We start from the raw sequence: 57,010 nt of genomic DNA, 5'->3' as shown, positions 1-57,010 counted from the left end.
TCCGTGATAACCAGTGACAGCTGTTCCATCTCGGAGACCAGTTCGGACAGACTGACCGACTGGACCGTCTCCGTCGACTCGATGCCGCCGCGGGCCGGCTCTTCCTCAAAGTTGAACTCCGCCTCATCCAGCTTGCCCATCTTCACCAGGCGCTCCCCCAGGGCATTGATTCGCATAATATGCGACTGCATCTGGCCAAGCCGCAGGGCCAGGGCATCCAGATGTTCCTGGGTGCGCCCCCGGGTCTCCTCCAGCTCATCACGCTGGGTCAGCAACAGATTGTGCACCGCCTCGGTCGTAGACCCGGCCGCGGTCTGCGGTGACTGGCTACTCATCCCCCACCGGTAACCGGCCCAGAGGGAGCCCCCCATCAGCAGGGCCAGCAGCGGCACCAGGGTAAACAGCAACCGGAACGGTGAGATCGGGCGGCTGCCTTTTTTATGGCAGAACCTGGAGAGGAGTATAATCTTCATGGATTGCGTATTCAGAGTGTCTGGTTAAAAGATAAATCACCAACACAGCGGCTTCCGTGACACAATTCATCCATGAACAAACGACCGCGTCTCATCAAAGACTTTCTGCAGCACACCCACACGCTGCATGGATTACTTGAACAATCCAAGGCGCAGTTATTGCTGTTGCAACGGGTTCGCAGCCTGATTCCCTCGCCCCTGGATAGCCACTGCACGGCAGCGGTACAGAAGGGCACGCAACTGGTGCTCTACGTCGACTCGTCCACCTGGGCCAGCCGATTGCGCTTTACCACCCGTGACCTTGCCCGCCGGTTGAACGACACCGGGATCGCCACCGAGCGCATCACGGTGCGGGTACTGGTGACCAGCGCGCCCGCCAAACGGAAACCCGTCAGAATCCGCCAACTCAGCCCGGAAAATGCTTCCCTGATCAACCAGACGGCGGCCGGCATAGAGGACCCGGAGCTACGCCAGGCCCTGATCCGTCTTGGCCGGCACGCCGACAAAACGAAGCCCTAACCCTTTCCGCCGCTCCACTCGGTCTTTAGCGCCCGTAGGTTGGGGTGAGGAACGAACCCCAACATCACGACGCACGCGTATGAAAACCCGTTGGGGTTCGCAGGCTCACCCCAACCTGAGAGTTGATCCAGGCATTGGTGGATGCGCCTACCGGCTTATCCACCCTACAAAACTGCACAGGCAGCCCACCGCGCAGATACCGTCAGGTGGCCTGGACGGGTTTCATGTAAGAGATGGGCACGCTGTCTCCCTCTTCAAAGGTCACCTCTTCCCAGGCGGTCTCATCCGCCATCAGCGCCTTCAGCAGCTTGTTGTTCAGGGCGTGCCCTGACTTGTAACCACTGAACGCACCGATCAGGCTGTGTCCGAGCAGGTAAAGATCACCAATGGCGTCGAGGATCTTGTGCTTGACGAACTCGTCTTCGTAGCGCAGCCCATCCTCGTTCAGCACCCGGTAATCATCCACCACGATGGCGTTGCTCATGCTGCCGCCGAGCGCCAGTTCCCGCTCCCGCAGCATCTCGATATCGCGCAGGAATCCGAAGGTCCGCGCGCGGCTCACCTCCTTTACGAAGGAGGTGGAGGAGAAATCGATGGTGGCGGATTTGGTGCGCTCGGCGAATGCTGGATGGTTGAAATCGATACCAAACGACACCTTGAAACCGTCAAATGGTTCGAAGGCGGCGTATTTGTCATCTTCCCTCACCATCACCTTGCGCTTGATACGAATAAAGCGCTTCGCCGCATTCTGCTCTTCCACGCCGGCGGACTGGATCAGAAAAACAAAAGGCCCCGCGCTGCCGTCCATGATGGGAACTTCGGGAGCACTCACATCCACATAGGCATTGTCAATGCCGAGACCGGCAAAGGCAGAGAGCAGATGCTCCACCGTGGAGATCTTGTGGCCGTCCTGCTCCAGGGTGGTGGAGAGTCGGGTGTCACCGACATTGTCAGGCCGCGCCGCGATCTCGACCGGCACTTCCAGGTCAACCCGACGAAACACCACGCCGGTATCGATTGCCGCCGGGCGCAGGGTCAGGTAGACCTTCTCCCCGGTGTGCAGCCCCACTCCTGTAGCACGAATAACGTTCTTAAGCGTACGTTGCCGTATCATGTTGCCTGTATTCCCCATTTCCCGGCCACTATAAATAAACGGCCGGATGGTATCACATAATCCGCCCAATAAACCAAACCCGGTAAACCACACGAGGGCTCGTTGAGCAGATTACGCCTCTGTTAATAGCGCCAGGCCCAAGACATCTGCAAGACAAAACCCTTGCGCCCCCCAGCACCCATTAGGGTAATCCCTTATTAAGTACCAGCTTCACCCTTTTATTGCAAGTTTATTTCGCCACCCGGATCCGCTGAAACTTCGCAGCGGGCCGCTCCTATCACCAACCACCCGGTGGCGCTGCTTTAGCCGGGATAAACCCGAACCATAGCTCAATCCGCCTGACGCCTCAGGAATGCCGGGATGTCCAGGTAATCCATATTGTGTTCCTGGGCGGCGGTTACATAGGATTTAGCCGCCTTGCGCACCACGGTCGGACTGTCCATTTCGCGATAATCGGCCGGCCCTGGAGCCACCACGTCGGAATTGACCAGACGTACCGGGGGCGCCTCCTCAACCACCGACGGTTTGAGCTCCGCCTTACGGAGGGCACCCAGGCCGGTGGCCACGACGGTCACCCGCAACTCATCGCCCATTTCGGGGTCGATCACGGTACCCACCACCACGGTGGCGTCGTCGCAGGCAAACTCCTTGACCGTGCAGCCCACCTCGTCGAACTCACCAATCGACAGGTCCAGCCCGGCAGTGATATTGACCAGGATGCCCTTGGCCCCCGCCAGATTGACATCCTCCAGCAGCGGGCTGTTGATCGCCTGCTCGGCGGCATCGCGGGCGCGGTTTTCACCCCTGGCAGAACCGGAACCCATCATGGCGGTGCCCATCTCGGACATTACGGTGCGCACATCGGCAAAGTCCACGTTGATCAGGCCCGGCCGGGTGATCAGCTCGGCGATCCCCTGGACGGCCCCCTGCAGCACATCGTTGGCCGACTTGAAGGCATTCAGCAGGCTCATGTCGCGGCCCAGTACCGCCAGCAGCTTCTCGTTGGGGATGGTGATCAGCGAATCCACGTACTGGCTCAGCGCCTCGATCCCCTGATCGGCGGTCTTCATGCGCTTCACGCCCTCGAACGGGAACGGCTTGGTCACCACCGCCACGGTCAGGATGCCCATCTCCCGGGCCACCTCGGCCACCACCGGCGCGGCCCCGGTACCGGTACCGCCACCCATACCGGCGGTAATGAACACCATGTCGCTCCCCAGCAGCGCCTCATGGATGCGCTCCCGGTCCTCCATCGCCGCATCGCGCCCCACATCCGGATTGGCTCCGGCGCCCAGCCCCTTGGTGATATTGGAGCCCAGCTGCAGCAGCGTACGCACCTGGCTGTTCTTCAGCGCCTGGGCATCGGTGTTGGCACAGATGAAGTCCACCCCTTCGATGTTCGCATTCAGCATGTGGTTGACCGCGTTGCCACCGCCGCCACCGACCCCGATCACCTTGATCACCGCGTTTTGACTATATGCATCCATTAATTCGAACATGTCACTCTCTCCTCATGATCCAGGCCCTGCTACACGGCCACCTGAAAAAGTTTAAAATTGCCAAAAAGTCAGAAATTGCCCTGAAACCAGCTCTTCATGCGATTCCATATCGCCTTGAAATTGTTGCCCCCCGGGAGCTCCTGCAATCGTCCCTTCCGATTCTGCTGCCCGAACAGCAACAGACCGACCCCTGTTGCATAAATCGGGTTACGCACCACATCCACCAACCCCGTTACATACTGCGGAACGCCCAGCCGCACCGGCATGTGAAACACCTCCTCCGCCAGTTCGATCAGGCCTTCCATCTTGGAACTGCCGCCGGTCAGCACCACCCCACCGGCGATCAGATCCTCGAATCCACTGCGCCGCAGCTCGGCCTGTACCAGGCCCAGCAGCTCCTCGTATCTCGGTTCCACCACCTCCGCCAGGGTCTGGCGGGACAGCCGCCGGGGTGGCCGGTCGCCGATGCTCGGCACCTCGATGGTCTCGTCGCTGGTCGCCAGCTGGGTCAGGGCGCAGGCGTAGCGAATCTTGATCTCTTCCGCGTGCTGGGTTGGGGTGCGCAGGGCCACCGCGATGTCGTTGGTCACCTGATCCCCGGCGATGGGAATCACCGCGGTATGGCGAATCGAGCCTTCGGTAAACACCGCGATATCGGTGGTACCACCGCCGATGTCCACCAGACAGACACCCAGCTCCTTCTCATCGTCACTGAGTACGGAAAAGCTGGAACACAGCTGTTCCAGGATCAGGTCATCCACCTCGAGACCGCAGCGCCGGACGCATTTGACGATGTTCTGCGCCGCGCTGACCGCGCCGGTCACCATGTGCACCCGCGCCTCCAGGCGCACCCCGGACATACCGACCGGCTCGCGGATCCCCTCCTGTTCATCGATGATGAACTCCTGGGGCAGGATGTGCAGGATCTTCTGATCCGCCGGAATCGCCACTGCCCGCGCCGCGTCGATCACCCGTTCCACATCGCCATGGGTCACCTCCCGGTCCTTGATCGCCACGATGCCGTGCGAGTTGAGGCTGCGGATGTGATTGCCGGCGATCCCGGCGTGCACCGAGTGGATCTCGCAGCCGGCCATCAGCTCGGCCTCTTCCAGGGCACGCTGGATCGACTGCACGGTGGATTCGATATTCACCACCACGCCCTTTTTCAGGCCGCGCGACGGGTGCGAGCCGATGCCGATAATCTCTATCTCATTGTCGGCCTTGATCTCACCGACAATGGCGACCACCTTCGAGGTGCCGATATCCAGTCCGACGATCAGATTTTTTTCTGTCTTTTTGGTCATTAAAACCGTACCTCTCCAGATCGTTTGCCAGATCGGTTGCCAGATCGGTTGCCAGATCCGTTGTTAGCCACGCCGCGCCTGGCCCATCCATTTGCCTGCCCCATGACCGGCCGGACTTCTCTGTTCATCACGTTCAACCTGCCTCTCCCCAGAGCACCGCCACCCCATTGGCATAGCGCATGTCAACCCGCTTCACCCGGCGCTTCTCCGCCTGTTCCAGCCGCGGATAGAGGCGCACGAACCGTTCCACCCGCGCCTCGGTATCCAGCTGCCCGAGCTTGAGTTCCAGCCCCTGTTTAAACCCCACGGTCCAGGCGCCCCGCCCATCCAAGACCAGGCGGTCGATCACCAGCTCCAGAACGGCAAAGCGCCGGCCCATGCGCTGATAGCGCGCGACCATCTCCGCGATCTGCCCGTCGGGTCCGGTCAGACTGGGCAGCTCCGCCTTCAGCGCCTCGGGCTCCGGGGTGAACACACCGCCGCGACCATTCACCAGTTGCGACGCCCCCCAGCGCGCCAGCGGCCGCTGCTCCTCCACCCACATCTTCAGGGTATCCGGCCAGATACGCCGGACGGTCACCTGATCGACCCAGGCCAGCTTCAGCGCCGCCGCCCTCACCCGATCCAGGTCGACGGTAAAAAAATTGCCCTCCATCGCCCCGCCGACCGCCTGCTCCAGCGAGCGCCGATCGAGATGGTGCAACTCCCCATCGATACGTACGAGCTTCAGTGGCAATACGGACGGATCGCGCAGGGCGATCACCCCCCAAGTGCCGCCACCGGCAAACAGCAGCAGCACGGCGAAGGTACCCAGCCAGCGCCACAGCCGGCCGTCACCGGCCTTCGCTGACGGGTTGCCCGGAGCCACCGCCATCAGCCAGTCACCCGGCTGGCCGAGAGGATGCGCCAGACCAGCTCGTCGAAGTCGATCCCTTCGGCCCGGGCCGCCATCGGCACCAGGCTGTGACTGGTCATGCCGGGCACGGTATTGACCTCCAGCAGACGGGGATTCCCCGCCGCATCCAGCATCAGGTCGACCCGTCCCCAGCCCTTGGCGCCGACGGCGCGGAACGCCTGGTCCGCCAGTTGCCGCAGCTCCGCCTCCTGTTCGGCCGGCAGGCCGCAGGGACAGTGGTAGGCGGTGCTGTCGGCCTGGTATTTGGCCTCGTAGTCATAAAAGGTATGGGGTGTCTCGATGCGGATCAGCGGCAACACCTGGTCATCCAGGATCGACGCCGTATACTCGGCCCCGCTGATCCAGGACTCCGCCATCACCTCGACGTCGTAACCGACCGCCTGGCGCCACGCCTGCTCCAGCTGTTGCCGGTTCTCCACCTTGGCCATGCCGATGCTGGAACCTTCGTGGGAGGGCTTGATCATCAGCGGGAAACCGAGCACCTCGGCCCGCGCCAGGTCGGCCGCCTGCTCCAGCATCACAAAATTGGCCGTCGGCAGACCCAGTCCCTTCCACAGCAGTTTGCAGCGATACTTGTCCATGCCCAGCGCGGAGCCGGCGACCCCGCTGCCGGTATAAGGCATGCCGATACTCTCCAGGGCCCCCTGGATCACCCCATCCTCACCGCCGCGACCATGCAGCATGATGAATACCCGGTCGTAATGTTCCTGCTGCAGCAGGCTGAGCACGTCCCGTCCGGCATCCACGCCGTGGGCATTCACACCCCGGCGCACCAGCGCCTCCAGCACCGCCTGACCGCCCTGCAGCGACACCTCGCGCTCGGCCGAAAGCCCGCCCATCAACACCGCCACCTTGCCGAAATCCGCCGCCAACAGGGTCATGCTCTCTCCTCCGTCTCGCCGACGATATGTACCTCGGTGACCAGTTCCACGCCGCTGGCCGCCTTTACCCGTTCCCGGACCCGCCGGATCAGCGCCTCGATATCGGCCGCCGTGGCGTTACCCCGGTTGATAATGAAATTGGCGTGCTTCTCCGAAACCTGGGCCCCGCCGATCAGCACCCCCTTCAGGCCGGCCGCCTCGATCAGGCGCGCCGCATGACCCCCCGGCGGATTGCGGAATACCGAACCGCAGCTTGGCTGGCCGATCGGTTGGCTGCTGTTGCGCCGCTCCAGCAGTTCGCGTATCCGCCCCTGGCTCTCCGTCACGTCACCCGGCTCAAGGGCCAGGGTGGCGGCCAGGAACCACTCCTCCGCCGGCCGCTCCACCTGCCGGTAGCCCACCTTGAACTCGGTCGGCAGGCGCTTGTGCAACTGCCCCGCCCGGTCCACCGTCTCCACCGTCGTCACCTGGCTCCAGGTCTCGCCGCCGAAGGCGCCGGCATTCATCGCCAGGGCGCCGCCGAAGGTGCCCGGTATACCGGTCAGGAACTCTACGCCGCAGAGCCCCTGGCGGGCGGCAAAGCGCGCCACCTGGGCGCAGCTCACTCCGGCCTCCACCCGCAGTGCGGTGGCCGATATCAGCGCCATCCCGTCCAGCCGCCCCTGGGTGGCAATCACCGTGCCGTTGAAACCGCCGTCGCGGATCAGCAGATTGCTCCCCAAGCCCAGCCACAGCAGCGGCTCGCCCTCCGGCAGGCTGGCAAGAAACTGCAACAGATCCTCGCCGTCGGCCGGGCGGTAGAGTTGACGCGCCGGGCCACCCACCCGCCAGGTGGTGTAACGGGCCAGTGGCTCGTTGAGAAGTCGCTCGCCGCGCAGGGAAGCTGTCTGCCGTGTCGTCATCAGGCGCTCTTTCGCCCACGTGGTTGTGCCGGTGCCGGCCGCTTCAGTCCGGGCGCGGCCGGGTGACGGGTCGCCGTCGACGACTTGTCACGCAGCGGATAGATCCCCGAGAGTGGCTCGCCACAGCCCATATGCAAACGCCGATTCACTCCGTCAGTCACGACTCACCTCCCTGCTGTTGAAACCAGCCCGGTAACATGGCGGCCACCTGCCCGATATCCCCGGCCCCCAGGGTCAGGACAATGTCACCATCCAGAATCATCCCGTCCAGCAACGCCGGCAGCTCGCCGATCGGATCGACAAACACCGGATCGACCTGACCCCGCGCGCGGATGGCCCGGCTCAGGGAGCGGCCATCCGCCCCCGCGATCGGCGCCTCGCCGGCGGCATAGACCTCCGCCAGCACCAGCACATCGGGCCGCGACAGCACCTGGGTAAAGTCGTCGAACTGCTCCTGGGTACGGCTGTAGCGGTGCGGCTGGAACACCAGCACCAGGCGCCGCTCCGGCCAGCCGGCGCGCACCGCATCCAGGGTCGCGCCCACTTCGCGCGGGTGGTGTCCGTAATCATCCACCAGCATGATCCGGCGGCCATCGGCCAGGGTGCATTCGCTGGCGTTGAAACGCCGGCCGATGCCCTCGAACCGTTCCAGGCCGCGCTGGATGGCGGCCACGTCCACGCCCACCTCATGGGCCACCACAATCGCCGCCAGGGCGTTGAGCACGTTGTGCCGCCCCGGCATGTTCAGGGTCACGTCAAAGGACGCTTCGCCCGCGACGTGAAGGGATTCACTAATGCCGCGGGGGCAGGGATGCCCAGGAGCGGCCATGCTCACCTTGAAGTGGGTGCGCAACCCCTCCTGGCGGATCGCGCTCACCCGGCAATCCGCGTCCGCGGACTCGCCATAGGTGATCATCCGCCGCGTCACCTGGGGCAGCAGGCCCCGCACTTCGTCATCATCGATACAGAGAATGGCCAGGCCGTAGAACGGCAGGTGGTGCAGAAACTCGATAAAGGTCTGGCGCAGACGGTTGAAATCACCGCCGTAGGTGGTCATGTGATCCGCGTCCACGTTGGTGACGATGGCCATCATCGGCTGCAGATAGAGGAACGAGGCGTCGCTCTCGTCCGCCTCGGCCACCAGGTATTCGCCGCCACCCAGGCGGGCATGGGTACCGGCGGAATTGAGCCGGCCGCCGATGACGAAGGTAGGATCCAGACCGCCCTCGGCCAGCAGGCTGGCCACCAGGCTGGTGGTAGTGGTCTTGCCGTGGGTACCGGCCACCGCGATACCGAAATGGAAACGCATCAGCTCCGCCAGCATCTCCGCCCGCGGCACCACCGGGATCCGCTGCTCCCGGGCCTTGCGCACTTCCGGGTTGTCCTCTTTGACCGCCGTCGAGATCACCACCGCATCGGCACCGGCGATATTGGCCGCGTCGTGGCCGATATGGATAGTCGCGCCCTGCTTGGTGAGGCGACCGATCGCCGGGTTGCTCTTCAGGTCGGAGCCGGATATTTGGTAGCCGAGATTGAGCATCACCTGGGCGATGCCGTTCATGCCGGCGCCACCGATCCCGACGAAGTGCAGGTGACGGATGCGCCCCATGGTGGTGGCCGCCAGACGGCGCTGCGTTGTTTCACCCTTGTTCATCGGCTTGCGATCTCCTGACAAAAATCGGCCACCACGTTGGTGGCACCCGGCATCGCCAGGGCGCGGGCCTTCACCGCCATCGCCAGCAGTGGTTCGCGATCCACCAGCAGTGCCTTCAACTCATCCGAAAAGCCGTCCTGTTCCAGTTCCGCCTGGGGCAGCAGCCGGGCCGCGCCGGCATCCACCAGGTAGCCGGCATTGCGGGTCTGGTGGTCATCCACCGCGTGGGGATAGGGGACCAGGATCGCGGCGACCCCGGCGGTCGCCAGCTCACTCACGGTCAGCGCACCGGCCCGGCACACCACCAGATCGGCCCAGGCGTAGGCCGCGGCCATATCCTGAATAAAGTCGCTCACCTCCGCCTCGATACCCAGCGCCTGGTAGGCTGCGCGGGTGGCCTCGCTCTTGTCCCGTCCCGCCTGGTGGCGCACCAGCGGCCTGGTCTCGGTAGCCAGGGTCGCCAGCACCTCCGGCATTGTCAGGTTCAGGGCCTGCGCCCCCAGCGACCCGCCGACCACCAGCAGCCGCACCGGCCCGCGCCGGCCCTGCAGCCGTACTGCCGGCCCCGGCAGGGCGGCGATCTCGCGGCGCACCGGGTTGCCGCAGGCCACCGCGCCGACCCGCCCGCCGAAACTGCCGGGAAAGGCCTCGAACACCCGGCTCGCCAGCCGCGACAGCCAGCCGTTGGTCATCCCCGGCACTGCGTTCTGCTCGTGGATCACCAGGGGTATGCCAAGCAGGCGCGCCATCAGGCCGCCGGGGCCGGTGACAAAGCCGCCCATCCCCAGCACCACCCGGGGCCGGCATTGACGCAATATCCGGGCGGACTGGAACAGGGCGCGAACAATCCTGAACGGCGCCGACAGCCAGCGCTTCAGGCCCGTGCCACGCAACCCGCGGATATTCACCAAGCGGATATCGATGCCGTGTTCCGGCACCACCCGCGACTCGAAACTGTCCGCGCTGCCGAGCCAGCAGACCGCGACGCCGCGTTCCCGCAGCTCCTCGGCCACCGCCAGGGCCGGGAAGACATGACCGCCGGTGCCGCCGGCCATCAGCATCACGCCTCCTGCCATGCCGCCCCCCCCTGCTCGACCGGTTCCGGGCGCAGCAGTTCGTAGTCGATGCGCAGCAGCATCGCCACCACCAGGATGGCGACGATGATGCTGTTGCCGCCGTAGCTCATGAACGGCAGGGTCAATCCCTTGGTCGGCAGCAGACCGACATTGACGCCGATGTTGATAAACGCCTGCATGCCGATCCAGAGCCCGAAACCATAGGCCACATAGGCGGAAAAACGCCGGCTGTGCGCCTCCGCCCGGGCGCCGATACGGAAGGCGCGCCAGACGATCACCGCGAACAGACTGATCACCACCAGGGTCCCCAACAGACCGAACTCTTCACCGATTACCGCCATGAGGAAATCGGTATGCGCCTCCGGCAGATAGAACTGTTTCTGGATACCATTCCCCAGTCCGACCCCGAACCACTCGCCGCGCCCGAAGGCGATCAGCGCCTGGGCCAACTGGTAGCCGCTGTTCTCCACATCGGCCCAGGGGTCGAGGAAGGCAGTCACCCGCTGCAGCCGGTAGGGTGAGACCAGTACCAGTCCCACCAGCGCGGAACTGGCCAGGCCGATGAGGATGGCGAACTGCCACACCGGGACGCCGCCGAGAAACAACATGCCCATGGCGGTGGCCAGCAACACGGTGGTGGTACCGAAATCGGGTTGCACCATGATCAGCGCACAGGCGACCACCAGCAGCAGCATCGGCTTGATGAAGCCCCAGATGCTGTGCGCCACTTCCAGCTGGCGGCGCACCAGATAACCGGCGATATAGACCACCATGAACAGCTTCATGAACTCCGAACTCTGCAGATTGAACGGCCCCAGCGGGATCCAGCGGGTGGCCCCGTTGGCCTCACGCCCGATGCCGGGCACCAACACCAGTACCAGCAGCAACAGCCCGGTAAAATAGAGCAGGGTGCCGGAACGCTCCCACTGTGCCACCGGCACCTGGGAGATCAGCAGTGCCCCCAGCAGTCCCAGGCCGATGGCCAGCAGATGGCGGTTCATGTAGTAGAAAGGCGCCTCGCCGATGCGATGCAGGGAGGCGGAGGCGACCATCACCAACCCCAGGCCGAGCAGGGCCAGCGCGGCCATCAGCAGCAGATAGTCCAGGCTCGGCAGCAGCTTGCGCCCTTCGCCAAAGGTGGCCTGCCGATGGGTCGTGAGGTTCATGGGATCAACCTCGCCACCGCGTCCACGAACATTTCGCCCCGCTGTTGATAGTCCTTGAACATATCGAAGCTGGCACAGGCCGGGGAGAGCAGCACCCGGTCACCCGGCTCGGCACAGCCGGCCGCCAGCAACACCGCGTCATCCATGTCAGTGGCCTGGATCAGCGGCACCTTGTCGCCCAGGGCGTCGTCCAGGGCCTTGGCGATCAATGGCGCATCCCGACCCAGCAGGATCACGGCCCGCGCATACCTGGCCACCGCCGGAGCCAGGGGGGCGAAATCGGCCCCCTTGCCGACCCCGCCGGCAATCAATACGGTGCGCGTTGCGTCCCCGCCGGCGAGCCCCTCCAGCGCTGCGGCGCAGGCCCCCACATTGGTGCCCTTGGAGTCGTTGTACCAGCGCACGCCGGCCGACTCCTTGATGAACTGGGTGCGGTGCGGCAGGCCGGCAAAACCCGTCAGGGTGCGCAGCATGGCCTCGCGCGGCAACCGCAGCAAGGTGCCGATCGCCAGCGCGGCGAGGGCATTGGCGAGGTTGTGGGTACCGGGTATTTTCAACGCCGAGGCGCGGATCAGCCGCTCCGTGCCGTGGCAGAGCCAGCGCTCGCCCCGGTGTGTGCGAACCCCGAACTCCCCGGCGGCCGGCGCCTCCAGGGTGAACAGGATCTCTCCCGCACCGCCCCCGCGCATGGCCATCACCAGGGGATCGTCCCGATTGAACACCGTACCCTCGGCACCACGGTAGATGGTCGCCTTGGTGTCCACGTACGCCTGCAGGTCCTGATAGCGGTCCAGGTGATCAGGGGAAATATTCAGCACCACCGCCACCTTCGGCTGCAGGCTGAAGGTGGTCTCCAACTGAAAACTGGAGAGTTCGAGTACATAGAGTTCCACCGCGTCATGCAGCAGCGACAGCGCCGGGTCCCCCAGGTTGCCGCCGACGGCGGCCTTGACCCCGGCATCCCGCAGCATGGCGCCCAGCAGGGTGGTGACGGTGCTCTTGCCATTGGAACCGGTGATCGCCACCACCGGCGCCTTGGCGGCGCGCGCGAACAGCTCGATATCGCCGATCACCGGCACCCCCCGGGCCACCGCCTGCTGGATCAGCGGCTCGCTCATCGGCACCCCCGGGCTGACCACCAGCTGCTCGGCCACGGCGAAGGCGGCGGGGTCGAAGCCGCCCAGGAACAGGGCGATATCGGGCAGCTCCTGACGCAGCTCATTCAGGCCCGGCGGGTCATTGCGGCTGTCGGTGATGGCCACCGGCACACCGCAGGCCGAGAGATAGCGGGCGCAGGAGAGCCCGGTCTTGCCCAGACCGACTATCAGACTCTTTTTGTCACTCGCCCTCGGTGGTGTCATCTCTTCCCTACGCCTCGGCGTAAAATCCCATTAACGTATCTTCAGGCTGGAGAGCCCGATCAGCACCAGAATCACTGTGATGATCCAGAAACGGACGATCACCCGGGGTTCCGGCCAGCCCTTCAATTCAAAATGGTGATGCAGCGGCGCCATGCGGAAGATGCGCCGCCCGGTCAGCTTGAACGAGGCCACCTGCAGCATCACCGACACCGTCTCCATCACGAACACCCCGCCCATGATCACCAGCACCAGCTCCTGGCGCACGATTACCGCCACCACGCCGAGCGCCGCCCCCAGGGCCAGCGCCCCCACGTCGCCCATGAACACCTGAGCGGGGTAGGCGTTGAACCAGAGAAAGCCGAGACCGGCCCCCACCAGGGCGCCGCAGAAGATCACCATCTCCCCGACACCGGGGAGATGGGGAATCAGCAGATAGCCGGCGATCTGGGCATTACCGGAGGCGTAGGCAAAAATGCCCAGGGCGCCGGCCACCAGTACGGTCGGCATGATCGCCAGGCCATCCAGGCCGTCGGTCAGGTTGACGGCGTTGCTGGTGCCGACGATCACGAAATAGCTGAGCAGGACAAACCAGGGTCCCATGTCGATCACCACGCTCTTGACAAACGGAATGATCAGCTGGGTCTCCGCCGGTAACGAGGCACTGGCAAACAGGGCATAGGCGGCCCCGGCACCCACCAGGGACTGCCACAGATACTTGTAGCGGGCGGAGAGCCCCCGGGAATCCTGCAACACCAGTTTTTTATAGTCGTCATAGAATCCGATCAGTCCGAACAACAGGGTCACCAGGACCACGATCCACACATAGCGGTTATCCAGGTCGGCCCACAGCAGGGTACTGACCGCCACCGCCACCAGCAGCAGGGTGCCGCCCATGGTCGGCGTACCCGCCTTGGCGAGGTGGCTCTGGGGCCCGTCGCTGCGAACCGTCTGGCCGATCTGGTGATGGGTCAGGCGACGGATCATCACCGGCCCGACAATGAATGAAATCATCAGCGCCGTGAGCACACCCAGGATGGTACGCAGGGTGATATACTGGAATACGCTGAAGCCACTGTTGAACTGGGTCAGGTATTCGGTCAGGTAAACGAGCATCTCAGTCTGTCTCCCGCTCGACGAGTGCATTGACAACCATTTCCATTGCCGCGCGACGCGAGCCTTTTACCAGCACCCGGTCGCCTGACCGCAGCTCATGCTGCAGTTGTTCCAGCAAAGAATCACGACTGGCGAAGGCCGCACCGCCCGCGGCGAATTGCCTGGCCGCTTCTCCCGCCTCGCCGACGGCATACAGATGTTCAATCCCGGCCGCCCGCGCCTGGCGCCCCAACTCGCCATAAAAGCCCAGGGTGCCCGCGCCCAATTCACCCAGCTCACCCAGCAGCAGGAAGCGGCGGCCCGGCGCCTGGGCCAAGACATCGATGGCGGCGCCGACGGAATCGGGGTTGGCGTTATAGCTGTCATCGATCAGCCAGATCCCCCGCTGCCCCCGCAGCGGTTGCAGCCGCCCCTTGACCGGACGGATGGCTGCCAGCCCGGCGACGATGCTCTGCTCGCTGGCCCCGACCTGAAGCGCGGCGGCGATCGCCGCCAGCGCGTTCATACGGTTGTGCTCCCCGGCCAGCGCCAGCTCGATGTTCAGGCTGCCGCCGGGGATATCCACCGCAAAGCGGCTGCTGAAGCCCTGTTCGTGCCCCTCCTCATACCAGTGCAACACCAGTTGCCCGGGACTGCTGATATCGGCCGGCTGGTCGATGCCGAAGCTGCAGACCCGCCGCCCGGTGGCGACGCCGCGCCAGAACGGGGCGAAACGGTCGTCGGCATTGAAGACGAAGCAGCCCGGCTCGACCAGTCCGGATACGATCTCGCTCTTCGCCTTCGCCACCCCCTCCAGGGTACCAAAGCCCTCCAGGTGGGAGCGGCAGGCGTTGTTCAGCAGCGCCACATCGGGTCGCGCGATCTTGCTCAGATAGCCGATCTCGCCCGGGTGGTTGGCGCCCATCTCGATCACGGCAAAATCCTCATCCTGCAACTGCAGCAGGGTCAACGGCATGCCGATGTCGTTGTTCAGGTTGCCCCGGGTGGCCAGGACCGTGCCGTTACCGCTCAGGATGGCGGCGATCATCTCCTTGACCGTGGTCTTGCCGTTACTGCCGGTCACCGCGATCACCTGCGCCTTGCTCTTCAGCCGCCACTCCGCCGCCATCCGCCCCAGGGCGACGCGGGTATCCTCCACCACCAACTGGGGACAATCCACCGCCAGCTCGTGATCCACCACCACCGCAACGGCACCCTGCGCCAACGCCTGCGGCAGATAGTCATGGCCATCGAAGTTGGAGCCTTTCAGGGCCACGAACAGATCCCCCGCCTGCAGCCGGCGGGTATCCGTGCTGACCGCGCTGAAACGAGCGTCGCCTCCCAGTTGCCGGGCACGAATGGCCCCGGCCATTTCCGCGAGCGTGAAGGCGATCATCACCTCACCTCCCGCAAGGCGTTTTCCACCTGATCGCGGTCACTGAAATGGAGTACCTGGTCGCCCACCAGCTGGTAGGTCTCGTGCCCCTTGCCGGCAATCAGGATCAGATCGCCCGGCGCGGCCTCACGAATGCTCAGGGCAATCGCCCGGGCGCGGTCCCTGACCACCTGGGCCTGGTCCGGCCGGCCCATGCCGGCGAGGATTTCGGCAACGATGAAGTCGCCCGATTCGCTGCGCGGATTGTCATCGGTGACAATCACCCGGTCCGCCAGCCGCTCGGCAATGCCGCCCATCAGCGGCCGCTTTCCCCGGTCCCGGTCACCGCCGCAACCGAACACACAGACCAGGCGGCCGCCGACATGTTCGCGCAACGCGGTCAGGGCGTGTTCCAGGGCATCCGGGGTATGGGCGTAATCGACCACCACCAGCGGTTGCCCGCCGCCACCGAAGCGCTGCATGCGTCCGGCCACCGTCTCCACCTGGGCCAGCTTCTCCAGCGCTGCGGCGAACGGCACACCCCGGTGCAGCAGTACCGCCAGCACCGCCAGCAGATTGTTCACGTTGAAACGCCCCAGCAGCCGGCTGACGAGGTGTCCCCGCCCCCAACTGCTTTCGATGACCAGGGTCATGCCCTCGGCGTCCGGCACGATAGCGGCCGCCTTCACCCACTGTGGCGTCTCCGGGGTGCGCTCCGCATCGCTGCTGTAGCCGATCCGGCGCACCCGCGCAGGCAGCCCGGCGAGTACCCGGGCGGCGAACGGATCATCCAGGTTCAGCACCGCGCAATCGATCTCGCAATCGGTGAACAGGCGCAGCTTGGCTTCGGCATAGGCCGCCATGCTGGTGTGATAATCGAGATGATCCTGGGTCAGGTTGGTCAGCAGCGCGACATCGAAGCGCACCGCCGCGGCCCGCCCCTGATCCAGGGCATGGGAGGAGACCTCCATGGCGACCAGCTCGGCGCCACGATCGAGCAGATCGCGCAGCTGTGCCTGCAGCGTGACCGCATCGGGGGTGGTGTGGCCGGTGCTCTCCAGGGCACCCTCCAGCGCCCCCGGCAGACCGTAACCGAGGGTGCCGATCACCCCGCAGGGGTGTTCCGGACTGAACGCCTGGGCCAGGAAATGGCTGCAGCTGGTCTTGCCGTTGGTGCCGGTGATGCCGAAGACCGCCAGGCTGTGGCTGGGATCGGCATAGAAACGTCCGGCAATGGCGCTGATCTGGGTGCTCAATCCCGCCAGCGCATAGAGCGGGATCTCGCTCGCCTCGGCCAGCGTCTGGATATCCTCCGCGGTCCACTCCTCGTTGGGTTCGCAGAGCACCGCCGCGGCACCGCGATCCACCGCCTGCTGGAGAAACTCCAGGCCGTGGTGGGAGATCCCGGCACGGGCGATAAACAGCGAGCCCGGACGGATCCGGCGGCTGTCCAGGGTCAGATCGGTGATCTCCCGATCCGCCACCGCCGCGGCATCGATCCAGCCAGAGAGCAGCTCCGGCAGCCGGCAAACCGAGCTGTATGCACGCGTCGCCATCACCCGCCCCCTCCGGTACCGGCCAGTTTGAGCATGGAATCGTCGATGGCATCGGGGGCGATATTGAGCAGCCGCAGGGCGCCGGTCATCACCCGGGAGAACACCGGCGCGGCCACGGAACCGCCATAATATTTCCCCGCCGTCGGTTCATCGATCATCACCACCATTACCAGGCGCGGATCGCTGGCCGGGGCGATACCGGCGAACACCGAGATGTAGCGATCATCCGCATAACCGCCGCTGATGCTCTTCTTCGCCGTCCCGGTCTTGCCGGCCACGCGGTAGCCGGTAACGGCCGCCGCCGGCGCCGTGCCTTCGTCCGTCACCACCGCCTCCATCATCTTTCGAACCGTGCGTGCCGTGGCGGCCCGCATCACCCGCTCCCCCTTCACCGGCGCATCCTGGCGCAGCAGGGAGACCGGATAACGAATGCCATCGCTGGCGAGCACGCCGTAGGCACGGGCCAGCTGCAGAGTGGTGACCGAGAGCCCGTAGCCGAAGGCCAGGGTCGCCTGGTCGATCTCCGCCCAGCGCCGGTAGGGCGCCAGCTGACCGGCCACCTCACCGGGGAAACCGGTACTGGTGGGGTCACCGAATCCGACCCGCGAGAAGAAGCCCCAGAACTGCTCCTTGGGCAAATCCAGGGCGATCTTGCTGACCCCCACATTGCTCGATTTCAGGATCACCCGGGCCAGGTCGATGCGCCCGTAATCGCGATGATCCTTCACCTGGTGGCGGCCGACCCGGAAGGTGCCGGGCGTGGTATCGATCATCGTCCCCGGGGTATAGCGGCCCGACTCCAGCGCGGCGGCAATGGTGAACGGTTTCACCGTGGAACCGGGTTCGAATACGTCGGTCACGGCGCGGTTGCGGAAACGCCCGGCCTTCCCCGACTTGCTGCCGTTCGGGTTGTAGGCCGGCTGGTTGACCATGGCCAGGACCTCGCCATTGCGGGCATCGAGAATAACCGCGGAGCCAGACTTCGCCTTGTGGCGCTGCACCGCCCCCTTGAGTTCGCGATAGGCAAGGAACTGCAGCCGCCGGTCGATCGAGGTGATCAACTCCTTGCCGGCCTGGGGTTCCAGGATGTGCTCCACATCCTTGACCACCCGCGCCCGCCCGTCCTGGATCACCCGCTTGCGTCCGGGCGTCCCCTGCAACCATTGGTCGTAGGCCAGCTCCAGCCCCTCCTGTCCCTGGTCGTCGATATTGGTGAACCCGACCACATGGGCAAACACCTCGCCATCCGGGTAGTAGCGGCGATATTCCCGCTGCAGGCCGATACCGGCGATGTCGTTCTCCGCGACAATCTCCATCAGCCGTTTGGCCCGGTCGGGATTGACCCGCCGCTGGAGATAGACAAAGGAGCGGTCGCTGCGGCGCGCCAGCAGCTGGCGCAGGTCATCCAGATCCATCTCCAGAACCTTTGCCAGCGGCGCCAGCACCCGGCGGTCCGGCGACAGGGCGCGGGGATTGGCCCAGATGGAGTCCACCGGGGTACTGATGGCCACGGGCGCGCCGGAGCGGTCCTTGATCATGCCGCGGTGGGCGGGCATCTCGACCACCCGCAGATAGCGCCGTTGTCCCTCGTTCTGCAGGAAATCGGTTTCAAAAATCTGTTGATCCACCGCGCGCCAGACCAGCAGCGCGGCGGAGAGCGACAGCAGTCCGAGCAGGGTCCAGCGCCGGGCGCGATAGCTCGGCAGCGCCTGCTCGATCCGGCGGGCCTGCTTCTGACGCCTGTTTCTGCTATTCCCACTCATATCAAGGTTTCACCACCACAACTTCATCAGCTGCGGGTATGTGCATATTCAACCGTTTGCGGGCAATCTTCTCGACCCGGGCGTGCGTGGCCCAGGTACTCTGTTCAAGTTGCAACCGCCCCCACTCCACCTCTATCGCGTCACGCTCGGCGCGCAACACCTGCAACGCCACAAACTGTTTCCGGGTGGCGTATTTCGAATACACCACCCCGGTCGCGGTCAACAACAGACCGAAAGTCAACAACAGCAAGAGGATCAGTTGACCCCGCTTCACCGCTTACGCTCCGCCACCCGCAACACGGCGCTGCGCGCGCGCGGATTCTCCTCCACCTCCCGCCGGGAGGGCTTGATCGCCTTGCCGATCAGCGCCAGGCGCGAATTGCGCTGCAACTCGGTCACCGGAATCCCCGCCGGGAAGCGATCACCGCGCTCGGCATCGCGCATGAAACGCTTGACGATGCGGTCCTCCAGCGAATGAAAACTGATCACCGCCAGGCGCCCGCCCGGCGCCAGGACCCGCAACGACTGATCCAGACACGCCTTCAGGTCGTCCAGTTCCCGGTTGATATGGATACGGATGGCCTGAAAGCAGCGCGTCGCCGGATGCTTGCCCTTTTCCCAGGCGGGATTGGCCGCGGAGACGATCTCCGCCAGTTGGCGTGTCGTCTCGATAGGCCGCAGCGCCCGCGCCTCGACGATGGCACGGGCGATCCGGCGGGCATAACGCTCCTCGCCATAGGCCTTGAATACCTGCGCCATCTCATCAGCGCCGACCTCGCTCACCCAATCGGCCGCACTGATGCCGGAACTGTTATCCATGCGCATGTCCAGTGGCCCGTCATTGAGAAAACTGAACCCCCGCACCGCTTGATCGAGCTGTGGCGAGGAGACCCCCAGATCCAACAGCACCCCGTTGACGTGTCCGAGTAATCCCGCCTCCTCGGCAAAACGTTCCAACTCCGCGAAGGAGCCCTGCCGGATCTCAAACCGGGCATCCTCAGCGAACATCTCCCGGGCGCAGGCGATGGCCTCCGGGTCCTTGTCGATCGCCAGCAGCCGCCCCGTCACGCCCAGTGCCCGCACTATCGCCGCACTGTGCCCACCGCGGCCGAAAGTGCCGTCGATATAGATCCCATCCGGTAATATATTCAGCGCCTCCAGCGCCTCGTTGAAGAGCACCGGCAGATGAGTGTCTGTGTCGGCCATCGCTATATCGAGAGCGTGTCGAATTCGGCCGGCAGATCGAGGTCGTTCATATTCACCTCATCCAGCCACCCTTCCCGCTGGCTGTTCCAGCGCTCTTCATCCCACAGTTCGAACTTGTTGCCCTGCCCGATCAGCACCACATGCTTATCCAGGTGGGCAAAGTCACGCAGGGCGGGCGGCAACAGTACGCGGCCCTGGCCATCCATCTCGACTTCTGTGGCGTGTCCCACCAGCAGACGCTGCAGATTGCGCGCCGGCTTATTAAAGGAAGGAAGTTTCATCAGCTTGCGTTCGATCTCCTGCCATTCCGGCAGTGGATAGATCAATAGACAGTGATCACGGTCTATCGTTACCACCAGCTCCGAGGCACAGCGCTCCTGTAGCCGTTCGCGATAGCGCGTCGGCACGGCCAAACGGCCCTTGGCATCCAGGTTGAGTCTGTTAACGCCCCGAAACAATGAACGAGCCCCCCCCTTTTGGAATTCCTATTTCCAGAAAAATCCACTTTTACCCACTTCTCCCCATAATAGGTACTCAAATTGGGGGTTGTCAAGGAGATCACTCCACCAGAACAGGTGAAAGTTCCTTAAAAGACAGGGGCTTAGGGACGGCACTTGGAGGAAAAGCCAAGACACAAGACAATAGAAAACAGGGCGATGAAATGCTGAGTTAAAGTAGATTGTGAAGAGTTGCGGAGTTTAACCCGGAAACCCACCACACTCCCTCAATGGAGCCTGATGCGGCTCCGCGGGAACCGGCTATCCCACCGGCACTGACCTGGGGGAGAGAAACTGTCACAAGGGGCAACCGGGCTGCCCTTGACTTAGGGCTCGCGCAAGAATTGGGTTGGGAGCCGGCCTGTAAGCCGGGTTCTGTCATGGATGGCCATTCATCTGGGATGCACGTCGCCGTGCACCTCAAGCGACCTACCCGGGGACCGTGCGGGCCGCACGTGGCAACCGAAGCTGCCCGCCCCCCTATTTGGTCTTGCTCCGGGTGGGGTTTACCCTGCCACTGCTGTTACCAGCAGCGCGGTGCGCTCTTACCGCACCATTTCACCCTTACCAACCGGCCCGTGGGTCGGTGGCGGTATATTTTCTGTGGCACTTTCCGTAGGCTCGCGCCTCCCAGGCGTTACCTGGCACCCTGCCCGTCGGAGCCCGGACTTTCCTCCACCTTTTGCAAGGCAGCGACCATCCGGCCGACTCCCGGCGAGGAGAGTAGTCCCATCACCCCGCCTGTGCAAGCACAATCTCGCCGCCCACCGCTTGCTATCTAATGACAATGCCCATAGTATTGACGGTTTTCTTGGCTATTTGCGGCCGCACCCAAGACGGCCGGATAACGGCTCTTCCCGGTTTGGAGACCTAAGGATAACGACCATGTCGAAAGCTTTGATGGCCACATATAAAAGGCTCCCGGTCAGTTTTGAGCGGGGTGAGGGGGTCTGGCTCTGGGACACCCAGGGCAAGCGCTATCTGGATGCCCTCTCCGGCATCGCCGTCTGCGGCCTGGGACACGCCCATCCGGCTATCCACAAGGCCATCTGCGACCAGGCCGCCACCCTGCTGCACACCTCCAACCTGTACCAGATTCCGCTCCAGGAGCAACTGGCGGAGAAACTGGCGGCCCTGGCGGGCATGCGGCAGGTGTTCTTCGCCAACTCCGGCGCCGAGGCCAACGAGGCGGCGATCAAGATCGCCCGCTTTTATGGCAACCAGAAAGGCATCCAGAACCCCACCATCGTGGTGATGGACAAGAGTTTTCACGGCCGCACCCTGGCCACCCTGACCGCCACCGGCAACCGCAAGGTCCAGGCCGGCTTCGAGCCGCTGGTGCAGGGCTTTGTGCGCATTCCCTTTGGCGATATCGACAGCCTGAAGAGTGTCGCGGAGAACAGCCCCAACGTGGTGGCCGTACTGGTGGAGCCGGTGCAGGGCGAGGGTGGCATCAATATCCCCGCCGATGACTACCTCAAACAGGTCCGCCAGATCTGCAACCAGCACGAGTGGCTGATGATGCTGGACGAGATCCAGACCGGCATCGGCCGCAGCGGCAAATTCTTCTCACACCAGCACCAGGCGATCGTGCCCGATGTCATGACCCTGGCCAAGGCGCTCGGCAACGGCATGCCGATCGGCGCCTGCCTGGTCAGCGGCCGGGCCGCGGACCTCCTGGGTCCGGGCAACCACGGCACCACCTTCGGCGGCAATCCGCTGGCCTGCCGGGTCGGACTGACGGTGATCGAGACGGTGGAGAAGCTGAACCTCACCACCCGGGCGGAGGTATTGGGCGCCAGACTGCTGGCCGACTTCGCCGATGCCCTGACCGATGTCGCCGGCGTGGAAGAGATCCGCGGACAGGGTCTGCTGATCGGTATCGAACTGGATCGCCCCTGCGGTGAGCTGGTGACACGGGCGCTGGAACAGGGGCTGCTGATCAATGTCACCGCCGACTCGGTGATCCGCCTGCTGCCGCCGCTGATCATGAGCGACAAGGAGGCCGTCAATCTGGTAGAGGTGCTCTCCGCGTTGATCCGGGATTTCCTGGCTGAAGAGAGCGATTGATGCGTGATACCCGCGCAAGGTAGACGACTATGACAGCCCAAGCCACCCAACCCGTCAGACATTTTCTCTCGCTGCTGGATCTCACGCCCGATGAACTGCGCGCATTGATTCGCCGGGCCAGCGAGCTGAAGCGGAGCCTGCGCGCCGGCGAGATCCACGAGCCGCTGAAAAACCAGACCCTGGGGATGATCTTCGAGAAGTCCTCGACCCGTACCCGCATCTCCTTCGAGGCGGGCATCACCCAGCTCGGCGGCCACGCCCTGTTTCTCTCGTCACGCGACACCCAGTTGGGGCGCGGCGAACCAATCGAAGACAGCGCCCGGGTGATCTCGCGGATGGTGGACTGCGTGATGATCCGCACCTTCGAGCACGACAAGGTGGAGCTGTTTGCCGCCCACTCCCGGGTGCCGGTGATCAACGCCCTGACCGACCTGCTGCACCCCTGCCAACTGCTGGCGGACATGCAGACCTACCTCGAACACCGCGGCGACATCGCCGGCAAGACCGTCGCCTGGGTAGGCGACGGCAACAACATGTGCCACTCCTACATCAACGCCGCCCGGCAGTTCGATTTCAGGTTGAATATCGCCTGCCCCGAGGGGCATGAACCGAATGTGGAGATCCTGCAGGCGGCCGGCGACCGCTGCCAGGTGATGCGCGATCCGCTGGACGCCGCCAGCGGCGCCGACCTGGTGGTCACCGATGTGTGGGCCAGCATGGGCCAGGAACAGGAGCAGCGGCAGCGCGCGGTCACTTTCGCCAACTACCAGGTGAATGACCAGCTGATGGCGCAGGCGCAACCGGACGCCCTGTTCATGCACTGCCTGCCGGCCCATCGCGGCGAAGAGGTGACCGCCTCGGTGATCGACCGGCCGGACAGCGTGGTCTGGGACGAGGCGGAGAACCGCATGCACTCCCAGAAGGCGCTGCTGGAGATGCTGCTCCGCCGCTGACCCGGTCAATCCTCCAGCCGGAACCCCACCTTGATCACCACCTGCCAATGGGCGACCTTGCCGTCCTGCACATGGCCGCGCGTCTCCACCACCTCGAACCAGTCCATGTTACGGATGGTGTTGGACGCATGCGCCAGGGCGTTCTCCACCGCCTTGTCGGAACTCTCGCTGGACGTACCCACCAGTTCCAATTTCTTGTAGATATGCGAACCCATGCCGGATCTCCTTTTATTTGATTGGTAACTACTTGACCTTATCCGCACCACAGAGAGCCCAGAAAAATCATATTGAGAAAGGTTGGAGTCAGGCCGCATATATCCGGTAATTGATTGATCCATTTCGACCGACCTGACTCCGGCCGCTGATCACAATGCCAATGATCCGCTCCGTTACGTCGCCCGGTTCCACCTCCGAGTCTCCGTGGTGCAATGGAGGGTCTCTAACGGGCGCCCCGGGTGAATAGTTACTGTGGCCGTTTATTTACTATAGCCGACCCAAGGCGATAGGGTGCCTTGCCCGCCCCGCTCATCCATGGCAAAGTCCCCGGCCTGAAGCAAGGCAACCCGCGAGCTGACATCGTGAAACTCTCTTACCAAGACCTGGGACAGGGCATCTGCTGTATCGATACCTTCTATTACCGCCCCAATCTGGATGGCTGTTATCTGATCCAGCAGGAGGGCGAAGCGGCGCTGATCGATACCGGCACCTCCCACGTGGCGCCGGCGGTGATGGAGCTGCTGGCGCTGCGCGGTCTCGCGCCGGAACAGGTGAAGTACGTCATCCCCACCCACGTCCACCTGGACCATGCCGGCGGCACCGGACAACTGATGGCGCTGCTGCCGGAGGCGCGGATGGTCATCCACCCGCGCGGCGCCCGGCACATGAACCATCCGGAGAAGATTATCGCCAGCACCATCGCCGTCTATGGCGAGGCTGTGTTCCGGGAGCACTACGGCACCATCCTGCCGGTCCCGGAGGCGCGCACCATCGAGGCGGAGGATGGCTTCGAGGTCTCCCTGGCCGGACGCAAGCTGCGTTGCATCCACACCGAAGGCCATGCCCGCCACCACTTCTGCGTCTGGGACGAGCAGAGTCGGGGGCTGTTCGCCGGCGATACCTTCGGCATATCCTACCGGGAGCTGGACACCGAGCAGGGACCCTTCATGATACTCCCCTCCACCCCCATCGACTTCGATCCGGAGGCATGGCACGACTCCCTGGAACAGTTGCTCCGCCTGAACCCGACCCAGCTCTACCTGACCCACTTCTGCCGCATCGACCAGCCCGCGCTACGCGCCCGGGCGCTGCATCAGGAGATCGACGACTACGTCACCATCGCCCTCAGCGCCGGGGGCGCGCAGCGTGAATTGCAGATCCGCGACGAGCTGACCCGCTATTACCGTAGGCGCCTCCGGGAGCACGGCTCACGGCTGAGCGACGCGGAGATCGACGAAGTGCTCGGCATGGACATGGAACTCTGTGCCCAGGGGCTCGAGGTGTGGCTGAAGCGGCGCGAGAAGCAGGACTGACCGGACATGGAGTTTTTTCGCCAGTTTGCTGCCGTCATCAATGAAACGGAACTGCAACAACTGATCACCCTGGAGCGGTTGCCGCAGCTCTGCGCCTCGATCGACGCGCTGCTGGAGGATCACGGTGAGCACGGACGCATCTACTGCGTCTGGGGGGAGTTCAGGGTGCAGCGCGAGCCGATCCGCAACGGTGTCCGGCTCACCCTGCCGGGCTGCCCCAATGCCCTGGCCTGGACCGTCACCGCGGAACAGCAAAGCGTGACCATCCACTGCACCATCAACCGCGCGGATCACGACGCCGACTTTGTCGCCTCGATCGAACAGTTTGTGGAGGATTGGCAGCGCGGCCTGTGCCAGGCATTTCAGGGTCAAACCGGCTCGCTGTAGGGTGGGTTAGCGGCGCACAGCCACGACACTTCCTGGCTACAACAACTCCCCGAGCGCCGCGTAACCCACCGATTCCTCGACCGCCGAACAGCGGGTTACGGGCGCACGGGGCAATATGTACGAGACGTGCCTGCCGTTCTGATCGGTTACGCCGTGCCTCCTCCACTCATCCTACAACTCTTTTTGTAGGGTGGATAAGCGACAGCGTATGCCATCCTCAGGTCCGTAAACGGTACATTCATGTACCACTCCTCACCGCCGCAATGGTGGATGCGCCTACCGGCTTATCCACCCTACGAAACTGAATCAGCTTTACCCGGTAATATTAAATTGAAGTCTACTGGCACCAGCGGGTGCGCCGCGCCTGCCGACAACGGTCGACTCAGTCGGGCCGGGTGCTGTTCAACTCCCAGCAGAAGGTGCAATCCAGCTCCGCCAGCACCTGAACCAGTCCGCCCTCGCCCTGCTCAAGGATCAGTGCCAGCGGCGCCTGGCCGAGCCGACGGTGCTTCTGGCGCAGCCAGCGGCCGCCCATGGTGGGATTGGTGGGATAGCTGGTGTGCAGCGCCTGGGCGATACGGCGCACGTAGTCGGCGCGGCGCTGGACATCCGGATCGTCCGGTAACGCCTCGCTCTGGCCCAACCGGTTCAGCTTGCGCAGCCGGGTCTCCGGCAGCCCCAGGATAAAACAGACCTGTTCGACCCCCAGCCGCCAGACCCGCAGGACCTCCATGGTCTCTTGTGTTTTGTCTATCGCTTGATTCATGGCTACCGCATTCATGAAACAACCTCCCGCTAGTTTAATTTCCGAGTTATTTACTGGGTTTTTAGTCTAGCATGATCCCCACTAACTTCATATCCATCCTTGCTAGCCAAACAGCTGACGCCACCAGCGCCGGCGGTTGTTCGGCAGGACGCGGGTCGAGGGGAGATCGCAGGGCGGCAGCTTGCTCACTATCCAGCCAGGCAGGGGCGGGTTGTCGCTGTAACCGCAGGAGACCCCCAGGTTGTGCGGATCGTAGATTTTCACAAATGCCGGCTGCTGCAGGTTGTCGGCATAGACGATACCGCAGTAATCCTCGTCATGTTCGCGACGCAGGAACAGCGCCATTTCGTCGAGAAAACGCTTCAGATCCCGGGCGCTGGCGGGCTCTGCCGGCGGCGGTTCGCCGATGGCGTAGATGAACCAGTCATCACAGGGATCAGCGCGTAACAGATCCCAGAGCGCATCCAGCTGGGGCCAGCGCAGGGTGGAGGTGAAACTCCCCCGAAAGGCTGACATGAATTCATTTTCCGGCAAAGACAAAGACATAGGAATCCCATCCCGGCTTCCGACAGACATCGGAGCAGTTTCCCACAACACCCCGGCTTTTTGTAATCAAAATGTGTTAAGGGCTTATTAACAAACCCCGGATCAGGGTATAATCGCTCCCCCTTTCCAGTCACCAAGTTTCACTATTATGAGCCAAGCTGACGCGCTGTTTGAAACCGACCTGCCCCACCTGAAGCTGCTGAACCGCGGCAAGGTCCGGGATATTTTCGATATCGACGAGGGGCACATGCTGATCGTCGCCAGTGACCGCCTGTCGGCCTTCGACGTGGTGCTGCCGCAGCCGATCCCTGGCAAGGGCGAGGTGCTGACCCGGGTGGCCAACTTCTGGTTCGGGCGCACCCGCTCCATCCTGCCCAATCACCTCTCCGAGCTGCCGCTGGAGCAGGTGGTGCCGGACCCGGCACAGCGGGCGATGCTGGGGGATCGGGCCATCGTGGTGCGCAAGCTGAAGCCGCTGCCGGTGGAGGCGATCGTGCGCGGCTATATCATCGGTTCCGGCTGGAAGGATTATCAGAAGACCGGCGAGGTGTGCGGGATCAAGCTGCCCGAGGGGCTGCGCCAGGCCGACAAGCTGCCGGAGCCGATCTTCACCCCCTCGTCCAAAGCGGAGATGGGGGATCACGACGAGAACATCAGCTTCGACCAGATGGTGGACCTGATCGGCGAGACGCTGGCCAACCAGGTCCGCGAGTCGAGCCTGCGCATCTACAGCGAGTGCGCCGACTATGCCCTGCAGAAGGGTATTATCATCGCCGACACCAAGTTCGAGTTCGGCCTGGACGAACAGGGCCAGCTCTACCTGATCGATGAGGTGCTGACTCCGGACTCCTCCCGCTTCTGGCCGGCGGACCAGTACCAGCCGGGCATCAGCCCGCCGAGCTTCGACAAGCAGTTCGTGCGCGACTACCTGGAGATCCTGGACTGGGACAAGACCCCGCCGGGGCCGGTGCTGCCGGATGAGGTGATCAGCAAGACCGCCGATAAGTACCGCGAGGCGGAGCGCATCCTGACCGGGTGATACAACCGATGAAAAAGGCTATATACGAATGGCACTTACTTAAGGCGAATTGTAGGATTTTCGTCATTCCGGCGCAGGCCGGAATCCATGAATTCACCGCGGATGCGGGTTCTGGATCCCGGCCTGCGCCGGGATGACGGTGGTTCTTGGCTTAAGTAAGTGCCATTCGGCTATATACCAATTAGGTGTTGCATGATGGACAGTGCTTTTGTAGGAGTGGCTTCGCCGCGAAAAGCTTCGCGCCAGAGGCGCTCCTACGGAGTGATTCACCAAGCTTGATCAACACCAACAACTAACTGGGATAGAGCCATGAAAAAGCGACCGCCACGCATCACCCTCTACAGCAGCCGCAACTGCGCCCACTGCCGGCGCGCCAAGGCGTATCTGCAGGAGCACCATATCCCCTTCACCGAACAGGACGTGGAGCGCAACCGCCGCGCCCAGCTCGATTTCATGCGCACCGGCGCACGCGGCGTACCCCTGATCACGGTCGGGGAGCAGCAGATCCAGGGGTTCGAACCGCGCCAGCTGCAGCGGGCGCTGCGCCAGGCCGGATTCGATGTCTGATCCGGGCACACCCTACGCCGACCTGACACCCGAAACCATTCTCTGCGCGCTGGAATCGGTCGGCTACCGGCCCTCCGGCGGCATGCTGGCCCTGAACAGTTACGAAAACCGGGTCTACCAGATCGGCATGGACGAGGGACCGCCGCTGGTGGCCAAGTTCTACCGGCCGCAGCGCTGGAGCGATGCGAGCATCCTGGAGGAGCACCGTTTCACCCTGGCCCTGGCCGCCGACGAGATACCGGTGGTGGCGCCCCTGGAGGATCCCCAGGGCGTTACCCTGCACCATTTCCAGGGCTACCGCTTTGCCCTGTTCCCGCGCCGCGGCGGGCGCTGGCCGGAGTTGGAGAATCCCGACAACCTGGCGTGGATCGGCCGCTTTATCGCCCGCATCCACCTGATCGGTTCCGCCCAGCCGTTCCAGCACCGCCCCACCATCGACCCGGACCAGATGGGCCGCGCCTGCGCGGACTATCTGCTGGCCGAAGGCTGCATCCCGCTGGAACTTGAATCGGGCTATCGACGGGTGACCGAGGCGCTGCAACAGGGCATCGAGGAAGCCTTTTCCGCGGCCCGGCCGGGACGCGTGATCCGGCTGCATGGCGACTGCCATCCGGGCAATATCCTCTGGACCGAGCAGGGGCCGCACTTCGTGGACATGGATGACTGCCGCAGCGGTCCGGCAATTCAGGATCTGTGGATGCTGTTGTCCGGTGACCGTCAGGAGATGGCGCTGCAGCTGAGCTATATCCACGAGGGCTACGAGACCTTCCGCCAACTGGACAGCCGCGAGGTGGCACTGATCGAACCATTGCGCACCCTGCGCATGATCCATTATGCCGCCTGGCTGGCGCGGCGCTGGCAAGACCCCGCCTTTCCCCAGGCCTTCCCCTGGTTCCATACCCACCAGTACTGGCAGGCCCACCTGGGCGAACTGGAGCAGCAGCTGCGGCTGCTGGATGAGCCGCCGCTGCCGCTTTATTGAGGCGCGATGCAACGGCGTCCCGGATTTCGCCCACATGCGTCGGTGTGCCTGGCAGGGATTCCGGCAACGGTGCGGTTCGCAAGCTCACCAGCACCCTACCGGTTGTGCAAGGTTATTGCGAAATTACCATTATTCGCGCTCATTCGCGTTCATTCCATCTTTAGGTCCGTAAACGGTGCATCCTTGCACCACTCCTCGCGGCTAATATTTTCCTGAGCACGGTCGATTCAGATGGCTAATCAGGAATAACTATTACATCAGAGCGTCCCCGACGCCTTGATCATCAGATAGCCGTTCACCAGGGCGACCGGCAACTGGGGTGCCTGCAGGTCCAGGGTCAGCACCCCCTGATGCCGCAGGTTGTCCAGACTCTTTCGCCGCTGCTCCAGATACCCATTGACCGTGTGAAACTGCAGTGCCGTGTCCAGATCGCTCACCGGCCGCTCCAGCACCTCATCCAGGATCGACTCGCGCAGATTGGCCACCACCACCAGATGCCGCCGCTTCAGCAGCTGGATCGCCTGGATCAGGTCGGTGTGGTCCTCATCCCGGGTGTTGGTCATCACCACCACCAGGGCGCGGCGCGGCTGCAGCGACATCAGTTGCCGGGCCGCCAGCAGGAAATCGGCCGCCTCCTGGCCGGCGCTCAGATCATAGGTGCGCGACAGCAGATCCTGGACCACCCCCGCCCCTTTGCGCGGCGGCAGCCAGCGATCGGCGCCACCGAAGGTGAGCAGGCCCACCGCATCCCCCTGCCGGGCCGCCACATGGGCCAGTAGCAGCAGCGCGTTGAGTGCCTGATCCAGATGCACCCGCCCGGCCTCCTCGTGGCGCATGCGGCGGCCGCAATCGAGCAGAAACAGTACCTGCTGGTCACGCTCATCCTGATACTCCTTGGAGATCAGCTTGCGGTAGCGCGAACTGGCCTTCCAGTCGATCTGGCGCAGGGCATCGCCGGCACGGTACTCACGCAGCTGATGGAAGTCATTGCCCTGCCCGCGCCGCTGGCGCCGCCGCACCCCCATCTGACTGAGCCGATGATCCGTCGCCAGCAGGGCATAGCGGCCGATCTCCTGAAAATCGGGAAACACCTTGACCCCTTCGGCCAGGGCATGGAAGTGCCGGTGGTGCCAGAAACCGAGGGGCGAGGTGACGATCAGGTCACAGCCGCTGAACGCGGCGTCACCCCGGCGCCGCGGCTTCACCCGGTATTCGACATACCCCGTGCTGTGCGCCGGGAGATCCAGCGCGGCGGGCATCGCCTCGCACTCGAATCCGCCCGGATGATGATCATGCAGCCACAGCCGCAGCGGACGGGCGCCCGGATTATCCAGGCGCAGCCCCACCTTCGACCACACCCCGACCGGGATGCTGTGGCGCAGGCTGCGGCTGAGGGTGATGTTCGGGGCCTTGCGCACCAGCAGGGCATCCAGCAGCAACACCCCGCAAAGCAGCCAGAACAGCACCAGCCAGAGCTCGTGCAGCGCCGGATAGAAGGCCGCCGGCAACGCCGGCAGGCTGACCCCAAGCGTGGCCCAGAGCAGCGACCGGCTCGGTGTCATATGCGCGGTGCATCCACATTGACCAGGATATCGGCCAGCACGTCGTCCGCCTGGTAGCCTTCGATCTCCAGGTCGGTGGTCAGCTTCATGCGGTGGCGCAGCACCGCTGCGGCGACCGCCTTGACGTCGTCCGGGGTGACAAAGGCGTTGCCCTCCAGCAGGGCATGGGCACGCGCGGCACGCAGCAGCGAAATGCTGCCGCGCGGTCCCGGCCCCACCTCGACCCCGCTCCAGTCCCGCGCCGTGCGCACGATGCGCACCGCATAGCCGACAATCTGTTCATCCACCCGCAGGCGGGCCGCCGCGCGCTGCAGTTTCAGTACCTGCGCCGGGTTCAGCAGGCCGCGCACCGCCGAGATATCCAGTTGATCACCCACCACCCCGTTGGTGACGTGATGCACCAGCGCCTGCTCCTCCTCCTGGGCGGGATAGTCGATGAACACCTTGAGCAGGAAGCGGTCCAGCTGGGCCTGGGGCAGGGGGTAGGTCCCCTCCTGTTCGATCGGGTTCTGGGTGGCCAGGACCAGGAACGGCAGCTCCAGCGGATAGGAGGTCCCCTCGATGGTGACCTGCTGCTCCTGCATCACCTCCAGCAGGGCCGACTGGGTCTTGGCCGGTGCCCGGTTGATCTCGTCCGCCAGCAGGAAATTACAGAATACCGGGCCCTTGCGTACCCGGAAGGCGTCCCGCTTCATATCGAACATCACATGTCCGCTGATATCGCTCGGCATCAGGTCCGGGGTGAACTGGACCCGGCTGAAATGTCCTCCCACGGCCGCCGCCAGGGCACGCACCAGCAGGGTCTTGCCCAGTCCCGGGACGCCCTCCACCAGCACATGCCCGGCCGCCAGCAGACCGATAATCACCTCGCGGATGACCCGTTTCTGTCCGATCACCGCCCGTTGTACCTCGCGTTCCAGCCCCTGGACCTGGTCCAGCGTCTCCTGATCCAGTGTCGCCTGATCCAGTGTCTCCGGGCACACTCCACCGCTCGGCGGCGCCGCCACGTTCATCTCCTCATCCACGCGTCTTCTCCTGTATATGCAACCGCGCCGCCAGTCTCTGTTGGACTGCCGTCACCTGAATAAATGCCTGTTCGCCCTGATACCCGCCATAGAGTGCCCGTTCCACCGCCGGGGGCGAGAGTCCGGCATGCTGCGCGATCCATTGGCAGCGCTCCCCCTGCTCCAGGGTCCCCAGCACGGGATGGCGCTGCCGCCACGCCTGCTCCAGCGCCGCCTGGGATTGGCCGAAGGTGGCAGCCGCCTGGTCGGTACGCCAGAGGTAACGGCTCACCGCCGCCAGGTGCTCCATCAGGTTGCGCCGCGCCGCCTGCCCGGGGGTGATGACCGGCCCGCTGCGCCGGGTCAGCGACCAGACCAGCAGCAGCCCCAGGCTAGCGAGTGATATGACCAGCCCCGGGGCCAGGCGCCACAGCAATTGCGGCAACGGCGGCATGTCGCTGCTGTAGAGCAGCCAGGCGCGCCGCTGCTGGCCCACCAGCCGCGCCAGCAGCAGGGCATGATCCTGCTCACCGATCGCGGCATTGGCGAAGATCTCCAGGTCGCCGATCACCGTGATCCGTCCCTGCCCCAGCCGGTACTGCAGCAGATGGGCGCCCGCCTCCGTCTCGACCGTCCAGTCGGCCCGCCCCTGACTGTCGAACAGCAGGCGCCGGGCACTGAAGGCGACACCGATCTGGTCCCCGGTTGCGGGCAGCTCGAACAGCACCGGCGCCGGTTTTTCACGGGATGAGAGGTTGCCGTCGTCCGCGGTTTGATCCGCCGGTGGCGTCTCGTCGCGGGGCTGGGGGTCGACGAACTGGGGGTGGACCCCCAGGGCGTCCAGCAGGCTGTTGCCGCTGCTCTGGGCCGCGTCGTCCCACGCCTCCTGCGGGGTGATCAGCAGATGGCCACCCTGCCGTACCCAGCCCAGCAGTACCTGCTCGCGCTCCGGCGGTAGGCTCACGCCCAGCCGGTAGACCAGCAGCAGACCGGGCTCCGCCGGCGGGGTCAGCAGGCGGTCACGGCCACTGATGCTCTCGGCGTCCAGGCCGATGCGGTTGAGGAAACGCTCGGCCGCCAGCAGCGGATTTCTTTTTGCCAGCGGCGACATCCCTTCGACGATCTCGCGGCTGCGCTGTTCATGATTGGCGAAGAACCACTGCACACCCCAGCCCGCGAGCAGCAACAGCAACACCCCGATCAACGCCCATGTCAGCCGACTACCCATGGTCCGGCTCTCCGCCGAACAGCCGCTGCCATTCGTCACACAGCCCGGCGACCTGCCGTGCATCCGCTGGCTGATGCCCGTAGGCCGCCGCGATCCAGACCCGCGTCAGGCGCACAAAGAAGGCGCTCTCGCCCTCGGGACAGACCTCCCGCACCTGGGCGACACACTCGCCCTCGGTGGCACTGTCCGCTATCTCCAGCCGCTCATGCCGCAGCAGCGCCACCAGCACCCCCCGGTAGAGCAGGCTCAGTGCCGCGCGGATCTCTCCTTGCTGCAGTAGCCGCCGGCACTCCCCCGCAATGTCGACCGGCAGCGACTGGCTGTCCAACGACAGCCCGAACAGACTGGCCGGGCGCTGCCGCCGCCTTGTGCTCTGCGGCCGGCGGATCACCAGGGACTCCCGGTTGCCCCAAGCCTTGTACAGCAGCCAGGCCAGCAGCACGCCCGCCCCGATCAGCAACACGCCCTTGCCGAAGGCGGCGGTACCGCGGGTGAAGCCCTCCAGCACCTCCAACAGCCACTTCACCAGCCAGTGCAGATCCTCCCGATCGGCCGCCGGCTCCTCTGCCGCGCCGATGTATTTCCAGTAGGTCTCCTGTTTGCGCTGGCCGAACGCCTCATCCGCCAGCACCTGCGCTATGACCGTTTTGGCCTCCCGGGTCTCCAGGGTCGCGGCGGGCAGATCGGGGACGTGGCCGCCGGCCAGCAACGCGCCGCCCAGCAGCAGGCTCAGCGCCCGCCCCGCCCGTCCCGCCCGTCCGGCCGGACGGGCGGGACGGGCCTCCCGGCTACTCTGTTTCCTGCTGATCAGGCGGCGGAAGGCAAGCTCGATATCCCACGCCTCGAGTTCGGTGCGCCGGGTCAGGTAGAGGGCGAATCCGCCCGCCACATAGAAGGGGGCGATCAGGGACATGGCGAACAGGTCACCCAGATGCTGCAGCCACTGCTCCAGACGCCCGGGATTGAACAGGAAATTGTCCAGGTTCAGCCAGCGCAACTCCTCGGGCAGCATGATGATGATCAGAAAGATGAAGGAGAGCTCCAGAATGATCTCGAAATGCATCCCCACGATCGTCAGCCAGGTACTCGCCTGCTGTCCCCGCCCCAGCACCGCCACCCGTTTTTTGCGCGCCTTGCCGCGGAGCCTTTCCAGTACTGTCACCGGCATGTTGAAGGAGCGGTTGGGGTTGAAACGGCGCCAGGTCAGGTTGACCAGCAGTTGCGGGAAAACGATCCGGAACGCCTGCCGCAGGACAGCGCGCAGGGGGATCCGGTCGGCAAACAGGGCACGGCTCAGCCAGAACAGCAGCAGCGGCTCGTAGGCCGGCTTGCACCACCAGACGATCAGGATGACCCACAAGGGGTGGTCGGGAAGTAATAACGCCGCCAGCAGATAGACCGGCAGCGCCAGGGCCAGCCAGAGCAGCCAGAGCGGCACGAACCAGACGCGGGCCATGGCAAAGCCGAGGTCGATCGCCTCCCAGGGGGTGCGGGGACGCACGGTGACGGCGATCCTATCCAGTTCCATGCGCTTCCCGGCCGGCAAACCCCAGATAATACAACACCAGCAGCCAGAGCAGGCCGGCCACGCCGTACTTGATCTCGACGGCCGCCGTGCCGGAGGACCAGAAGGCCTCGATAACGGCGGCGATCAGCAGCATGAAGGCCGCCCCCATCACCAGCGGCAGCGCCTCCCGGGCGCGCCGTTTCAGGGCGTCCAGCCGGGTCAGCTGTCCGGGGGCGATCAGGGCGTGGCCGAGGATCAGCCCCGAGGCGCCGCAGATGGCGATGGCGGTCAGTTCGAACGCGCCGTGACCACTGACAAAGGACCAGAAGGTGTCCTGGTAGCCGACCCGGGTCAGGTGACCGGCCACGGCACCGATGGCCACGCCGTTGAACAGCAACAGCAGTACCGAGCCGAGGCCGAACAGCATACCGCCGGCGAAGGTGCGGAAGCCGATGCCGATGTTGTTGGAGATATAGTGGCCGAACATCATCATGTCGGTCTCCGCACTGCGCTCCAGGGAACGGCCCGGTTTGCGGTTGCCCGGATCATACATCGCCTCCATGCCGGCCACCTGATCCTCATCCATCACGCTGTAGATCAGCTCCGGCTGCAGATAGCAGAAACCGCCCACCAGCAGCCCGGGCAGGGCCAGCAACGCCGCCGCCAGCCAGAAGTAGCGGATCTGCCGGCGCAGGGCGCGCGGGAAGCCGTAGGCGATGAACTGCACCAGGCGCCAGAGTTCGGCGCCGCGCCCCGAGTAGAGCTGGCGATGGCCACGCAACACCAGTTCATGCAACTGCTGCTCCAGGGCCGGGCTGTAGTGGCGGCTGCGGGCGATCGCATAGTGATTGCAGAGTTCACGATAGAGCGACGGCAGCCGCGCCAGCTCGTCCCGGCTGTGGCGGCGCTTGCGCCGGGATCGCTCCAGATCGTCCAGCAGCAGCCGCAGCTGTTCCCAGGCGTCCCGGTGGCGGCGTTCGAAATCGAGTTGGCGCATGCTAACGTCCCTGCGCCAGCCAGCTGGCGTAGGCGTGCAGTTCGGTCACCGCCGCCGTCCCCTGCCGGCCGCTCAGGCCGGTGAGGATCTCGGCCAGCTCGACCTGCCGTTCCGCGGTCAACAGCGGCGTGCGCTCGGCAAAGGCCAGCAGGGTCCGCTGCTCCTCGCGGGTCAACGGCTGGGGCGGATGGACGGGCGGCACCTCCGGCAACTCGTGGCGCTGAGTGGCCTTGTCCCGATACACCACCAGTGTGCCGGCGGCGAGGTCGCCCAGGCGCTGGAAGTTGCGGTTCAGCAGCATCGAGGCCAGTCCGGCGGCATACAGAAAGGGCAGGAAATCGGCCGCCCGCAACAGATTCCTGAGCAGCGAGGCGGACCAGGATACCGGCGTGCCGTTATCCTGGATCACCTCCAGCCCCATCGCCTTCTTGCCCGGCGTGGCCCCCTGGCGCAGCTCGAAGAACACCGGATAGAACCATTCGATGAGAAAGAACACCACCAGGCTGAGGCCGAACCCCAGGCCACCGAGGAACGAGAAGGGGATGGCGATAGCCAGATAGAGACCGGCGCGAATCAGCATGTCGATGGCCCAGGCGCAGCTGCGCACCACTGGTCCGGCAATGCGCAGGCCCAGGGCGATCCCCTCCGGGGTCTCATAACGGCGGCTAGTATCCAGCATTAAACGGCATTCACTGGTAATAGATATCGCGATAGGCAGTATACATGGAGGCGGTCATCACCGGCATCACCACCAGCAGGCCGAGGCCCACGGGCAGGGCGCCGAGGAAAAACAGCACCAGGGCCACGACACCATACAGCAGGAACGGCAGGATGTTGCGGACACAGCCGGAGAAGCTCAGTTTCATGGCGCTGAGGGCCGACATCCCCTCCATGGCGATCAGGGCGGGGGCGAACCAGTAGGCCATCGTCAGCGGAATGGAGAGGCCGAAAGCCACCAGTATCAGCAGCAGCACCGAGCCGACGCCCATGGCCGAGGCAATGGCACCGGGGTCGGCATTCTGCATCGCATCCATCCCCCCCAGCATGCCGATCAGCATCCCGCCGCCGACCATGCCCAGCACAAAGGTGAGGGCGATAACGCCGACCAGATAGAGCAGCCCGACCAGCATCAGCTGACCGACACTGGAAGAGAAGCCGGCAAACAGGTGGCTGAGCTCGAAATCGTCCCCGTGCTCCTGGGCGGCGCAGCCCAGCATCAGACCGGCGAGGATCACCGGCGAAATCAGGGTGATCACCAGCGAGCCGATGAACGGCACCAGGCTGAGCACCACCGAGAGCACCACCCAGACCACCAGGGTGATAATCCACGCCAGCGGATTCTGCCGGAAATGCCAGAAGCCGCGCCGGATCCACGCCCAGCCGTGGCCGATCGGCCGGGACTGCGGACCGGACAGCTCGCCGCGTTGCGCCTCGCCCACCAGTTCGGCCCGGGGCGCAGCATAGGGATCCTTGGCGCTGGCCGACGCTTCGCTGTAGCTCGCCTGTTCGGCATCGGCCGCCTGGCGGGCCAGGTATTTGGAGATGACGATGCCGCAGCCGAGGCAGGTATCATTCTCCAGGTTTTCCGAGCCGCACTTGGGACAGCGCGCTAGCGCCGGGTTATCGGGAGATGGCGTGGCGTCCAGCGAGGCCACCGTGGGACTATCGGCATCCGTTTTGCCATCCGACTGCGGCTCCAGCGAGAGGCCGCTCAGTCCGCCGCTCTGCCGGACCGGTTCCAGCCGCACGATCATGCCGGTCGCCTCCAGCGCCTGTTGATACTTTTCCGCGCTGGCTCTCTCCAGCGCCTTCTTGAGGGTGATCTCACGGGAGGCCGCGAATACCTTCCTGGCCTTCTCCTCGGACACCTTGAAGCGTCGACAGAAATCCGCTATCGCATCGTCTATTTCGGTGCCCAGCCGCAACTGGCCGGTATAGATCACGCTGTAGTGCTCACCCACAATCCCGCTCCTATCATTCTCGTTATTATGCCGCGGCCTATCCCCTGACAGCCGCACTCCATGCCCGGCACCACTTCCCCGCGTATGACGGCGACAGGGCACTGTTAGCGGATTCTATGCCATGAGCGTGAAAATCTAAATCCTGAAGGCGATAAAAAAGCTTCCTGGGCGGTTTTTTTGCCGGTTGCTTCTGCTTTTTCATGGGTAATCGCGGGGGTTCGGCGTCCAGAAGTCTGACTTACCGCCAGATTTGCCGCGCCTTTTGTGATCGTCTGAAAGCCCCCTCGAAAGGGTGGCCCGGAACCTGCCCAAGGCCCTGTTAAGTAACTGTTGTGCAACAGTAAACAATGTACTAGAGTAATCCCAATGATCAAGAACTTCAAACACAAGGGACTGGAGAGGTTCTTTACCTCCGGCAGTACGGCAGGCATTCAGGTCAACCATGCGCGCCGCCTCGAAGAACGGCTGCAAGCCCTTCATACCGCCACCATCATCGAGGATATGGATTTACCCGGCTGGCGGCTGCACTCACTCAAAGGCAACCGGGCTGGCCTGTGGGCAATCAGCGTCAGCGGGAATTGGCGGATCGTCTTTGAGTTCGTGGACGGCCACGCCTATGTTGTAAATTACGAGGATTACCATTGATGAATATTCAACAGCACAACCCTATGCACCCTGGGGAGTTCATCAAGCGGGTGTATCTGGAGCCGTTCGCTCTGGGTTCCAATGAGCTGGCTCGTAAGCTGAAAGTCAGTTCAGGTCTGGTGAGCCGCTTGCTCAACGGCAAGACGGATGTATCGCCCGCCATGGCCTTGAAGCTCTCCAAGGTCCTGGGCCGTTCGCCGGAGAGCTGGCTACTGATGCAGGATAACTTTAATCTTTGGCAGGCGCGGCAGACCATTGACCTGTCGGAGTATGAAAGCATCCGGTTTGCTGTGTAGGAGATATCCGCGAGATGATCTGATCCCTGTCCCGCGTAGGGGCAACCCCCCGTGGTTGCCCGATATCTCCGGTTGTGCGGGACCAGGGCAGGCACGGGGGCCTGCCCCTACGGGTCGAGCAGCAGCGGCGACAATAAAAAAAGGGGCGCCCAAGGGCGCCCCGGCGATACAGCGCAGCTGCTCCCGGATCAGCTGATCTGCGGGTCCAGCTCGCCGCTCTCGTACAGGCCGAACATGGTCTCCAGGGACTTGGCGCGGATCTTGGACGCATGGCCATTGCAGCCAAAGGCCTCGTAACGCGCCTTGCAGATCTCCTTCATCCCCTTGGTCGCCTCCTTGTAGAACTTGCGCGGATCGAAGTTGGAGGGGGCGTCGTGCAGGTGCCGGCGGATAGCGCCGGTCGAGGCCATGCGCAGGTCGGTGTCGATATTGACCTTGCGCACGCCGTGCTTGATGCCTTCGACAATCTCCTCCACCGGCACGCCATAGGTCTGGCCCATGTCGCCGCCGTAGTTGTTGATGATGGCCAGCCACTCCTGGGGCACCGAGGAGGAACCGTGCATCACCAGGTGGGTGTTGGGGATGCGCTGATGGATCTCCTTGATGCGGTCGATGCGCAGCACCTCGCCGGTGGGCTTCTTGGTAAACTTGTAGGCGCCGTGGGAGGTGCCGATGGCGATGGCCAGGGCATCCACCCGGGTCAGCTTGACGAAGTCGGCCGCCTGCTCGGGGTCGGTCAGCAGCTGATCCATATCCAGCTTGCCCACGGCGCCGATGCCATCCTCTTCACCCGCCTCGCCGGTCTCCAGGGAACCGAGACAACCCAGCTCGCCCTCCACCGAGACACCGCCGGCGTGGGCCATCTCCACCACCCGGCGGGTCACGTCCACGTTGTACTCATAGGAGGCGGGGGTCTTGCCGTCGCTCATCAGCGAGCCGTCCATCATTACCGAGGAGAAACCGGACTGGATGGAACGCAGGCAGACCGCCGGGGAGGTGCCGTGATCCTGGTGCATGACGATGGGGATGTGCGGATAGGCCTCCAGGGCCGCCAGGATCAGGTGGCGCAGGAAGGTTTCACCGGCATAGGCGCGCGCGCCCGCCGAACCCTGCATGATGACCGGACTGTCGGTCTCGTGCGCCGCCTGCATGATGGCGTGCACCTGCTCCATATTGTTGACGTTGAAAGCCGGCATACCGAACTGGTGATCGGCGGCATAATCCAGCAGCTGTCGCATGGAAATTAGAGGCATGATGTTCTCCTTCTCTAGATAACTTTGTATTTAATCCGCCGGACGAAATCCCGTCCGTCTTGTAAATCAAGCGCGGTTGGGTGGGCACGTCTTCCGCACCACCCTACCCTGCTGTTATTCGTAAAACGTAACTTCTCACCCGGTCTGCAGGTGATTGGCCTGCCTTGTTGGCCGATCTAGGTGGCGCCTCGAATCCGGTCCCGTTTTCAGATTCAAGCCGGCTCAGCAGTGCTCCCCGACCCGCAATATCTTCATTACATTGGTACCGCCCATGACCCCGCTGGTATCACCCTTGGTGATGATCAACAGGTCGCCGTTGCGCACCGCGCCACGCTGCAGCATCTCGCTGACAATCGCCTTGTTGATATCCTGGTCGCTGTCGCTGGAGACATCGAAGCTGACCGGATAGACGCCACGAAACAGGGTCACCTTGCGGCGCGTCGCCACGTGTGAGGTCAGGGCATAGATCGGGATACCCGAGCTGATGCGCGACATCCACATCGGGGTATAGCCGGTCTCGGTCCAGGCCGCAATGGCGGCCACGTCCAGGTGGTTTGCGGTATACATGGCGGCCATGGCGATCGCCTCGTCGATACGACCGAACACGCTGTTCAGGCGATGGTGTGATTTGCGCACCTTGAGCTGCTTCTCCGCCTCGCGGCAGATCTTGCCCATCGCCGCCACGGTCTGCACCGGGTAGTGGCCGGCCGCCGTCTCCGCCGAGAGCATCACCGCATCGGTGCCGTCCAGCACCGCATTGGCCACGTCGAACACCTCGGCGCGGGTCGGAATGGGATGCTCAATCATCGATTCCATCATCTGGGTGGCGGTGATCGCCACCTTGTTGCGCGAGCGGGCCAGGCGGATCAGCCGCTTCTGTACCGCCGGCAGTTCCGCGTCACCGATCTCGACCCCGAGGTCGCCGCGGGCGATCATGATCGCTTCCGAGGCCGCGATGATCTCCTCGATCACATCCAGCGCCTCGGCCCGCTCCACCTTGGCGACGATGCCGCCGCTGCCGCCCGCCTCGCGCAGCAGCGCCCGGGCCTGGTCCACATCCTCGGCATTGCGCACGAAGGAGACGGCCAGGTAGTCGGCCTCTATACTGGCGGCAAACAGGATATCCTCCTTGTCCTTGTCGGTCAGCGCGGGCGCGGACAGGCCGCCGCCCTGCTTGTTGATCCCCTTGCTGTTGGAGAGCTCGCCGCCGGTCTCCACCTTGCAGCGGATCTCGGTCTCAGCCACCTCTTCGACCCAGAGCATAATGGCGCCGTCAGCCAGCACCAGGGTATCGCCCCGCTTCACATCCTGGATCAATTCTGGAAAGGTCAGGCCGACCCGGTGCTGGTCGCCGTCCCGGGGACCGCATTGGGTATCCAGGACGAACTGTTCGCCCTGCACCAGGAACACCTTGCCCTCGCGGAAGCCGGAGATACGGATCTTCGGCCCCTGCAGGTCCACCAGCAGACCGACCTGGCGGCCGCTGGCCCGCGCCCGGTCACGTACGATCTCCGCGCGTCGCCGGTGCTCTTCATGGGTACCGTGGGAGAGATTCAGGCGCACCACATCCACACCGGCGCCGATCAGCTGATCCAGCACCTTGGGGTCGTCGGTAGCCGGACCCAGTGTGGCCAGAATTTTGGTTCTTCTTAACATAGTATCTCCGGGACCGGCGTCCGCTGCTCGCACACGCCGCCCCTCTGTTCTTCATCCAGCCGCGCGCGACTCCAGCATCTCCACCGCCGGCAGCTTCTTGCCTTCCAGGAACTCCAGGAAGGCACCGCCACCGGTTGAGATGTAGGAGACACGATCGGCAATGGCATACTTATCCACGGCGGCCAGGGTATCGCCGCCACCTGCGATCGAAAATGCCGAAGAGTCGGCGATCGCCATGCCCAGGGTCTGGGTACCGGCGCCAAATTGATCGAACTCGAATACGCCCACCGGACCGTTCCAGACGATGGTGCCGGCGGTCTTCATCAGCTCGGCAAAGCGCGCCGCGGTCTCCGGACCGATATCGAAAATCATGTCGTCATCCGCCACATCCTCCACCCGCTTGACCGTGGCCTCGGCGGATTCCGAGAACTCCTTGCCGCACACCACGTCGGTGGGTACCGGAATCTCGCCGCCCTTGGACTTCGCCACCTCCATCAGCCGCTTCGCCTCCGCAATCAGGTCGGGCTCGTAGAGCGACTTGCCCACGTTGTAGCCGGCCGCCGCGATAAAGGTGTTGGCGATACCACCACCGGGGATCAACTGATCAACGATCTTGGACAGGGCATCCAGCACGGTCAGCTTGGTGGAGACCTTGGAGCCGCCGACGATGGCCGCCATGGGACGGGCCGGATTGTCCAGCGCCCGGCCCAGCGCCTCCAGTTCGCCGGCCAGCAGCGGACCGGCACAGGCGGTGGGGGCATAGGTGCCGGCGCCGTGGGTCGAGGCCTGGGCGCGGTGGGCGGTACCGAAGGCGTCCATCACGTAGACGTCGCACAGCGCCGCGTACTTGCGCGACAGCGCCTCGTCATTCTTCTTTTCACCCGGATTGAAACGAACATTCTCCAGCAGCACCACGTCGCCGTCGGCCATGGCGGGAGGGGTATCCAGGTAGTCGCTGACCAGCCGCACGTCCTTGCCCAGCGCCTCGGCAAGGTAGCTGGCCACCGGCTGCAGCGAAAACTCCTCGGCATACTCGCCCTCGGTGGGCCGACCCAGATGGGACATCAGCATCACCCGGGCGCCGGCCTTGACGCAGTGCTCGATGGTCGGCAGGGAGGCGCGGATGCGCTTATCCGAGGCCACCTTGCCCGCCTTGATGGGCACGTTCAGATCCTGGCGGATCAGCACCCGTTTGCCGGCAAGGTCAAGATCGGTCATTTTGATTACGGACATGGAAAGGATCTCCTGGGAACGCGTGTGTATTATTCAAAAGGGATTGGATGAAACGGTTATTTCAGCGAATACCTCTTGCCGGCCATGCGATGGCCCCGGTACGAGGGACTCGCACCGGGGCATCGTCTGACTGAGGGGATGACAGGCGCATCCCCTCCGCTGGGCGGTCTGGTTACTGCTGCATGACGCGGACCATCTCCAGCACCTTGCTGGAGTAACCCCACTCGTTGTCGTACCAGGAGACGACCTTGACGAAGGTCTTGTCCAGTGCGATGCCGGCCTCCTCGTCGAAGGTGGAGGTGCAGGACTCGCCGCGGAAATCGGTGGAGACCACCTTCTCGTTGGTGTAGCCCAGCACGCCCTTCATCTTGCCCTCGGAGGCGTCCTTCATGGCGCTGCAGATCTCCGCGTAGCTCGCCTCGGTATTCAGCTCGACAGTGAGGTCCACCACCGACACGTCCGAGGTGGGTACGCGGAAGGCCATGCCGGTGAGCAGGCCGTTCAGCTCCGGGATCACCTTGCCGACCGCCTTGGCCGCGCCGGTGGACGAGGGGATCATGTTCTCCAGGATGCCGCGACCGCCGCGCCAGTCCTTCATCGACGGGCCGTCCACGGTCTTCTGGGTGGCGGTCGCCGCATGCACGGTGGTCATCAGGCCACGCTTGATACCGAAGCTGTCGTTCAACACCTTGACGATCGGGGCCAGACAGTTGGTGGTGCAGGAGGCGTTGGAGATGATGGTCTCACCGGCATATTTCTCGTGGTTCACGCCATACACGAACATCGGCGTGTCGTCCTTGCTGGGGGCGCTCTGGATCACCTTTTTGGCGCCGGCAGCGAGATGCTTCTCGCAGGTCTCCTTGGTCAGGAACAGGCCGGTGGACTCGACCACCACCTCGGCACCGATCTCGTCCCATTTCAGGTTGGCCGGATCACGCTCGGCGGTCAGGCGGATCGGCTTGCCGTTGACGATCAGGGTATTGCCGTCGACGGCGATATCGCCCTTGAAGCGGCCGTGCACCGAATCGTATTTCAGCATGTATGCCAGATACTCGGGGTCCAGCAGATCATTGATGCCGACGATCTCGATATCGTCAAAATTCTGTACGGCGGCACGGAACACCATGCGTCCGATTCGACCAAAACCGTTAATGCCTACTTTTATAGTCATTAGCAAAACCTCCAGATAAGTTGTTATTTACTGCAATCAGATTTCCCGGTCGGGGCGCCGTCGGCGCCCCGGTGTCTTTCCAGTGTAAGGTCCGGTCAAAGTGTCTCTTGCACCGCCTTGACGACATTTTCAACGGTAAAGCCGAACTCCTTGAACAGCTGGTCGGCCGGCGCGGATTCACCGAAGTGGTTAATACCGACCACCTTGCGTGCATACTTGTACCAGCCATCGGTCACACCCGCCTCGACCGCCACCCGGGCGGTCACCGCCGCCGGCAGGACCGACTCACGGTAATCCGCATCCTGGGCCTCGAAGGCATCCACCGACGGCATCGAGACCACCCGCACCCGGCTGCCGTTGGCGGCCAGTTCCGCCGCCGCGTCCACCGCCAGACCCACTTCCGAACCGGTTGCGATAAGGATGGCATCCGGCGTCCCGTCACAGTCACGCAACACATATCCACCTTTGGCAATGTCGGCGATCTGTTGTTCGCTGCGCGCCATGAACGGCAATCCCTGGCGGGAGAAGATGAGACAGCTCGGCCCGCCGCTTCGCTCGATCGCCGCCTTCCAGGCCACGGCGGTCTCGACCGCGTCACAGGGACGCCACAGCGCCATGTTGGGAATCATCCGCAGGGTGGCGATCTGTTCGATCGGCTGATGGGTCGGGCCATCCTCACCCAGACCGATAGAGTCATGAGTATAGACAAACAGCGAGCGCTGTTTCATCAATGCCGCCATACGCAGGGCATTGCGGGCATACTCCGAGAACATCAGGAAGGTGGCGCCGAACGGGATCAGGCCGCCGTGCAGGGCCACGCCGTTCATGATCGCCGACATGCCGAACTCGCGCACCCCGTAGTTGATATAGTTGGATTTGGGGGTCTCGGCGCGCATCGGCCGGTAACCGGACCACTCGGTCAGGTTGGAACAGCCGAGGTCAGCGGAGCCGCCAAACAGCTCCGGCAGCAGCGCGGCGTAGCCCTCGATGGAGGCCAGCGAGGCTTGGCGGGTAGCCGGGCTCTTCGCCTCGGCATTCACCTGGGCCACGAACTCGGCGGATTTGGTCGCCCAGTCTTCCGGCAGATCGCCCGCCACGCGGCGCTTGAATTCGGCGGCCAGTTCCGGATGGGCCTCCTGGTAGGCGGCGAACCTGCTGTTCCAGGCGGCCTCGGCGGCGGCACCCTTCTCGCGGGCGTCCCAGCCGGCATAGACGTCCGCCGGCACCTCGAAGGGCGCGTGATCCCAACCCAGGGCGGCCTTGGTGAGATTGATCTCCTCGTCACCCAGGGGCGCCCCGTGACAGGCGTGGCTGCCGGCCTTGTTGGGGGAGCCGAAGCCGATGGTGGTCTTGCAGCAGATCAGGGTCGGCTTGTCGGTCATCGCCTTGGCGAATTCCAGCGCCTTGTTGATCGCCTCGGGATCGTGGCCGTCCACATCGGCAATCACGTGCCAGCCGTAGGCCTCGAAGCGCTTCGGGGTATCGTCCAGGAACCAGCCATCGACGTGGCCGTCGATGGAAATGCCGTTGTCGTCCCAGATGGCGATCAGGTTGCCCAGGCCGAGGGTGCCGGCCAGTGAACAGGCTTCGTGGGAGATGCCCTCCATGAGGCAGCCGTCACCGAGGAACACATAGGTGTTGTGGTTGACGATGGTGTGGCCGTCACGGTTGAACTCGGCGGCCAGTGCTCGCTCGGCGATGGCCATGCCGACCGCGTTGGTGATGCCTTGGCCGAGCGGGCCGGTGGTGGTCTCCACGCCCGGCGCATAGCCGTACTCCGGGTGCCCCGGGGTCTTGGAGTGGAGCTGGCGGAACTGCTTCAGGTCCTCGATGCTCAAGTCATAGCCGGTGAGATGCAGCAGCGAATAGATCAGCATCGAGCCGTGGCCGTTGGAGAGGACAAAGCGATCCCGGTCAGGCCACTTGGGGTTCGCCGGATTGTGCTTCATATAGTCGTTCCAGAGGACCTCGGCGATGTCGGCCATGCCCATGGGCGCGCCGGGATGGCCCGATTTGGCCTTCTGGACCGCATCCATGCTGAGGGCGCGGACGGCGTTTGCAAGATTTCTGCGTGAGGACATATGTCTCTCCTGTCTTAGGATGGTTTAGTAATTCTGTAATCCGTGCGGTACGGGAAAACCGTTCACCGCCGGCGGGCAGCACCCACAAGCGGGGGGCTCCCGATCAATTCATGGCCATCAACTCATGACCTTTCGCGGCCCGCTCCCCGCGCCGCCCCCCGTAACCGTGGCGCCCTCCCGGACGGCGACTCACCCGAAAAACAGCCCGGGGGGTGCCATTCTTGCGCCATCATCTGCCGGGGGCAAGCCAGATCCGCTTATAGGGGTAAAAACAGCATCCCACACACAACTCAAGACACTGATTCAAATACATTTATTAAAATTACAGGCCGCCTGAACGGCAGCCGCTACTAGCCGTCGCGCCATTTTATCGAGCAGCCGATACTGGGTATCTGCTGCGCCGGCCCCTTCCCGGTCCGGGCGACCTGTTGCATCGCCACGAACAGCTCCCGCCGCGAATTCTCCGGCGCGGGGGCGATGCCGCTGGCATCCAGACGGCCCCGATACTGCAACCGCAGGTCGGCGTTGTAACCGAAAAAGTCCGGGGTACAGACGGCCCCGTACTGCTTCGCCACTACCTGGTTCTCATCCAGCAGGTAGGGGAAGGGGAAGCGGAACTCTTCGGCAACCCGGACCATGCTCTCGAACGAGTCCTCCTCGTACAGTGCGGGATCGTTCGACATGATCGCCACCGCGTTGATGCCCAGGCCATGGAGTTCCGCGGCGTCCCTGACAATCCGCTCGCGCACCGCCTTTACATAGGGACAGTGGTTGCAGATAAACATCACCAGCAGCCCCTTTTCGCCCCGGCAGTCGGCCAGGGTCCAGCGTTTGCCGTCCACCCCGGGCAGATCGAAATCAATCGCGGGCAGGTCGAATTCACACACCGGCGTTTGCAGAGAGACCATGTCGCACCCTCCCGATCAGTTGGCGTAAGAGCAAGGGAACATAATCCTACCTTAAAAGAATGGCAAGATTGATATAAAATTCTTATGGAAGCCATTACCGTGGATTAATTGACATTAACAGAAGCCGAAGCTACCTTAGGGGCCTGTCGGACTTATCACGGATCTTCTGCGGACTCGCTACGATCGGTGAAGCCCACCAGATGCCGTAAGACAGCGCCAATTTGACTCAGATTGCGGGCGCTCAATAAATACAGCTAAAGCGAGTGAACAGTGACAGACTACTGTGAACCCGTCTTTAGCCCACGCTAGACGGGTTTTCTATTTTCTGGAAGAAATAAATTATGAGTGACTACATCTTTACCTCCGAATCGGTCTCCGAGGGCCATCCCGACAAGGTGGCGGACCAGATCTCCGATGCGGTACTGGACGCCATCCTGGCCCAAGACCCCAACCCGGAACACGCCCGGGTCGCCTGCGAGACCATGGTAAAGACGGGCGCGGTGATCGTCGCCGGCGAGATAACCACCAACGCCTGGGTCGACCTGGACGACCTGGTGCGCAAGGTGATTTGTGATATCGGCTACACCAGCTCGGACGTGGGTTTCGACGGCAGCACCTGCGCCGTGATGTCACTGATCGGCAAGCAGTCCGGGGATATCGCGATGGGCGTGGACCGCAAGGCACCGGAGGAACAGGGCGCCGGCGATCAGGGACTGATGTTCGGCTACGCCACCAACGAGACCTCGGTACTGATGCCGGCCCCGATCACCTATGCCCACCGCCTGGTAGAGCGGCAGTCGGAGATGCGCAAGAAACGGGTGCTGCCCTGGTTGCGCCCCGATGCCAAGAGCCAGGTGACCCTGCGTTATGAGAACGGCGTGGTCACCGGCATCGACGCGGTGGTACTCTCCACCCAGCACGATCCCGATATCAAGCAGAGCGACCTGATCGAGGCGGTGATGGAGAACATCCTGCAGCCGGTCCTGCCCAAGGCGTGGCTGGACAAGTGTCCCCAGCACAATATCCACATCAACCCCACCGGTTCCTTCGTGATCGGCGGCCCGGTGGGCGACTGCGGCCTGACCGGGCGCAAGATCATCGTCGACACTTACGGCGGCGCGGCGCGCCACGGTGGCGGCGCCTTCTCCGGCAAGGACCCCTCCAAGGTGGACCGCTCGGCCGCCTATGCCGGGCGCTATGTGGCAAAGAACATCGTCGCGGCCGGTCTGGCGGACCGCTGCGAGATCCAGATCTCCTACGCCATCGGCGTGGCCGAGCCCACCTCTATCTCTATAGAGACCTTCGGCACCGCCAAGATCGACGAGGAGAAGATCGCCAGCCTGGTGCGCGAGCACTTCGACCTGCGCCCCTATGGTATCCTGCAGATGCTGGACCTGATAAAACCGATTTATCAGAAGACCGCCGCCTACGGGCACTTCGGCCGCGAAGAGCCGGAGTTCACCTGGGAGCGCATCGACAAGGCCGAGGCCCTGCGGGCCGACGCCGGATTGTAAACAGGATCAAAGACGACCTTTCAGCTGTCATTGCGACTAGCAGCCGATGTGGATGTAGGGTTAAGTTCATCATGATATAAGCAGGAAATATAACGGGTCAGGGGTGCTTCAGTAGCACACCGCAAGGCCAAAACACTGCTCCTCCCGAGAAGCGCTGCAACAGGTTCGCCTGCCAGGCTCGGGAGGGGCTTCTGAAACCATGAACGGCGCTTAGTTTTTTCGGAGACTAATCATGAACGCCGTAGCAGAAAACAGCTTTACCGATTACAAGATTGCCGACCTCTCCCTGGCCCAATGGGGTCATAAGGAGATCGCCATCGCCAATACCGAGATGCCGGGCCTGATGGCGCTGCAGGAGAAGTACGCCGAGAGCAAACCGCTCAAGGGGGCGCGTATCGCCGGCAGCCTGCACATGACCATCCAGACCGCGGTGCTGATCGAGACCCTGATCAAGTTGGGGGCCGAGGTGCGCTGGGCCTCCTGCAACATCTTCTCCACCCAGGACCACGCCGCCGCCGCGATCGCCGACCAGGGGATTCCGGTATTCGCCTTCAAGGGCGAGAGCCTGGCCGACTACTGGGAGTACACCCACCGCATCATGGAGTGGCAAGACGGCGGCACCCCCAACATGATCCTGGATGACGGCGGCGACGCCACCGGCCTGCTGATCCTCGGCAGCAAGGCGGAAAAGGATATCCACGTGCTGGACAACCCGGGCAGCGAGGAGGAGAAGGTGATGTATGCCGCCATCCGCGCCCGCCTGGCGGAACAGCCCGGCTGGTACTCCAACAACCTGAAGAACATCAAGGGCGTGACCGAGGAGACCACCACCGGGGTGCACCGGCTCTACCAGATGCAGGAGCGCGGCGATCTCCCCTTCCCCGCCATCAACGTCAACGACTCGGTGACCAAATCCAAGTTCGACAACCTGTACGGCTGCCGCGAATCCCTGGTGGACGGGATCAAGCGGGCCACCGACGTGATGATCGCCGGCAAGATCGCCCTGGTGCTCGGCTATGGCGACGTCGGCAAGGGCTGTGCCCAGTCGCTCAAGGGGCTCGGCGCCACCGTCTGGGTCAGCGAGATCGATCCGATCTGCGCCCTGCAGGCGGCGATGGAGGGCTACCGGGTGGTGGAGATGGACACGGCCTGTGCCGAGGCCAACATCTTCGTTACCACCACCGGCAACTACCATGTCATCCAGCATGATCATATGGCCCGGATGAGGGACCAGTCCATCGTCTGCAACATCGGCCACTTCGACAACGAGATCGATGTCGCCAGCCTGGCGCAGTACGAGTGGGAGAACATCAAGCCCCAGGTGGACCACATCATCTTCCCCGACGGCAAACGCATCATCCTGCTGGCCGAGGGGCGGCTGGTTAACCTGGGCTGCGCCACCGGCCACCCCAGCTTTGTCATGTCCAACAGCTTCACCAACCAGACCCTGGCGCAGATGGAGATCTGGAACAACACCGGCGTATACGGGAACCAGGTCTACACCCTGCCGAAGAAGCTGGATGAAGAGGTCGCCCGCCTTCACCTGGAGAAGATCGGCGTCCGGTTGACCACCCTGACCCGGGAGCAGGCGGACTACATTGGCGTACCGGTGGAAGGGCCCTACAAACCCGAGTACTACCGCTACTGATTCAGCAACCACCCACCGGCCGGCGCGCGAACCGCGGCCTGGCCGGCTGGGTTTGGCCACCCTTTTGCCACCTGTAAAGCCGATGCACTCACAACAGACCAATCAGAAACTGTTCAGCTTCGAACTCTTCCCCCCCAAGACCGAGGAGGGGATGGAGAAGCTGAAGACCCAGGTGAAAAAACTTGCCCGGGTCAATCCACTCTTTGTCTCCGTCACCTTCGGTGCCGGCGGCTCGACCCAGCAGCGCACCTTCCAGAGTGTCGAGTGGCTGGTCTCCGAGGGGATCGAGGCGGCCCCGCACATCTCCTGCATCAGCAGCAGCGCGGCGGAGATCGTGGAGATGCTCAAGCGCTATAAAGACCAGGGCATCCACCGGCTGGTGGCGCTGCGCGGCGATCTGCCCTCCGGCGCCGGGCCGGGCGGCCGCGGCGAGCTCAACCACGCCAATGAACTGGTCGCGCTGATCCGCCGCGAGTTCGGCGACCACTTCCATATCGAGGTGGCCGCCTACCCGGAGTTCCACCCCCAGGCCGCCAACGCCCGGGCGGATCTGAACAATTTCAAGCGAAAGGTCGAGGCCGGCGCCGACGCCGCCATCACCCAGTACTTCTACAACGCCGACGCCTATTGCCACTTCCTCGACAGCTGCGAAAAGATGGGTATCGCTATCCCGATCGTGCCGGGGATCATGCCGATCACCAACTTCAGCAGTCTCAGCCGTTTCTCCGATGCCTGTGGCGCCGAGATACCGCGCTGGATACGCAAACGGCTGGAGGCCTACGCCGACGACGTGGAGAGCATCCGCGCCTTCGGCATCGAGGTGGTCAGTGAACTGTGCCAGCGGCTGCTGGAGCACGGCGCGCCCGGCCTGCACTTCTACACCATGAATCAATCCACTGCCACCCTGAAGATCTGGCACAATCTCGGACTGCCGGAATGACCCACAACCCAGCATGAATATTAAGCCGCGAATGAACGCGAATAGACGCAAATAGGGATAAAGATAACCACCACGCGGCTTGCGGATCTATTGCCGAAAACAATCGATCCCCTTAAAGATCGGCGGTCAGATATTTACGGTATGACATTATTCGCGTTCATTTGCGTTCATTCGCGGCTTTAATACCGGTATTCGAACCTTACTGAGCCTTGTGGATATCAGGATCAGGTAAATATTAAGGATTGACGGTGAAACTGCATCCGCTGCTGATTTTTCTGCTGCTGACCACCCTGGCCGGATTCTTCTCCGGACTGATACTGCCGCAGCTGCTGCCGCTGCGCCCGGCGCCGCCGCTGCACCTGGTCTTCGCCCTGGGCATCATGCCGCTGATCATGGGCGCCATGACCTACTTCGTGCCGGTACTGACCCGCACCCGGACGGCGGAACCCCTCGCCCTGGCCCCGGCCCTGCTGGCGCTCGGTGCCGGACTGTTGCTCAGCTTCAGCCTGTTTTTCTCCTTTTCCCTCTATCCCTTCGCCGCGCTGATCGGGCTGGTGGCCGCGCTTTGGCTCTCCCTCTGGATGCAGCGGCGCAAACGCCAGACCCTGGGTCGCCCCCATCCCGGACTGCTCTGGTATCAGCTGGCCCTGCTGGCGCTGATCCTGGGGTTGCTCGCCATCCTCGCCGGCCAGCTGCTGCCGGAGTACTGGAGCGCCTTCCGGCGCCTGCACCTGCACCTGAACCTGCTGGGCTTTGTCGGCCTGACGGCCCTGGGCACGCTGCGGGTCCTGCTCCCCACCACCGGCGGCTATGCCGACCCCGGGGCGGGCACCTGGCTGATGCGCCAATGGCCCTGGGCGGCCGCCGGCACCCTGCTGGTCGCGGCCGGCTCGGTCGGGTCTCCACCGCTTGCCCTGCTCGGGCTGCTGTTGTGGCTGCCCCCCCTGGGGCGGCTCCTGCACTCCCTGCTGGTCACCCATCGGCAGGCGGTCTGGCATCTCCACGGTGCCACCATCTCGCTGGCCGGAGCCGTCCTGGGTCTGTTGATCCTGCTGCTCAGCGGCGCACTCCATGCACTGGACCCGCCCGCCGGCGCCGCCACTACCCAGGCCTTCATCCCGCTGTTTCTGCTGCCGCTGGTGACCGGGGCGGCCACGCATCTGCTGCCGCTGTGGATCACCGGCGCCGCCGACCGTGAACGGGAGCAGGTGCTGCGGGCGCGGCTCGGCCGCTACAGCGCCCTGCGAGCGGCGCTGTTTCTGAGCGGGGGCCTATTCATCCTGGCCGGCCAGGGTTGGGGGCTGATTCCGGTCCTGCTCGGTCTGCTCCACTTCTTCCTCGCGGTACTTTTTTCCCTGTTCGCGAAATCCTGAACACAACTGGTAACTCAAGCTTCGGAGTTCAAATTCAACAATAAATATCGCTTAACCTGTTGATTACAAAAAATAAGCCGGCCTCAGGCATAGTAAAATACTTGTGTTCAAACCAGGTATTCGGGTTCGCAGTACCTGTAGGGTGGATAAGCTTGCGCATCCACCGTCATCCGAATCATGGTGGATGCGCTGACGCTTATCCACCCTACGAATTCAGCGATTCAGGCATTATGAAATGAAATCCGAAACTTGAGCTGGTAACTACTTATCCGGTCTGTAAGTGATCGGTCTGCCAGGTTGGGCGATCTTGATGGAGCCATCACGCGATGGCCGGCAAGGTAGGACCATCACCCCGTGAGTTACCACAACTGTTATTATCTCTTCTGACGCTTTAACCCGGTATTCACTGTATGAGCAGCAACCAGCAAATCGCCCAGCGCGACCTCGCGGTACTCTGGCACCCCTGCACCCAGATGAAGGACCACGAGTGGTTGCCGATGATCCCCATCCGACGCGGCGAGGGGGTCTGGCTGGAGGACTTCGACGGCAACCGCTATATCGATGCGGTCAGCTCCTGGTGGGTCAACCTGTTCGGCCACGCCAACCCGCGCATCAACGCCGCCCTCAAGGCCCAGGTGGACCAGCTGGAGCACGTGATGCTGGCCGGCTTTTCCCATGAGCCGGCCATCCAGCTGGCCGAGCGGCTGGTGGCGCTCGCCCCGCCGGGACTCACGCGCTGCTTCTATGTGGACAACGGCTCCTCGGCCGTCGAGGCGGCACTGAAGATGAGCTACCACAGCTGGCGCAACCAGGGCATCAAGGGCAAGCACCGTTTCGTCACCCTCTCCAACAGCTACCATGGCGAAACCCTGGGTGCCCTGGCAGTGGGTGATGTGTCGCTCTACAAGGAGACCTACGAGCCGCTGTTGATGGAGGTCTTTACCGCGCCCTCGCCGGACTGTTTTGCCCGGGAACCGGGGGAGTCCTGGGAGGACTATTCGCTCCGCCGCTGCGCCGACATGGAGGCCCTGCTGGCCGCACACGCCCCCGAGATCAGCGCCGTCATTGTCGAGCCCCTGGTGCAGTGCGCCGGCGGCATGCGCATGTATCACCCGGTCTACCTGAAACGCCTGCGCGAGGCCTGCGACCGCCATCAGGTGCACCTGATCGCCGACGAGATCGCCGTCGGCTTTGGCCGCACCGGCACCCTGTTCGCCTGCGAGCAGGCAGGCATCACCCCTGATTTTCTCTGCTTGTCCAAGGGGTTGACCGCCGGTTACCTGCCGCTTTCGGTGGTATTGACCGGCGAGCAGACCTACCAGAGCTTCTACGACGACTACGAAAACCTCACCGCCTTCCTGCACTCCCACAGCTACACCGGCAACCCCCTGGGCTGTGCCGTGGCGCTGGCCAGCCTGGAGATCTTCCGCCAGGACGATGTGATCGAGAACAACCGCACACTGGCGCGAGTGATGGGAGAAGCGACCGCCCACCTGAATGATCACCCCCATGTGGCCGAGGTACGCCAGCACGGCATGATCCTGGCCATCGAGATGGTCAAGGACAAGGCGAGCCGCACCCCCTACCCCTGGCAGGAGCGGCGTGGCCTGCGGGTCTACCAGCACGCCCTGAGCCGTGGTGCACTGTTGCGGCCACTGGGCAATGTCACCTACTTCATGCCGCCCTACGTGATCACCCCGGAGCAGATCCGGGAACTGGCGCGCATCGCCACCGAAGGCATCGACCTGGCCACACGGGACTGATATGCAACAACACCGCATCTACACCAGCCAGCCACTTCAATCAGGTGTCAGCCTGATCCTGGAAGAGGGACCGGCGCGCCACCTGACCCAGGTGCTGCGCCTGAAGCCCGGGGCGGAGATTATCCTGTTCAACGGTGACGGCCACGACTACAGGGCCCGCCTGGGCGAGGTGACCAAGCGCAGCACCGGCGCCCGGATTGAACAGCGGCTGGAGCCCGCGGAAGCCCCCGCCGCCCTGCAGATCCAGCTGGCCATCGCCATCTCCAAGGGCGAGCGGATGGACTTCGCCATCCAGAAGGCGGTGGAGCTGGGGGTCACCGGCATCACCCCGCTGATCAGCGAACGCTGCGTGGTGCGCCTGCCCGGCGAGCGATTGGAGAAGAAGTTACAGCACTGGCGGCAGGTGATCATCGCCGCCTGCGAGCAGTCGGGCCGTCGCCGCATTCCGCTGTGCCACGAGGTAGTGGATCTTTCCGAATGGCTCACCTCCGGGGAGATCCGGGGAGGTCTGCTGCTGGATCACCGGAGTGAACACTCCCTACCCGAACTCGATCCACCGCGGGGCGAAATAAGTCTGCTGATCGGCCCCGAGGGGGGCCTGTCGGAGATGGAGCGGAACCTGGCCGCCACGGCCGGATTCAGTAGTGTGCGCCTGGGCCCGCGGGTGCTGCGCACCGAGACCGCGCCGCTGGCGGCGATCGCCGTCATCCAGGCGCTGTGGGGGGATTTCCGCTGAGTTAACTACCAGCAGCAAAGCCGGGCCCGATGCGCCTCAAAGGCCACCACAGGGGGTTGCCCCTACGGACATGCCGGATCAGCCGATCTTGTAGATCCCCAGCGCCGGCCCGGCGATCTCGGGGGGATCGAATACCGTATCCCCTTCACTCGCCGCGGCACCGAGATTCTTGAAGTCGTACAGGGTGTTATCGGCCAAATGGGACGGCACCACGCTGGAGAGGGCGCTGAAGATGTTGGCCGTGCGCCCCGGATACTGCTGTTCCCACGCCGCCAGCATCTGCTTGATCTGCTGGCGCTGCAGGTTCTCCTGGGAACCGCAGAGATTGCAGGGGATGATGGGAAACGCCCGGGTTCGGCTGTAGCGGGCGATATCCTTCTCGGCACAATAGGCCAGGGGACGGATCACCACGTGGCGGCCGTCATCGGTATGCAGCTTGGGCGGCATCGCCTTGAGCCTGGAGCCGAAGAACATGTTCAGGAACAGGGTCTCGACGATGTCGTCCCGGTGATGACCGAGGGCGATCTTGGTCACCCCCAGCTCGCTGGCCACCCGGTAGATGATGCCCCGGCGCAACCGCGAACAGAGCGAGCAGGTGGTCTTGCCGGCGGGGATCTTCTCCTGCACCACCGAGTAGGTGTCCTCCTCGACGATGCGGTACTCCACCCCCAGCCGCTGCAGATAGCCGGGGAGCACATCGGCGGGGAAGCCCGGCTGTTTCTGGTCCAGGTTCATCGCCAGCAGGGAGAAGTCGATCGGCGCGCGCGACTTGAGGGTCAGGAGGATGTCCAGCAGGGTGTAGGAGTCCTTGCCGCCGCTGAGGCAAACCATCACCCGGTCGCCCGCCTCGATCATGTTGAAATCGCCGATCGCCTTACCGACCTCGCGCTCCAGGCGCTTTTTCAACTTGTTGAAATTATTGGAGCTTCGGGTCTTTTCCGTGAGTTCTGACATGGGATTATCGCAGCGGTGGGGGTAAAGAGAGGGGATATTACACGCGGCCGCCGGAAAAAAACAGGTTCGGTAAAAATCAGCCGCGAATGAACGCAAATAAACGCGGGATTCGTTAAGGGGTCGGAGCCCTTAACGAGCGAGGGCTCACTGATGATGCGTAACGTCGCCCCGCCTCAACCTATCCGCCGCGACCCAGAGGTCGAACTCCGACAGGGCCGACTCCAGGGCATCCAGATCCGGTATCAGGGCATCCACCCCGTTGATGATGACCCGGTCGGCAACCATGCCCGGCGGCGGCTCGTCCCCGGCGAAGGGCACGATCGAGCTCTCCGTGACCCGCACCAGGTGGGGCGCCGAACGCAGCAGGATGCCGATATAGGGCAGCCGGTCATTGCCGTTCAGGGTATTGACAATGGCCACCCGGGCGCGGTGGCCGATTTCACCGCCCGCCTGACCCAGCAGTCGCTCGAAGGCGATCAACGGGAGGGCGTGATTGCGCCAGCCAAAGGCACCCAGCAGCCACTCCGGGGCACGCGCGGAGACGGCATCCGGCGCCCGGTAACTGACCACCTCGCAGACGGCGGCGTTCGGCAGCAACAACTCCCCATCCTGCAACGGCAACAGCACGCCCCTGATCTCTGCGGACTCCTGGCTCCGGCTCATCCGGCCTCCTCATTCAGTACCGAATAGATATTGTCCAGCAACTCACTCTCCTGATACGGCTTGCCGAGGTAGCGCCGCACGCCCAGTTCCATGGCCAGCTTACGATGCTTGTCGCCGGTACGCGAGGTGATCATGATGATCGGAATCTGTTTCAGGTCGTCGGAATTACGCATGTGACGGGCCAGCTCATAGCCGTCCATGCGCGGCATCTCGATATCCAGCAGCATGATATCTGGGCGCTGCTCCTGTAACATGGCAACGGCGTCCACCCCATCCTTGGCCGTCAGTACATTCATGCCGTGCCGTTCCAGCAGCCGCCCGGTCACCTTGCGCACCGTGATCGAGTCATCCACCACCATGACCATGCGCCCCACTCCCGGCGCCGGTGCCGCCACGTCGACCCGGGCAACTTCCGGGTGCGGAGCGGCAGTCTGGGCCACATCGGAACGCACCAGCGCGGTCACATCCAGGATCAGCGCCACGCGCCCATCGCCGAGGATGGTCCCGCCCGAGATCCAGCGCACGGTGGAGACCTGGACCCCGACCGATTTCACCACGATCTGGCGATTACCCAGCAGCCCATCGACCTGTATCGCCACATGGTGATCGCCGGCCCGCACCAGCAGCAGCGGGAACCATTTGCGCTGGTCGGAGAGATTGACCTGGCCCACATTGAGCATATTGCCCATGTAGCGTACCTGATAATCCTTGCCGGCATAGCTGT

General features: G+C 63.7%; 53 protein-coding genes, 1 other RNA gene and 1 riboswitch (2 of these 55 only partly in view). Of the genes, 16 read left to right on the top strand and 38 right to left on the bottom strand.

The window, feature by feature from the left end; translation table 11 throughout:
* Window positions 1-473, bottom strand: partial view of a M23 family metallopeptidase gene (locus tag O9K64_RS07545; RefSeq protein ID WP_275097469.1) — the 5' portion only. 460 nt of this gene lie to the left of the window's left edge; the window shows 473 of its 933 coding nt (coding positions 1-473); its start codon is at window positions 471-473; the stop codon falls past the left edge of the window.
* Between the two features lie 72 nt (window positions 474-545).
* On the opposite strand from O9K64_RS07545, the gene O9K64_RS07540 reads away from it, so the two are divergent.
* Window positions 546-992 (top strand): DciA family protein, encoded by a 447-nt coding sequence (locus O9K64_RS07540; protein WP_275097468.1) that lies wholly within the window; start codon window positions 546-548, stop codon window positions 990-992.
* Between the two features lie 202 nt (window positions 993-1,194).
* Here O9K64_RS07540 and lpxC read toward each other — a convergent pair whose 3' ends face one another.
* The 18 genes from lpxC to rnpB all read right to left on the bottom strand — a co-directional run bounded on the left by lpxC (window position 1,195) and on the right by rnpB (window position 21,066).
* Window positions 1,195-2,106: a UDP-3-O-acyl-N-acetylglucosamine deacetylase gene (gene lpxC / locus O9K64_RS07535; protein ID WP_275097467.1), complete on the bottom strand. Its 912-nt coding sequence runs from the start codon at window positions 2,104-2,106 to the stop codon at window positions 1,195-1,197.
* 329 nt (window positions 2,107-2,435) lie between these two features.
* Window positions 2,436-3,605, bottom strand: a complete 1,170-nt coding sequence (ftsZ, locus tag O9K64_RS07530; protein ID WP_275097466.1) for a cell division protein FtsZ — start codon at window positions 3,603-3,605, stop codon at window positions 2,436-2,438.
* Window positions 3,606-3,673: 68 nt separating this feature from the next.
* Window positions 3,674-4,909 (bottom strand): cell division protein FtsA, encoded by a 1,236-nt coding sequence (gene ftsA / locus O9K64_RS07525; protein WP_275097465.1) that lies wholly within the window; start codon window positions 4,907-4,909, stop codon window positions 3,674-3,676.
* A gap of 133 nt (window positions 4,910-5,042) precedes the next feature.
* On the bottom strand, window positions 5,043-5,783 hold the full coding sequence (locus O9K64_RS07520; protein WP_275097464.1) for a cell division protein FtsQ/DivIB: 741 nt from the start codon (window positions 5,781-5,783) through the stop codon (window positions 5,043-5,045).
* Entirely contained in the window at window positions 5,783-6,706 is a 924-nt protein-coding gene (locus O9K64_RS07515) for a D-alanine--D-alanine ligase (RefSeq protein ID WP_275097463.1), read from the bottom strand. The genes O9K64_RS07520 and O9K64_RS07515 overlap by 1 nt, the downstream gene beginning before the upstream one ends.
* Window positions 6,703-7,608, bottom strand: coding sequence for a UDP-N-acetylmuramate dehydrogenase (gene murB / locus O9K64_RS07510; RefSeq protein ID WP_275097462.1), 906 nt, complete (start codon window positions 7,606-7,608; stop codon window positions 6,703-6,705). The genes O9K64_RS07515 and murB overlap by 4 nt, the downstream gene beginning before the upstream one ends.
* Before the next feature lie 157 nt (window positions 7,609-7,765).
* A complete protein-coding gene (murC, locus tag O9K64_RS07505; RefSeq protein WP_275097461.1) occupies window positions 7,766-9,262 on the bottom strand; it encodes a UDP-N-acetylmuramate--L-alanine ligase in 1,497 nt (498 codons plus the stop codon).
* On the bottom strand, window positions 9,259-10,338 hold the full coding sequence (gene murG, locus O9K64_RS07500) for an undecaprenyldiphospho-muramoylpentapeptide beta-N-acetylglucosaminyltransferase (protein ID WP_275097460.1): 1,080 nt from the start codon (window positions 10,336-10,338) through the stop codon (window positions 9,259-9,261). Before murG ends, murC begins: the two co-directional genes overlap by 4 nt.
* Window positions 10,323-11,504 (bottom strand): putative lipid II flippase FtsW, encoded by a 1,182-nt coding sequence (ftsW, locus tag O9K64_RS07495; RefSeq protein ID WP_275097459.1) that lies wholly within the window; start codon window positions 11,502-11,504, stop codon window positions 10,323-10,325. Before ftsW ends, murG begins: the two co-directional genes overlap by 16 nt.
* On the bottom strand, window positions 11,501-12,865 hold the full coding sequence (murD, locus tag O9K64_RS07490) for a UDP-N-acetylmuramoyl-L-alanine--D-glutamate ligase (protein ID WP_275097458.1): 1,365 nt from the start codon (window positions 12,863-12,865) through the stop codon (window positions 11,501-11,503). Before murD ends, ftsW begins: the two co-directional genes overlap by 4 nt.
* A gap of 30 nt (window positions 12,866-12,895) precedes the next feature.
* Window positions 12,896-13,978, bottom strand: coding sequence for a phospho-N-acetylmuramoyl-pentapeptide-transferase (gene mraY, locus O9K64_RS07485; protein ID WP_275097457.1), 1,083 nt, complete (start codon window positions 13,976-13,978; stop codon window positions 12,896-12,898).
* 1 nt (window position 13,979) lies between these two features.
* Entirely contained in the window at window positions 13,980-15,353 is a 1,374-nt protein-coding gene (locus O9K64_RS07480) for a UDP-N-acetylmuramoyl-tripeptide--D-alanyl-D-alanine ligase (protein WP_275097456.1), read from the bottom strand.
* Window positions 15,353-16,888 (bottom strand): UDP-N-acetylmuramoyl-L-alanyl-D-glutamate--2,6-diaminopimelate ligase, encoded by a 1,536-nt coding sequence (locus O9K64_RS07475; RefSeq protein ID WP_275097455.1) that lies wholly within the window; start codon window positions 16,886-16,888, stop codon window positions 15,353-15,355. The genes O9K64_RS07480 and O9K64_RS07475 overlap by 1 nt, the downstream gene beginning before the upstream one ends.
* Window positions 16,888-18,651: a peptidoglycan D,D-transpeptidase FtsI family protein gene (locus O9K64_RS07470; RefSeq protein WP_275097454.1), complete on the bottom strand. Its 1,764-nt coding sequence runs from the start codon at window positions 18,649-18,651 to the stop codon at window positions 16,888-16,890. Before O9K64_RS07470 ends, O9K64_RS07475 begins: the two co-directional genes overlap by 1 nt.
* Window position 18,652: 1 nt before the next feature.
* Window positions 18,653-18,925 (bottom strand): cell division protein FtsL, encoded by a 273-nt coding sequence (gene ftsL / locus O9K64_RS07465; protein WP_275097453.1) that lies wholly within the window; start codon window positions 18,923-18,925, stop codon window positions 18,653-18,655.
* Window positions 18,922-19,857, bottom strand: a complete 936-nt coding sequence (rsmH, locus tag O9K64_RS07460) for a 16S rRNA (cytosine(1402)-N(4))-methyltransferase RsmH (protein WP_275097452.1) — start codon at window positions 19,855-19,857, stop codon at window positions 18,922-18,924. Before rsmH ends, ftsL begins: the two co-directional genes overlap by 4 nt.
* Before the next feature lie 2 nt (window positions 19,858-19,859).
* Window positions 19,860-20,315: a division/cell wall cluster transcriptional repressor MraZ gene (gene mraZ, locus O9K64_RS07455; protein ID WP_275097451.1), complete on the bottom strand. Its 456-nt coding sequence runs from the start codon at window positions 20,313-20,315 to the stop codon at window positions 19,860-19,862.
* A 387-nt stretch (window positions 20,316-20,702) separates the two neighbouring features.
* Window positions 20,703-21,066: RNase P RNA component class A (gene rnpB / locus O9K64_RS07450), an RNA gene on the bottom strand.
* A 173-nt stretch (window positions 21,067-21,239) separates the two neighbouring features.
* Between rnpB and O9K64_RS07445 the strand changes: the two genes are divergently transcribed.
* A complete protein-coding gene (locus tag O9K64_RS07445; protein ID WP_275097450.1) occupies window positions 21,240-22,424 on the top strand; it encodes an aspartate aminotransferase family protein in 1,185 nt (394 codons plus the stop codon).
* 29 nt (window positions 22,425-22,453) lie between these two features.
* Window positions 22,454-23,377: an ornithine carbamoyltransferase gene (argF, locus tag O9K64_RS07440; RefSeq protein WP_275097449.1), complete on the top strand. Its 924-nt coding sequence runs from the start codon at window positions 22,454-22,456 to the stop codon at window positions 23,375-23,377.
* Window positions 23,378-23,382: 5 nt separating this feature from the next.
* Here the strand turns inward: argF and O9K64_RS07435 are convergent, their stop codons facing one another.
* Window positions 23,383-23,592 carry a dodecin gene (locus tag O9K64_RS07435; RefSeq protein ID WP_275097448.1) on the bottom strand — a complete coding sequence of 70 codons (210 nt, stop codon included), beginning with the start codon at window positions 23,590-23,592 and terminating at the stop codon, window positions 23,383-23,385.
* Between the two features lie 363 nt (window positions 23,593-23,955).
* Between O9K64_RS07435 and O9K64_RS07430 the strand changes: the two genes are divergently transcribed.
* Both O9K64_RS07430 and O9K64_RS07425 read left to right on the top strand, forming a co-directional pair.
* On the top strand, window positions 23,956-24,906 hold the full coding sequence (locus O9K64_RS07430; protein WP_275097447.1) for an MBL fold metallo-hydrolase: 951 nt from the start codon (window positions 23,956-23,958) through the stop codon (window positions 24,904-24,906).
* A 6-nt stretch (window positions 24,907-24,912) separates the two neighbouring features.
* Window positions 24,913-25,293, top strand: coding sequence for a hypothetical protein (locus O9K64_RS07425; RefSeq protein WP_275097446.1), 381 nt, complete (start codon window positions 24,913-24,915; stop codon window positions 25,291-25,293).
* A gap of 382 nt (window positions 25,294-25,675) precedes the next feature.
* Here O9K64_RS07425 and O9K64_RS07420 read toward each other — a convergent pair whose 3' ends face one another.
* Together O9K64_RS07420 and O9K64_RS07415 are read right to left on the bottom strand one after the other, a co-directional pair.
* Window positions 25,676-26,074: an antitoxin Xre/MbcA/ParS toxin-binding domain-containing protein gene (locus O9K64_RS07420; protein WP_275097444.1), complete on the bottom strand. Its 399-nt coding sequence runs from the start codon at window positions 26,072-26,074 to the stop codon at window positions 25,676-25,678.
* Between the two features lie 87 nt (window positions 26,075-26,161).
* Window positions 26,162-26,575: a hypothetical protein gene (locus O9K64_RS07415; RefSeq protein ID WP_275097443.1), complete on the bottom strand. Its 414-nt coding sequence runs from the start codon at window positions 26,573-26,575 to the stop codon at window positions 26,162-26,164.
* A 178-nt stretch (window positions 26,576-26,753) separates the two neighbouring features.
* Here O9K64_RS07415 and O9K64_RS07410 point away from each other — a divergent pair, with 178 nt between their 5' ends.
* The 3 genes from O9K64_RS07410 (at window position 26,754) to O9K64_RS07400 (ending at window position 29,193) form a co-directional block, all read left to right on the top strand.
* Complete coding sequence (locus O9K64_RS07410; protein ID WP_275097442.1) at window positions 26,754-27,644, top strand: phosphoribosylaminoimidazolesuccinocarboxamide synthase; 891 nt, start codon at window positions 26,754-26,756, stop codon at window positions 27,642-27,644.
* 309 nt (window positions 27,645-27,953) lie between these two features.
* Window positions 27,954-28,211 carry a glutaredoxin family protein gene (locus O9K64_RS07405; protein WP_275097441.1) on the top strand — a complete coding sequence of 86 codons (258 nt, stop codon included), beginning with the start codon at window positions 27,954-27,956 and terminating at the stop codon, window positions 28,209-28,211.
* The gene (locus tag O9K64_RS07400) at window positions 28,204-29,193 is read left to right on the top strand and encodes a serine/threonine protein kinase (RefSeq protein ID WP_275097440.1); all 990 of its coding nucleotides are present in this window, start codon (window positions 28,204-28,206) and stop codon (window positions 29,191-29,193) included. The genes O9K64_RS07405 and O9K64_RS07400 overlap by 8 nt, the downstream gene beginning before the upstream one ends.
* 257 nt (window positions 29,194-29,450) lie before the next feature.
* Here O9K64_RS07400 and O9K64_RS07395 read toward each other — a convergent pair whose 3' ends face one another.
* The 7 genes from O9K64_RS07395 to O9K64_RS07365 are packed head-to-tail and all read right to left on the bottom strand — an operon-like array spanning window position 29,451 to window position 37,452.
* The gene (locus tag O9K64_RS07395; RefSeq protein ID WP_275097439.1) at window positions 29,451-30,755 is read right to left on the bottom strand and encodes a DUF58 domain-containing protein; all 1,305 of its coding nucleotides are present in this window, start codon (window positions 30,753-30,755) and stop codon (window positions 29,451-29,453) included.
* Window positions 30,752-31,780, bottom strand: a complete 1,029-nt coding sequence (locus O9K64_RS07390) for an AAA family ATPase (protein WP_275097438.1) — start codon at window positions 31,778-31,780, stop codon at window positions 30,752-30,754. The genes O9K64_RS07395 and O9K64_RS07390 overlap by 4 nt, the downstream gene beginning before the upstream one ends.
* Window positions 31,773-32,987 carry a DUF4350 domain-containing protein gene (locus O9K64_RS07385; protein ID WP_275097437.1) on the bottom strand — a complete coding sequence of 405 codons (1,215 nt, stop codon included), beginning with the start codon at window positions 32,985-32,987 and terminating at the stop codon, window positions 31,773-31,775. Before O9K64_RS07385 ends, O9K64_RS07390 begins: the two co-directional genes overlap by 8 nt.
* Window positions 32,980-34,515 (bottom strand): DUF4129 domain-containing protein, encoded by a 1,536-nt coding sequence (locus O9K64_RS07380; RefSeq protein ID WP_275097436.1) that lies wholly within the window; start codon window positions 34,513-34,515, stop codon window positions 32,980-32,982. Before O9K64_RS07380 ends, O9K64_RS07385 begins: the two co-directional genes overlap by 8 nt.
* On the bottom strand, window positions 34,502-35,491 hold the full coding sequence (locus O9K64_RS07375; protein ID WP_275097435.1) for a stage II sporulation protein M: 990 nt from the start codon (window positions 35,489-35,491) through the stop codon (window positions 34,502-34,504). The genes O9K64_RS07380 and O9K64_RS07375 overlap by 14 nt, the downstream gene beginning before the upstream one ends.
* A 1-nt stretch (window position 35,492) precedes the next feature.
* Window positions 35,493-36,170: an RDD family protein gene (locus tag O9K64_RS07370; protein WP_275097434.1), complete on the bottom strand. Its 678-nt coding sequence runs from the start codon at window positions 36,168-36,170 to the stop codon at window positions 35,493-35,495.
* 10 nt (window positions 36,171-36,180) lie between these two features.
* Window positions 36,181-37,452: a BPSS1780 family membrane protein gene (locus O9K64_RS07365; RefSeq protein WP_275097433.1), complete on the bottom strand. Its 1,272-nt coding sequence runs from the start codon at window positions 37,450-37,452 to the stop codon at window positions 36,181-36,183.
* Between the two features lie 366 nt (window positions 37,453-37,818).
* On the opposite strand from O9K64_RS07365, the gene O9K64_RS07360 reads away from it, so the two are divergent.
* Window positions 37,819-38,097, top strand: coding sequence for a type II toxin-antitoxin system RelE/ParE family toxin (locus O9K64_RS07360; RefSeq protein ID WP_275097432.1), 279 nt, complete (start codon window positions 37,819-37,821; stop codon window positions 38,095-38,097).
* A gap of 5 nt (window positions 38,098-38,102) precedes the next feature.
* The gene (locus tag O9K64_RS07355) at window positions 38,103-38,393 is read left to right on the top strand and encodes a HigA family addiction module antitoxin (protein WP_275097506.1); all 291 of its coding nucleotides are present in this window, start codon (window positions 38,103-38,105) and stop codon (window positions 38,391-38,393) included.
* Between the two features lie 188 nt (window positions 38,394-38,581).
* On the opposite strand, the gene fba is transcribed toward O9K64_RS07355, so the two are convergent.
* The 6 genes from fba to O9K64_RS07325 form a co-directional block, all read right to left on the bottom strand.
* Window positions 38,582-39,646, bottom strand: a complete 1,065-nt coding sequence (gene fba / locus O9K64_RS07350; protein WP_275097431.1) for a class II fructose-bisphosphate aldolase — start codon at window positions 39,644-39,646, stop codon at window positions 38,582-38,584.
* 222 nt (window positions 39,647-39,868) lie between these two features.
* Entirely contained in the window at window positions 39,869-41,302 is a 1,434-nt protein-coding gene (gene pyk, locus O9K64_RS07345; protein WP_275097430.1) for a pyruvate kinase, read from the bottom strand.
* 51 nt (window positions 41,303-41,353) lie between these two features.
* Window positions 41,354-42,535 (bottom strand): phosphoglycerate kinase, encoded by a 1,182-nt coding sequence (locus O9K64_RS07340; protein ID WP_275097429.1) that lies wholly within the window; start codon window positions 42,533-42,535, stop codon window positions 41,354-41,356.
* Between the two features lie 172 nt (window positions 42,536-42,707).
* Window positions 42,708-43,706 (bottom strand): type I glyceraldehyde-3-phosphate dehydrogenase, encoded by a 999-nt coding sequence (gene gap, locus O9K64_RS07335; protein WP_275097428.1) that lies wholly within the window; start codon window positions 43,704-43,706, stop codon window positions 42,708-42,710.
* Between the two features lie 95 nt (window positions 43,707-43,801).
* Window positions 43,802-45,787: a transketolase gene (tkt, locus tag O9K64_RS07330; RefSeq protein WP_275097427.1), complete on the bottom strand. Its 1,986-nt coding sequence runs from the start codon at window positions 45,785-45,787 to the stop codon at window positions 43,802-43,804.
* Between the two features lie 350 nt (window positions 45,788-46,137).
* A complete protein-coding gene (locus tag O9K64_RS07325; protein WP_275097426.1) occupies window positions 46,138-46,695 on the bottom strand; it encodes a thioredoxin family protein in 558 nt (185 codons plus the stop codon).
* A gap of 341 nt (window positions 46,696-47,036) precedes the next feature.
* Between O9K64_RS07325 and metK the strand changes: the two genes are divergently transcribed.
* From metK to O9K64_RS07295, 6 genes are all read left to right on the top strand, one after another.
* On the top strand, window positions 47,037-48,209 hold the full coding sequence (gene metK / locus O9K64_RS07320; RefSeq protein WP_275097425.1) for a methionine adenosyltransferase: 1,173 nt from the start codon (window positions 47,037-47,039) through the stop codon (window positions 48,207-48,209).
* A gap of 140 nt (window positions 48,210-48,349) precedes the next feature.
* Window positions 48,350-48,428: riboswitch (S-adenosyl-L-homocysteine riboswitch) on the top strand.
* A gap of 13 nt (window positions 48,429-48,441) precedes the next feature.
* Entirely contained in the window at window positions 48,442-49,857 is a 1,416-nt protein-coding gene (gene ahcY / locus O9K64_RS07315) for an adenosylhomocysteinase (protein ID WP_275097424.1), read from the top strand.
* An 82-nt stretch (window positions 49,858-49,939) separates the two neighbouring features.
* On the top strand, window positions 49,940-50,797 hold the full coding sequence (metF, locus tag O9K64_RS07310; RefSeq protein WP_275097423.1) for a methylenetetrahydrofolate reductase [NAD(P)H]: 858 nt from the start codon (window positions 49,940-49,942) through the stop codon (window positions 50,795-50,797).
* A 248-nt stretch (window positions 50,798-51,045) separates the two neighbouring features.
* Window positions 51,046-52,170, top strand: a complete 1,125-nt coding sequence (locus O9K64_RS07305) for a hypothetical protein (protein WP_275097422.1) — start codon at window positions 51,046-51,048, stop codon at window positions 52,168-52,170.
* 410 nt (window positions 52,171-52,580) lie between these two features.
* A complete protein-coding gene (locus O9K64_RS07300; RefSeq protein WP_275097421.1) occupies window positions 52,581-53,933 on the top strand; it encodes an adenosylmethionine--8-amino-7-oxononanoate transaminase in 1,353 nt (450 codons plus the stop codon).
* 1 nt (window position 53,934) lies between these two features.
* Window positions 53,935-54,669 carry a 16S rRNA (uracil(1498)-N(3))-methyltransferase gene (locus O9K64_RS07295; RefSeq protein WP_275097420.1) on the top strand — a complete coding sequence of 245 codons (735 nt, stop codon included), beginning with the start codon at window positions 53,935-53,937 and terminating at the stop codon, window positions 54,667-54,669.
* 78 nt (window positions 54,670-54,747) lie between these two features.
* Here the strand turns inward: O9K64_RS07295 and ttcA are convergent, their stop codons facing one another.
* The 3 genes from ttcA to O9K64_RS07280 form a co-directional block, all read right to left on the bottom strand.
* Window positions 54,748-55,623, bottom strand: coding sequence for a tRNA 2-thiocytidine(32) synthetase TtcA (gene ttcA, locus O9K64_RS07290; protein WP_275097419.1), 876 nt, complete (start codon window positions 55,621-55,623; stop codon window positions 54,748-54,750).
* 144 nt (window positions 55,624-55,767) lie between these two features.
* The gene (locus O9K64_RS07285) at window positions 55,768-56,286 is read right to left on the bottom strand and encodes a chemotaxis protein CheW (protein WP_275097418.1); all 519 of its coding nucleotides are present in this window, start codon (window positions 56,284-56,286) and stop codon (window positions 55,768-55,770) included.
* Window positions 56,283-57,010: the end of an Hpt domain-containing protein gene (locus O9K64_RS07280; protein ID WP_275097417.1), read on the bottom strand. Its footprint extends 5,152 nt past the window's final position; 728 of the gene's 5,880 nt are visible here — the last part of the coding sequence; its start codon lies beyond the right edge, outside the window; it ends in the stop codon at window positions 56,283-56,285. The genes O9K64_RS07285 and O9K64_RS07280 overlap by 4 nt, the downstream gene beginning before the upstream one ends.

The organism is Sedimenticola hydrogenitrophicus (assembly GCF_029017505.1).
GTDB lineage: Bacteria > Pseudomonadota > Gammaproteobacteria > Chromatiales > Chromatiaceae > Sedimenticola > Sedimenticola hydrogenitrophicus_A.
The sequence above is the reverse complement of the archived record's forward strand: the minus strand, read 5'-3'. Positions and strand labels throughout refer to the sequence as shown.

Excerpts from the sequence above, each read along its gene's own strand:
- O9K64_RS07540 (WP_275097468.1), top strand. The coding sequence starts at position 546 with ATGAACAAACGACCGCGTCTCATCAAAGACTTTCTGCAGCACACCCAC.
- lpxC (WP_275097467.1), bottom strand. The coding sequence starts at position 2,106 with ATGATACGGCAACGTACGCTTAAGAACGTTATTCGTGCTACAGGAGTG.
- ftsZ (WP_275097466.1), bottom strand. The coding sequence starts at position 3,605 with ATGTTCGAATTAATGGATGCATATAGTCAAAACGCGGTGATCAAGGTG.
- ftsA (WP_275097465.1), bottom strand. The coding sequence starts at position 4,909 with ATGACCAAAAAGACAGAAAAAAATCTGATCGTCGGACTGGATATCGGC.
- O9K64_RS07520 (WP_275097464.1), bottom strand. The coding sequence starts at position 5,783 with ATGGCGGTGGCTCCGGGCAACCCGTCAGCGAAGGCCGGTGACGGCCGG.
- O9K64_RS07515 (WP_275097463.1), bottom strand. The coding sequence starts at position 6,706 with ATGACCCTGTTGGCGGCGGATTTCGGCAAGGTGGCGGTGTTGATGGGC.
- murB (WP_275097462.1), bottom strand. The coding sequence starts at position 7,608 with ATGACGACACGGCAGACAGCTTCCCTGCGCGGCGAGCGACTTCTCAAC.
- murC (WP_275097461.1), bottom strand. The coding sequence starts at position 9,262 with ATGAACAAGGGTGAAACAACGCAGCGCCGTCTGGCGGCCACCACCATG.
- murG (WP_275097460.1), bottom strand. The coding sequence starts at position 10,338 with ATGGCAGGAGGCGTGATGCTGATGGCCGGCGGCACCGGCGGTCATGTC.
- ftsW (WP_275097459.1), bottom strand. The coding sequence starts at position 11,504 with ATGAACCTCACGACCCATCGGCAGGCCACCTTTGGCGAAGGGCGCAAG.
- murD (WP_275097458.1), bottom strand. The coding sequence starts at position 12,865 with ATGACACCACCGAGGGCGAGTGACAAAAAGAGTCTGATAGTCGGTCTG.
- mraY (WP_275097457.1), bottom strand. The coding sequence starts at position 13,978 with ATGCTCGTTTACCTGACCGAATACCTGACCCAGTTCAACAGTGGCTTC.
- O9K64_RS07480 (WP_275097456.1), bottom strand. The coding sequence starts at position 15,353 with ATGATCGCCTTCACGCTCGCGGAAATGGCCGGGGCCATTCGTGCCCGG.
- O9K64_RS07475 (WP_275097455.1), bottom strand. The coding sequence starts at position 16,888 with ATGGCGACGCGTGCATACAGCTCGGTTTGCCGGCTGCCGGAGCTGCTC.
- O9K64_RS07470 (WP_275097454.1), bottom strand. The coding sequence starts at position 18,651 with ATGAGTGGGAATAGCAGAAACAGGCGTCAGAAGCAGGCCCGCCGGATC.
- rsmH (WP_275097452.1), bottom strand. The coding sequence starts at position 19,857 with ATGGCCGACACAGACACTCATCTGCCGGTGCTCTTCAACGAGGCGCTG.
- O9K64_RS07445 (WP_275097450.1), top strand. The coding sequence starts at position 21,240 with ATGTCGAAAGCTTTGATGGCCACATATAAAAGGCTCCCGGTCAGTTTT.
- argF (WP_275097449.1), top strand. The coding sequence starts at position 22,454 with ATGACAGCCCAAGCCACCCAACCCGTCAGACATTTTCTCTCGCTGCTG.
- O9K64_RS07435 (WP_275097448.1), bottom strand. The coding sequence starts at position 23,592 with ATGGGTTCGCATATCTACAAGAAATTGGAACTGGTGGGTACGTCCAGC.
- O9K64_RS07425 (WP_275097446.1), top strand. The coding sequence starts at position 24,913 with ATGGAGTTTTTTCGCCAGTTTGCTGCCGTCATCAATGAAACGGAACTG.
- O9K64_RS07420 (WP_275097444.1), bottom strand. The coding sequence starts at position 26,074 with ATGAATGCGGTAGCCATGAATCAAGCGATAGACAAAACACAAGAGACC.
- O9K64_RS07415 (WP_275097443.1), bottom strand. The coding sequence starts at position 26,575 with ATGTCAGCCTTTCGGGGGAGTTTCACCTCCACCCTGCGCTGGCCCCAG.
- O9K64_RS07410 (WP_275097442.1), top strand. The coding sequence starts at position 26,754 with ATGAGCCAAGCTGACGCGCTGTTTGAAACCGACCTGCCCCACCTGAAG.
- O9K64_RS07405 (WP_275097441.1), top strand. The coding sequence starts at position 27,954 with ATGAAAAAGCGACCGCCACGCATCACCCTCTACAGCAGCCGCAACTGC.
- O9K64_RS07400 (WP_275097440.1), top strand. The coding sequence starts at position 28,204 with ATGTCTGATCCGGGCACACCCTACGCCGACCTGACACCCGAAACCATT.
- O9K64_RS07395 (WP_275097439.1), bottom strand. The coding sequence starts at position 30,755 with ATGACACCGAGCCGGTCGCTGCTCTGGGCCACGCTTGGGGTCAGCCTG.
- O9K64_RS07385 (WP_275097437.1), bottom strand. The coding sequence starts at position 32,987 with ATGGGTAGTCGGCTGACATGGGCGTTGATCGGGGTGTTGCTGTTGCTG.
- O9K64_RS07380 (WP_275097436.1), bottom strand. The coding sequence starts at position 34,515 with ATGGAACTGGATAGGATCGCCGTCACCGTGCGTCCCCGCACCCCCTGG.
- O9K64_RS07375 (WP_275097435.1), bottom strand. The coding sequence starts at position 35,491 with ATGCGCCAACTCGATTTCGAACGCCGCCACCGGGACGCCTGGGAACAG.
- O9K64_RS07370 (WP_275097434.1), bottom strand. The coding sequence starts at position 36,170 with ATGCTGGATACTAGCCGCCGTTATGAGACCCCGGAGGGGATCGCCCTG.
- O9K64_RS07360 (WP_275097432.1), top strand. The coding sequence starts at position 37,819 with ATGATCAAGAACTTCAAACACAAGGGACTGGAGAGGTTCTTTACCTCC.
- fba (WP_275097431.1), bottom strand. The coding sequence starts at position 39,646 with ATGCCTCTAATTTCCATGCGACAGCTGCTGGATTATGCCGCCGATCAC.
- pyk (WP_275097430.1), bottom strand. The coding sequence starts at position 41,302 with ATGTTAAGAAGAACCAAAATTCTGGCCACACTGGGTCCGGCTACCGAC.
- O9K64_RS07340 (WP_275097429.1), bottom strand. The coding sequence starts at position 42,535 with ATGTCCGTAATCAAAATGACCGATCTTGACCTTGCCGGCAAACGGGTG.
- gap (WP_275097428.1), bottom strand. The coding sequence starts at position 43,706 with ATGACTATAAAAGTAGGCATTAACGGTTTTGGTCGAATCGGACGCATG.
- tkt (WP_275097427.1), bottom strand. The coding sequence starts at position 45,787 with ATGTCCTCACGCAGAAATCTTGCAAACGCCGTCCGCGCCCTCAGCATG.
- O9K64_RS07325 (WP_275097426.1), bottom strand. The coding sequence starts at position 46,695 with ATGGTCTCTCTGCAAACGCCGGTGTGTGAATTCGACCTGCCCGCGATT.
- metK (WP_275097425.1), top strand. The coding sequence starts at position 47,037 with ATGAGTGACTACATCTTTACCTCCGAATCGGTCTCCGAGGGCCATCCC.
- ahcY (WP_275097424.1), top strand. The coding sequence starts at position 48,442 with ATGAACGCCGTAGCAGAAAACAGCTTTACCGATTACAAGATTGCCGAC.
- metF (WP_275097423.1), top strand. The coding sequence starts at position 49,940 with ATGCACTCACAACAGACCAATCAGAAACTGTTCAGCTTCGAACTCTTC.
- O9K64_RS07300 (WP_275097421.1), top strand. The coding sequence starts at position 52,581 with ATGAGCAGCAACCAGCAAATCGCCCAGCGCGACCTCGCGGTACTCTGG.
- O9K64_RS07295 (WP_275097420.1), top strand. The coding sequence starts at position 53,935 with ATGCAACAACACCGCATCTACACCAGCCAGCCACTTCAATCAGGTGTC.
- ttcA (WP_275097419.1), bottom strand. The coding sequence starts at position 55,623 with ATGTCAGAACTCACGGAAAAGACCCGAAGCTCCAATAATTTCAACAAG.
- O9K64_RS07285 (WP_275097418.1), bottom strand. The coding sequence starts at position 56,286 with ATGAGCCGGAGCCAGGAGTCCGCAGAGATCAGGGGCGTGCTGTTGCCG.